Annotated in this window: 26 protein-coding genes and 1 pseudogene; 13 read left to right on the top strand and 14 right to left on the bottom strand. The window is 34.7% G+C overall.

All coding sequences use genetic code 11. The features are described from left to right. Positions 1-824: 824 nt before the first annotated feature. The 5 genes from F6K23_RS32960 to F6K23_RS32940 form a co-directional block, all read right to left on the bottom strand. Positions 825-5,207 carry a response regulator gene (locus F6K23_RS32960; protein WP_293164113.1) on the bottom strand — a complete coding sequence of 1,461 codons (4,383 nt, stop codon included), beginning with the start codon at positions 5,205-5,207 and terminating at the stop codon, positions 825-827. 118 nt (positions 5,208-5,325) lie between these two features. Next, entirely contained in the window at positions 5,326-8,430 is a 3,105-nt protein-coding gene (locus tag F6K23_RS32955; RefSeq protein ID WP_293164111.1) for a methyl-accepting chemotaxis protein, read from the bottom strand. A 146-nt stretch (positions 8,431-8,576) separates the two neighbouring features. Further along, positions 8,577-9,095 (bottom strand): chemotaxis protein CheW, encoded by a 519-nt coding sequence (locus F6K23_RS32950; RefSeq protein WP_293164110.1) that lies wholly within the window; start codon positions 9,093-9,095, stop codon positions 8,577-8,579. Between the two features lie 16 nt (positions 9,096-9,111). Continuing rightward, entirely contained in the window at positions 9,112-9,477 is a 366-nt protein-coding gene (locus F6K23_RS32945; RefSeq protein ID WP_124143464.1) for a response regulator transcription factor, read from the bottom strand. Between the two features lie 645 nt (positions 9,478-10,122). After that, positions 10,123-11,322, bottom strand: a complete 1,200-nt coding sequence (locus tag F6K23_RS32940; RefSeq protein ID WP_293164108.1) for a response regulator — start codon at positions 11,320-11,322, stop codon at positions 10,123-10,125. Positions 11,323-12,286: 964 nt separating this feature from the next. Here F6K23_RS32940 and hmpF point away from each other — a divergent pair. Next, entirely contained in the window at positions 12,287-14,026 is a 1,740-nt protein-coding gene (hmpF, locus tag F6K23_RS32935; RefSeq protein ID WP_293164106.1) for a pilus motility taxis protein HmpF, read from the top strand. 121 nt (positions 14,027-14,147) lie between these two features. On the opposite strand, the pseudogene F6K23_RS32930 reads toward hmpF, so the two are convergent. From F6K23_RS32930 to F6K23_RS32920, 3 genes and pseudogenes are all read right to left on the bottom strand, one after another. Continuing rightward, positions 14,148-14,950: pseudogene (locus tag F6K23_RS32930) on the bottom strand (IS5 family transposase). 99 nt (positions 14,951-15,049) lie between these two features. Then, positions 15,050-16,081, bottom strand: coding sequence for a tRNA lysidine(34) synthetase TilS (gene tilS, locus F6K23_RS32925; RefSeq protein ID WP_293164105.1), 1,032 nt, complete (start codon positions 16,079-16,081; stop codon positions 15,050-15,052). A 197-nt stretch (positions 16,082-16,278) separates the two neighbouring features. Further along, positions 16,279-16,824, bottom strand: coding sequence for an NADPH-dependent FMN reductase (locus F6K23_RS32920; protein WP_293164104.1), 546 nt, complete (start codon positions 16,822-16,824; stop codon positions 16,279-16,281). A gap of 386 nt (positions 16,825-17,210) precedes the next feature. Here F6K23_RS32920 and F6K23_RS32915 point away from each other — a divergent pair, with 386 nt between their 5' ends. The 3 genes from F6K23_RS32915 (at position 17,211) to F6K23_RS32905 (ending at position 18,943) form a co-directional block, all read left to right on the top strand. Then, on the top strand, positions 17,211-17,768 hold the full coding sequence (locus F6K23_RS32915) for a helix-turn-helix domain-containing protein (protein WP_293164103.1): 558 nt from the start codon (positions 17,211-17,213) through the stop codon (positions 17,766-17,768). Between the two features lie 62 nt (positions 17,769-17,830). Then, complete coding sequence (locus tag F6K23_RS32910) at positions 17,831-17,974, top strand: hypothetical protein (RefSeq protein WP_293164101.1); 144 nt, start codon at positions 17,831-17,833, stop codon at positions 17,972-17,974. Between the two features lie 81 nt (positions 17,975-18,055). Next, the gene (locus F6K23_RS32905) at positions 18,056-18,943 is read left to right on the top strand and encodes a hypothetical protein (protein ID WP_293164099.1); all 888 of its coding nucleotides are present in this window, start codon (positions 18,056-18,058) and stop codon (positions 18,941-18,943) included. Between the two features lie 219 nt (positions 18,944-19,162). Here F6K23_RS32905 and F6K23_RS32900 read toward each other — a convergent pair whose 3' ends face one another. The 6 genes from F6K23_RS32900 to F6K23_RS32875 all read right to left on the bottom strand — a co-directional run bounded on the left by F6K23_RS32900 (position 19,163) and on the right by F6K23_RS32875 (position 25,249). Then, positions 19,163-19,909, bottom strand: coding sequence for a hypothetical protein (locus F6K23_RS32900; RefSeq protein ID WP_293164097.1), 747 nt, complete (start codon positions 19,907-19,909; stop codon positions 19,163-19,165). A gap of 176 nt (positions 19,910-20,085) precedes the next feature. Further along, positions 20,086-21,132 (bottom strand): metallophosphoesterase, encoded by a 1,047-nt coding sequence (locus F6K23_RS32895; RefSeq protein WP_293164095.1) that lies wholly within the window; start codon positions 21,130-21,132, stop codon positions 20,086-20,088. A gap of 214 nt (positions 21,133-21,346) precedes the next feature. Beyond that, positions 21,347-22,501, bottom strand: a complete 1,155-nt coding sequence (ruvB, locus tag F6K23_RS32890) for a Holliday junction branch migration DNA helicase RuvB (protein ID WP_293164093.1) — start codon at positions 22,499-22,501, stop codon at positions 21,347-21,349. Between the two features lie 67 nt (positions 22,502-22,568). Then, on the bottom strand, positions 22,569-23,774 hold the full coding sequence (locus tag F6K23_RS32885) for an RNA-guided endonuclease TnpB family protein (protein ID WP_293164091.1): 1,206 nt from the start codon (positions 23,772-23,774) through the stop codon (positions 22,569-22,571). A 307-nt stretch (positions 23,775-24,081) separates the two neighbouring features. Next, positions 24,082-24,624 (bottom strand): transposase, encoded by a 543-nt coding sequence (locus tag F6K23_RS32880; protein WP_293164088.1) that lies wholly within the window; start codon positions 24,622-24,624, stop codon positions 24,082-24,084. Next, the gene (locus F6K23_RS32875; RefSeq protein WP_293164086.1) at positions 24,581-25,249 is read right to left on the bottom strand and encodes a hypothetical protein; all 669 of its coding nucleotides are present in this window, start codon (positions 25,247-25,249) and stop codon (positions 24,581-24,583) included. The genes F6K23_RS32880 and F6K23_RS32875 overlap by 44 nt, the downstream gene beginning before the upstream one ends. A gap of 173 nt (positions 25,250-25,422) precedes the next feature. Between F6K23_RS32875 and F6K23_RS32870 the strand changes: the two genes are divergently transcribed. The 9 genes from F6K23_RS32870 (at position 25,423) to F6K23_RS42410 (ending at position 42,975) form a co-directional block, all read left to right on the top strand. Further along, a complete protein-coding gene (locus F6K23_RS32870) occupies positions 25,423-25,959 on the top strand; it encodes a hypothetical protein (RefSeq protein WP_293164084.1) in 537 nt (178 codons plus the stop codon). Between the two features lie 235 nt (positions 25,960-26,194). Continuing rightward, positions 26,195-27,046: an ABC transporter permease gene (locus F6K23_RS32865; RefSeq protein ID WP_293164082.1), complete on the top strand. Its 852-nt coding sequence runs from the start codon at positions 26,195-26,197 to the stop codon at positions 27,044-27,046. A 565-nt stretch (positions 27,047-27,611) separates the two neighbouring features. Beyond that, positions 27,612-28,991: an ABC transporter ATP-binding protein gene (locus F6K23_RS32860; protein WP_293164079.1), complete on the top strand. Its 1,380-nt coding sequence runs from the start codon at positions 27,612-27,614 to the stop codon at positions 28,989-28,991. Between the two features lie 1,397 nt (positions 28,992-30,388). Beyond that, positions 30,389-33,184 (top strand): methyltransferase, encoded by a 2,796-nt coding sequence (locus F6K23_RS32855; RefSeq protein ID WP_293164076.1) that lies wholly within the window; start codon positions 30,389-30,391, stop codon positions 33,182-33,184. A gap of 905 nt (positions 33,185-34,089) precedes the next feature. Next, positions 34,090-41,460 carry a glycosyltransferase gene (locus F6K23_RS32850; RefSeq protein ID WP_293164073.1) on the top strand — a complete coding sequence of 2,457 codons (7,371 nt, stop codon included), beginning with the start codon at positions 34,090-34,092 and terminating at the stop codon, positions 41,458-41,460. A 269-nt stretch (positions 41,461-41,729) separates the two neighbouring features. Continuing rightward, positions 41,730-41,885 (top strand): hypothetical protein, encoded by a 156-nt coding sequence (locus F6K23_RS32845; RefSeq protein WP_293164070.1) that lies wholly within the window; start codon positions 41,730-41,732, stop codon positions 41,883-41,885. 267 nt (positions 41,886-42,152) lie between these two features. Continuing rightward, the gene (locus F6K23_RS32840; protein WP_293164115.1) at positions 42,153-42,335 is read left to right on the top strand and encodes a hypothetical protein; all 183 of its coding nucleotides are present in this window, start codon (positions 42,153-42,155) and stop codon (positions 42,333-42,335) included. Then, complete coding sequence (locus F6K23_RS42415; RefSeq protein ID WP_367267894.1) at positions 42,257-42,559, top strand: PD-(D/E)XK nuclease family transposase; 303 nt, start codon at positions 42,257-42,259, stop codon at positions 42,557-42,559. Before F6K23_RS32840 ends, F6K23_RS42415 begins: the two co-directional genes overlap by 79 nt. A 272-nt stretch (positions 42,560-42,831) precedes the next feature. Continuing rightward, positions 42,832-42,975 (top strand): transposase family protein, encoded by a 144-nt coding sequence (locus tag F6K23_RS42410; protein WP_367267884.1) that lies wholly within the window; start codon positions 42,832-42,834, stop codon positions 42,973-42,975. The last annotated feature ends 39 nt before the right edge of the window (positions 42,976-43,014 follow it).

Genomic DNA, 43,014 nt, shown 5'->3' with positions numbered 1-43,014 from the left:
TCAGTTATAAGCGATCGTCAGAACATAGAGGTAGTTGGCGATCGCCATCTTTTGGGCCATAAAATTTGAAGACTTCTACTGTAATGATTCTGGCTTTATTATAAGTGATCATCCGAACATGATATTACCTCCTGTCTCCTGTCTCCTGTCTCCTGTCTCCTGTCTCCTGTCTCCTATCTCCTGTCTCCTTGCTAAATTTATGAAGATACGATCGGGGGTTCTATAATGATCAACGGAATTATATTACTCCGAAACCAACAGATTTGATATTATATCAAATTCGCTTGGGTTCAGTATCAAAAAAATGTTCCAACCGATGCGCCATTGCCAAATCTTTCTCGATCTTCCCCTCCTGGGAAGGGTTAGGGGTGTGTCCCCAGATGAGCTGTTGCCTGTTGCCTGTTGCCTGTTACCGAATAATTAATAATTAATAATTAATAATTAATAATTAAATAATTCGCGCCTTGAAGCCTCCCCTTGGATAGGGGAAAAAAGCGGTCGTTTGCGGAGCAGTCCGTTAGGATGGGATGGCGAGGTCTCCTCACCATATCCAATCGACCAAGAAAAGGGGGTTGCACATTATGGAATGATGCTGCAAAAAATTGGCTCGGACTTTGACTAAAAAAACCATTAACTAATCATTTTAGTAATTCCCCAATTCCAAATTCAGGCATCCAAAATCTAGAATCATTCGTCACTGTGCAACGCCAAGAAAAGAAATAATATCTCCTGATATTCAATTCCGTAGCGGTTAAAACCCGAGGTAATTATCAATTATCCATTATCCATTATCAATTAATGAACTGTTGCCCCTCATGTTAAAATCAATGACCACCACCGCTAAATATATCTCCAACAGCTTTACCTTCTAGTATACTAATCGCCCCTTCTAATAGCTTATCTTCGATATATGGTTTGGTAAAGTAACCCTTTGCACCCAACTCAAATGCCATTTCCATGTGTTTTTTTGCACCACGAGATGTCAACATCGCCACAGGTAAAGTATTCAAATGAGAATCTTTTTGCATCCGAGATAATAACTCGAAGCCATCCATCCGAGGCATTTCAATATCACAGAATACCAAATCACACGGTAAACCTGCACGCATTTTTTCCCAGGCATCCTTACCATCCCTTGCCTGCTCAACTCGGTAACCAGCTTTACTAAATGTCATTGATAACAATTCACGGACTGTAATTGAGTCATCAACAATTAATACTGTTAACTCACTCTTTTGGTGCATAGGCAAAGATGCCTCATCTTCTTCGCTAGATGACCACATATTACCCTCATCTCGCCGTAGTCTTCCTGTTGCGAGGTTAATTAATTCAATGACATCTGCGATCGCGACAATATTACCATCCCCTAAAACTGTTGCTCCAGCAATACCTACAGGTTTAGGTATAGGACCCTCTAGTTGTTTAATTACAATTTCCTTCTGTTGTTCTAAAACTTGATCGACTTGCACCGCCAAAAATATGCCAGCAGAAGCAGAGCGCAAAACAACAATTGAAATCATATCTTCCTCAGCATTCATACCATATACATTACCGCGACGGAGATGACGATTATAAACCAGTAACTCTCGTAAGTGACGGAAAGGCAGCTTTGAGCCACGCCATTCTATATAGTTTTCCTCGTTTTCTCCTATTTTTACATCCTCCTTAGACACTTTAATCATATCTTCTACCCCATCCATAGGAAAAGCAATCCAGGAGCGATCGCTAATACAACATAATGCTTTCGAGATACTCAAAGTCAGAGGTAAGCGAATTGTAAACATTGTACCCTTACCAATGGTCGAGTCAATAGAAATAGTACCTCGAATTTCAGTTAAATTAGTTTTCACTACATCTAACCCTACCCCACGACCTGAAAAATTATCAGCCTTATCTTTTGTACTAAAACCCGGATGAAAGAGCAAATCATAAACATCAATGTTAGACATCCCCTGAGCTTGTTGTTGAGTAATTACACCTTTTTCGATCGCTTTCTTCTTGACTTTTTCGGGATTAATTCCCGCTCCATCATCTGCCACCGAAATCACCGTTTGATTACCTTGGTGAAAAGCACGAATTGTGATTTTACCTTGACGAGACTTACCTGCTGCTAGACGTTGTTGAGGCGTTTCAACTCCATGAGTTATGGCGTTATTAATTAGATGTTTCATTGGGTCAGAAAGCTTATCCTGAATCATTTTATCAATCAAGGTTTCTTTCCCTTCTACCTGTAAATCCACCTCTTTGCCACATTCCATCGAAATGTCTCTTACAGCACGAGGTAATAGTTGTACCGTCTGAGAAAAGGGTATCATCCTCGACCTAGTTAACCCTTCTTGCAATTGAGTTGTCACTTGTCGTAGCTGACGGGTTACTTGTTCTGCGTCATCAACCAGAAATTCGATATCAGAAGAGGACTCTCGTACTCGGACAATATATTCTATGGTTTCCTGAGCTAATAAATGGAAAGGAGTGAAATTTTCTACCCGGTCAAGGTCGAGAGAGTCTTTAAACCCTTTTTCTGCTACTTTTGCCACCGTACTTTCGGGCACTGAAGTAGTAGAATGATGTCCTTGACGACTGTCCCAAATTGCTCTTTCTAAAAGTGTTTTTTCATATAAGTCGTGCATTCGTTGTCCAGCATCACTGAGTAGCATTACCTGATGGAGCAGGTTATCTAGAAACTGGCGCATTCGTTCTTGACCTTGTTCTAAACTATTACGATTGACTACTAATTCACCTACTAAGTTACTGAGATTATCTAGTTGCTTTGCAGGTACTTTGACTGTTTGTTCTGGAGGGCGTCTATTTCGGCGAGGAGTATTAGTAGTAGAAGCTCCACTAGATTTATAAGTATCTATACTAGGAGTTTCTAATAATTTATCTAAGTCACTAAACGGATCTTCTTCTGGTAGTTTTGTTGTTATACTGGCAGTTTCATGGGCAGGAGTATTTTCTACAACGGCTGTATTTGATGTGAGCTTTGAATTAATTTCTGTAGCATTTAATAGTTTTTCTAGTTGTACAAAAATATTATAATTATGTAATTTTTCTCCATTTAGTATTGCTTCTAATTCAATAAATTCATATTCTTCTGATTCTATTTGATTTTTAGCTGTTAATTGTTGATTTTTTTCTGACTCTATAGAAGTTGTTTCACTCACTACATCATCTAACAACTGATTTAAGTCTGCATCATCTACAGTTTCAGGGTTTTCCACCGTAGGCCACAAATCTTCTAGATTTACTGAAAGTTCTGAATTTTCTTGAGGTTCATTATTGCTTTCTATTAAATTCTCTAATGATTCATTAGAATCTAAGTTAATAAAATCTAGGTTTGGATCGTCGAATAAACTATTTAAATCATTGTTATCATCTTCCCAGTTTACCTGCTCCACATTGATTGATTTTTGTGAGTCTGACAAATCTACATCTTCTCGATCAAATAGTTGAGAAAAACTGGATGTCAAATCATCTGATTCTATTTGATTTTCTTGTTGTTCATTTACTGTGTCTAAATCTTCAAACAGTGCTTCTAAATCGGCTACTTTTGAGTTTAAATCATTTTGAGTTTGAATTTGGCTTTGATTATTTTCTACTTTTACATCATTTTTAATTTTTTTTCCTTCATCTTGGATTGCCAATAAATCACTAAAGTCTTCATCTACCTCATATTTTGGGTTGATATTTTTAGGGATTGATTTGATATTTTTTTGCGGATTATTTTTTGGTAAATTAACTTGTAAGTCCCAGTCATTTTCATGGTTTTTGATATTTTCTAACTCTGCTAAATCTCCCTGATTTATAGCATTGAATAGGTCATCCAAATCTTCTGTATGTTTTGCTTGACTATTATCTATTTGTAAGTTAGTATTTTGCTTGTTAACATTACTCTTATTTTGTAGTGTATTTTCTTTACTGTTATTAAACAAATCTGACAAATCTTCGTCTACTGGAGTTAAAAATTTAAATGCATTGTGATTTTTAATTTTGGATGATTGTACAACTTCATTAACATCAAATAATAAGTCAGACAAATCACCAGAATCATCGCTCTCAATTTCAGATATTTGTAACTCCCCTGCTTCCAGATTACCTTTATCTAGTATTTCTTCTTCTTCCCAACTATAATCTAGTTCTGGTGTTTCTCCTTCAAATAAATCTGCTAAACTATTTAGTTCTGTTACTCCAACTTCTGGTCCTTGCCTTAATTCTTGTTTATCTCCTATTAAGTCATAGTTATTATTATCTATATCCGTAGCTTCTAAGCTATTAAACCAGTCATTTATAGACTCTCTTTTTTTAGTTAATATATCATTTTTGTTGTTTATTCCCTCATTAATGTTAGTTTGGTTTTGTTGATTGTTTATTTCATTTAACATATCTATTTCACCTATATTTTTGTTTAGATATTCTGCGTTTTTCGTTAAAATTTTTAAATTTTCATCTATCACTATTTCTTGCTCTCGATTATCTATAATTAATTCTTGAGCTTGTTTCAAATTTTTAATTATGTTATGAGCAAGAGTATAGTATGTATTTTCGGTATTAGCGATCGCTTTTTTGATCGCCTCTATTAATTCTAACCAATTTGATGACACATTTTCTTGTCTGCCCTGAGCTGCTAAAAAATCACATATATTTTTCAATTTATTCCTTGTACTGGCATCATCATGTTGCTTGAATAAAAGCAACATTTCTCGCATTTTTTCTGATACTTCTGCCATGAAAAAACTTTGTTTATCATCACTTAATTCTGGAATTTTTCCTACAATTATTCCCTGAGTTTCTCCTGCTAAATCATCTAGGTGTTCTTCTAACTCTTGAAATAGTGGTTCTAATTTCTCTAGTTTAGTTTTTTCTTCCTTTTCTGTTAAACCAGAGTTGGAAAGTTGTTCTAATAACTCTTGTAAAGTATCTAAAACACTTAAAAATAAAGATTCTAATTTATTATCTACTTCAATGGAAGTTTCTCTGAGGATTTTAAAGCTATCTTCTAATCTATGAGCAATATTTCGTACACTATTAATTCCTAACATAGCAGCCCCACCTTTAAGAGAATGAGCTGCTCTAAATAATTCGCTTAATAGTTCTTGATCTGCTATAGTATTTGGTAAGTTTAATATTCCATGTTCTATAGTATTGAAGTGGTCTTTGGCCTCCTCAATAAAATAGCCCATAATTTTTTGTGTTTGTTCTGTTTGCATATTTTTTATAGCTCTGGATTCAACGGGATATTTTTTCAACTACTAACTTTTGTTTTGCATCGATTGAAAAATATGCTGATAATTTATTTGTTCACATACGTTCATTAATATTTTGACTTTATTGCTCTGCTGGATCTACTCGGAAACGCTCTACTGAAGTCAATAAATCTCGAGCAACACCCACTAAATTTTGTAGGGAGCTATAAACTCGTTGAGATTCTTGAGAAGTTTCTTGAGCAGTCAATTCTACTGCCTGCATAACCTTTGATACTGATTGAGCTACTTCATTTTGTTCTACAGTATCTGCAGCGATAGAACGTACTAACACATCAATTCTGGTTGTAACTTGAACAATATCTTCCAGAGACTGCTTTGCTTCTTCTGCCAACTCCGTTCCTTTAATAACGTGCTGAGTTGCTTCTTCCATTCCAGTCATCACCCCTCCTGTTTCAGTTTGGATTTGCATCACTGTATGTTCGATGTTCTTAGATTCCTTAGCTGACTTATCCGCTAACTGTCGGACTTCATCTGCTACTACTGCAAATCCTTTCCCTGCTTCTCCTGCTCTAGCTGCTTCAATACTGGCATTCAATGCCAACAGATTTGTGCGAGAGGCAATACTAGAAATTGAACCTACAATCTTAGAGATTTCCTGGGTAAACTCTGATAAACGCTTAACTCTTCGAGTTGCATCTGCCACACCTTCTCTGATTTGCAAAATACCAGCTACAGTACGGTCTACTGTTTCCCCTCCTTTCAAAGCTAAAGCTGCTGCCGACCTTGCTACATCTTCAGTTTCACGAGCATTTTCAGCCACCCTTTGAATAGCATCGGTCATTACTTGCACAGACTGTAGAGTCGCTGCCAACTCTTCTGCTTGTCGCAAAGCATCCGTAGACAAACCCTGAGCAAAAGTCGCACTATCCATAGAACCCCTACTCACCTTCTGAGCAGCTTCTTTTACCTGATGTACAATTTCCCGCAAATTTTGAATTGTTAAATTAAACGAATCTGCTACTGCTCCCAACACATCAGCTGTAACTTCTGCACTAACAGTTAAATCTCCACGAGCTGCCCCTTCCACATCATCCAGTAAACGAATCACCTGCCTTTGTAAATCTTCTTTGGCTTGTTCATTTTCTTCTGCCTTCCTTTGAGCATCAGTGTAAGTTGCCTGAATAACCTTAGCCATATGGTTAAACTTGGCAGCAAGTTTACCAAATTCATCTTCTGAATAAACCGTTGCTCTAGCTTTTAAGTTCCCGTCAGCAATAATATCGAATTGAGTATGTAAATCTTTGTTAGCTCTTTCTATTTGCTTTGTTGTGAGACTACCAAGACCATAAGCAGTTAAAAAGCTACTGATTCCTGCGATACCTGTCATAATCCAACCAGTACCACGCAAATAAGAAATTACTTCTGTTTTTTGCTCTTGATACGCTCTGTAGGAAACAACATTACTGACAAGAGCTACTGCAATTAAGGATACTAATCCTGTTCCTATGGCTGTGTATAGTTGTTTTGTAGATAGGGAAGCATTTTCCCAGAATGCCAACCCACCTTGTTCAACCATTACACTTGTATCTACTGCCTCTCCTTTGATTTTACTAAAAGTTGGAAGTTGATTATCTATGGGGATAGTTTCTTCATTATCAATTGCGCTAGGATCAGTTCTGTTGTCAAACAAGGCTCCTGTTGTAGCACCTACAACCATTCCTGTGTCCATTGCTTCTATATTAGATGCTGCAGTACTCATATCGGGAGCTGTCATATCGGTCGGCATTTCCATCTCATCAGTTAGAGACCCATACTCTTCAAAATCACCAAATTCATCATCTTCTAGAAAACCATTTGCTTTTCTGCCTTTAGTATTTCCTTCTTCATCTATATCAAAAGCTTCGCTGAATGCTGCTTCATCAAATTCATTGATCTCAAAACTATCCAGTTTTTCTGTTGATCCTGTACCTACATCTTTTATATTATTCCATTGATTATATAATCCGTCTTCTAATTCATCTATTCCATCACTTATTTCACTTATTCCACTTATTTCACTAATATCTTCAGTTTCTTCCCATCCGAAACTATTATTATTTCCCGTCAACAAAGTAGCTTGATCTAAACTTGAAAAATTACGGTTATGGTTTTTATCTTCCGTTTCTGGAGTTATTCGTAAATGAGAATTACTGCTTTTTATGTTATTTGTTTGTCCAGTAATCATCCCTTCTGAACTATCTAAAATTTCATCTATTACGTTCTCAAAATCATCATTAAGTTCATCTAAGTCTAAGTCTTCTATTCGATGGTCTATTTCTACATCTGAATTATTTTTTATATCTTCATACTTTGTTCTGTCATCTTCTGCTACTTCTTCTTGCTGCTTGTTCCAAATTTCATCTAAGTCTTCATTCAAACTAAAGTCTGAAATTTTTTCAGATATATTTTCTCGGCTATCACTACTATTTAAAACAGCATCATTTAGCAAATTTTTGGTATCTTTATTATTTTCTATAGGTAACTGATATTCTGGTTTTTGGTCATTTTTACCAAAAGGTTCTCCATATTTTGTAAAATCATCTATATCTTCTAAATATTCATCTTTTCCATTACTAGGATTACCATTTGTGCTAAAAGGGTTATTTTCTTCATCTGTCAGTTCTAAATCATCTATATCTTCTAAATCTAATTTATCAAATTGATCAAAGTCAAAATTTTCTGTTATTAATTCATCGTTATTTTCATCCAGAAATAGTTCTTTTTCCGTAATATTTTCCAAGTCTTTTGCATCTAATTCTAGGCCGTTTTCATCCAGAAATAATTCTTTGTCTGCTATAGATTCTTGAGAGTTATAAATCTCTTCTTCCATAGCCACTTCATCCAGATTTTTCTCAAACTTAATACCTTCTAGAAATTCTTCCGATTCACTAGCAGCGGGATTATTTGTAATAAATTGTTCGCTATCACTTATACCTTGTTGAGCATAATTAATAAAATCTGGGTCGTCAGTTAGGTCTAAAACCGAATGATATTGTTCTGTTGCCACATCATATTGATGGAGTCCATAACAATATATATGACCACAAAGAAGACGAGCACTAGGGTCTTCTGGATAATCCTGAATTAAGTTATAAACTAAAGCTGCTGCTTCTTCATAATTACCCTGACTGTAGGCATCTTCTACTTTTTGATAATCTTGTAAAAAGTCTGTGCTGGATGATGTCATGCTGTCCCTCTCTCAATATAATTTTATTATTTTTTAGTTTTTTAATTTTATTGTTGACGGAATTGGGAATCAGCCTCAGTCAGAAATTTTCATATATAAACAACTCAATCAAACAATTATGTTGACTTACCAATTTTGACTTTTATTTAGGCTGCCCATCGAGCCGAACGAATAATTGCTTCTTGATCCAGTAATCTTAAAACCTGTTCTCCCTTTTCATCAAAAATCCACTCTCCTTTTAAGAAGGGAGCCATACCATCTGCAATATTTGTGGACATTTTTAGTTTCTTTTCGTCAAGCCACTCCATTTCCACAATTCTTTCAACTGCTAATCCTAATATAGTGTCTTGGTCTTCTACTGCAATGACAGGAATCTCAGATTTATCTGCATTGATTGGGACTTGATCTCCGAGGAATTGACCTAGATCGGCTACCCAAATTACTCGTCCCCTTAAATTTATCGTACCTAAAAGTAAAGGAGAAACATTTGGAATTACTGTAATACCTTCTGGAGATTGAGAGATAACCTCTCGAATATCCATTGCTGGTAAAGCGAACTCATTGCCTGAAGGTAGATAAAATCGCAGATGAAGTTCACCTTCAGGATTTTCTAGTTCTTGAATCCCCGTACCTTGGCCTGGTAAAAAGTCTTGATTGCCAACCATAGTTTTGAACAATTTCCTATCTTCTTAACAATTGTTTAACTGTTCCTACCAGTTCTGTGGGCTGAAATGGTTTAGCAATGTAAGCATCTGCACCTTGCTTTAAGCCCCAGTAACGGTCAAATTCTTCTCCCTTAGAAGAACACATAACTACTGGAATATTCTTAGTTTTAGGATCGGATTTAATCCTCCGACAAACTTCATAGCCATTCATTCTTGGCATCACAATATCTAGTACCACTATATCTGGTTTAGTATTCTTAAGTCGTCCCAAAGCTTCTACTCCATCATTAGCTACAGTAACTGCTAATCCACTATTTTTGAGAAGTTGGGAAATCATTTCTCTTTGGGTAACGCTATCTTCTACAACTAGAACTTTACTCATTTTTTTCTACCTGATAGCTTTGGTTTGGATTTATTGATAATTAAAACATATATATTTATTAACATTTTCTAGATTGGCTTTTTGCCCTAGCTCAATTAATTTAGATTTAGAACCAGCAATAAATATCTATATTGCTTCAAGATTTAACTTTCTGGTAAATCTGATTTATGATCACAGTATTGGTCTTTATTAAGTGGTTTTATCTACTTAATAAGTGAGTTTTTTGCTATAATAATTACCTAGATCGGTGTATATTTAGCCATGATAGTTATGTATAAATTCAATACATATTTTATTGCATACTATCTATTTATTACTTTAATTTGACAACTTAATAGTGGACAATTAATTATTATTCTCTTTAGCTTAATGCAATATAGTTGACCCAGAAACTTTGTCTGTATTAAGTTCCAGTATCAAGCTTTTTGGCCCGCTGACTAAAATTTAGATGGTAGCCAATAGTATTTCAAATGATATTATATTTCCTCTTGACAATCTTCTATAAAATATGTGTATATCTATAAGGTCTCAAATTTTCTTGTTTTTGTCTTTAAGTCAAAAGTCAAATTAAATGTAACTTTTGTCAAAAATATTGTCCTAACTCTAATCTTGAACAAATTATTGCTTTGATTTTCTGATTATGGATTAAGTATTTTGAAATTTTGAAAAAGTTTTGTCAACTTGATAGTTTATGGCTATTCCTGGTCCAATGTACTGTTCTACCAACATTAGTAATTCACTTTCTCCAAAAGGCTTGGTCAAGTAGTGCGTAGCTCCAACTATTCTGGCCTTAACCCGGTCTATAAACCCTTCTATACCAGTGAGCATAATAATCGGTGTTTGGCGAAATGCTGTAGAGTTACGTAGCATTGCACAAATTTCATAGCCATCTAGTTCAGGCATAGCAATGTCGCATAGAATTAAGTCTGGCTTCATCAGAAATACTTCACCTAATGCTTTGAGAGGATCGCTTAAGCTACTTGCTTTATAACCATTCTGATTGAGAATTGATTCAACCTTTTCCCGAATAATTACATCATCATCAATACACACCACTTTCTGAATTCTTGTTTCTGGTTGTAATGGCTTTGGTTTTTGATCGATTAGTTGCACTATCCCTTTTTGCACAAATGGATAAATGGCCTTAGCTACTGTTAATACATCTCTGTTTAGATATCTAGCAATTTGCTGCATGGATGTCTGGCCATCTGACCAATTTTTTAATCTATTATATATATGGGGTTGTAATGTTTTCTGTAACTGAGCTGGATCTGAAATGACTGGACACTGTTCAGCAGACTGAATATATGGAGAAAACTGATTCCACTCTTGTATCTGCTTCATGATTTTGGCCAACAATGAGCTGATTTCAAAGGTTGTTAACTGAGGTGTGAGAGCTGGACTAAGATCGAAGATAAATGATCCTCGGCGAAGACTTAGTAAATTAAAGAGAGTTTCACGAACCATATTATGTATAATTCCACGTCCCTGAGCTGGTGTAAGAATTCCTTTTTCAAGCATTGCCCATAAATATCCATATTCAGGTGCATGAACAGAGGCAAAAGAAGGAACTTTAATATTGTCAATCTCTTTATCTGCTTTGTAGCGACGTAAATAGTCTCTTAAACGAGATAAGCTACCCGCACTTTGGGTGGCATAGATAATTTGACCATTGAGAAAGAATACAAACCAAGATGGTTCTGTGGGGAAGTGGTGTTGGGGTTTGGCAACATTATTGTTAACTGGTGAGCTGTAAGATTCCACAAACAGTTCACCAGTTCGCTGACCTAACTCTATAAGTTGCAGGATGCTGCGGATATCAATTTCACTCAAATTTCCCTGCATGCAGCTTGTATATAACTTTTGATGAACAATTTATATATCTCGAGAAGATTAACATACCCTCTCATTTTTTCAAAAATAAGCAAGTATTATAATCAATGAAAATATGCCCTAAGAGAGTTAATTTTATCTTGGAGAAAAGAATTTAAACTATACTCTGACTTGACTACTTATGTTTCAAGCGCAGATGTCTAAATATCATAAGGCATTTGTGCATTAGTACCAGAGAACTATTAAATTTTATAATTTCTAAAATAGATCTAGCTAACATCTCTATTGTATTGCTACGCTTTATGTTAATTCTACAGTTGTTTTTAAAAGTAAACAAACTACATATTTATAATTATGGAACATGATTTTTGATAATCCTTAATTTTTCAAGTAAGTCATGGCCAACTTAAAATTACCTACCGATTATTTAAAAATCTGACAAGTTGGAGTTATATGCCTTGCTTTAATTATACTTTGATTCCTCACATTAGATAGAATCTAAACAAAGCAAAATTTAATTGAAGATATAGTTGATATGATTTATATTACTAAATTAGGTTTTTTATATAGCCACAAAAAATAATAAAAATATTGACTATTAAATTTAAAAAATACAATTATCAATAATATAATATTATAATATAAGTCATAATTAAACTATTAAACTAAATTGTGAAAAAAAAAATTCAGTTAAAAGTATATTGACTACAGTATTGGGTTGCCTATAAGCTTAAGATAATTGTATCTTAACTATCTGAACTTAAATATATTATATATTGATTAAAGTAAGGCACTATTTGGATACTACGATAAATTTATATGGTTGTAAAACTTATCCCAGAACTCACTTAAGTTAAAAAAAATTAATATTTCTTAAATTCAACAAGGCAGTATAGTAATGGTCTTTGCTTTACTGCTAACATAAAAAACTACAAAAATCAAGCTTTTAGCATAGAAACCTCAAGAGGATAACAGTGTGCTGTATTTAGCAGAAGTACAAAAAAGACCAAGTGGTTTTGGTCTAGGTGGGGGTAAAACTGATTTGAAGCTACTAGCCTCTCAGCGTGGTGAACATAATTGGGTGGCTGTACCTGGGGAAGAAGTTATTCCAGCTGATGAAGCTAAGGAATTTTCTCCTGGTTCATTAGTTTTAGTAGATTTGAACAATAGTAAGCAGGTCCAGCAAATTCAAGATGCTGCCCGTCAGTTGGTGAAAATTCTGCAAAATTTCTCTCGCTCTCAAGAAAAATCTAAAACACAATGGGAGGAAATTGAGCAATGGAAAGCTTCTCTAACTTTTCAGGCCCAAGAGTTGAATCGTAGAGAAATGGAATTGCAAGCTAAGGAAGAACAGCTTGAAGAACTACAAGCCGAAATTGATAGATTGGAGCAACAACGTCAGGAAATTAGTCAAGCTCAAGAAGCATCTCAGCAACTTCAGAAACAGATAGAAAAAAACCGAGAAGATTTAGAAGTCGCTCGTTTAGAATTACATAGACAACAAGAAGAGTTTAACCAAAATAAGGGGCAATTGTCTCAAGGGGCAGTTTTAGATGAAGACCAATCTCAGTATATTCGAGATTTACTGACTTGGTTGAATGAGGTGATCGCTCCGACAAATCTTTTGGGAGAAAAGTTAAGTCAGTCTTTAGAAATAGTTAGTTCTCAACAGGAAAGTATAGAGCAACATGGACAAAGGTGGAAAGAACTGTCAAATACTAATTCTAGCGAAGAACAACAGGAAGATATAGAAAGGTTGGTTAGTCATGTCCAAAATCAATGGGTAGAATGGCGACAAGACCGGGAGTCTTTAGCTGAATCGATTTCGGAATGGAGGTCACAACAAACTTTATTGGCAAGTAAGCAAGAGTATCGTCAAGTATTGAATAGTCAAATAGAGATACAGACACAACTGTATGAGCAACTGAGTCATCTAGCAACAGCATTGGAAAATGATGGTATTTCTCACAAAGTAGATGTTGAAGCTCTGGAAAAAATTTCTCTTAATGAGTTAGAGCAACTGGTTCAAAGTTTACAACAAGACTTGCAAAGAGACATGAGTTTTGTTAAAGACCAGGAAGAAGAATTAGCATTACAGCAGCAAGAAATGGATGCTTTGCAAAGAAGAATAGATCAAGCTACTGAATATGACAGAATTAGCTTAGAGTCAGAGCTTTCAGATGAACAAGACTGTTACAAAATGTTAAATGAATCTTTAATGGGTTCGCAAAGAAATCTTAAGGAAAGACAAGAAATATTAAGTCAGCATCAAGAGATTCTCTGGCGCAGATTGGGTAATTCTTCTGGCCAACAACAGCATGATAAGATAGATTTAAAGCCTACGTTATCACAGGTTGATGCTCAAAGGCAGCAGCTGACAGAGAATTTACAAAGTTTAGAAGCTGAAATTCAACAAATACAAACAGATATTGCCCAAAAAGAAGAAATTATTAATAGTAAGACTCAGCAACAAGAAGCGAAAAAAAATGAAATTGAACAACTAGAGTTGAGTTTACAGGAAAAGCAGAAGGCAAATTCACAAGGAGGAAATGAAGCTATTTATCAAGAAGTCTTATTACCTATGCAAGATTATCTTGAACAAGTCAGACAGCAACTAGAAGAAGTAGTAGGAGGAGTAAATCAAGTACAGGGTATAGGGACACAGGTTGAGCAGTTACAGCAAGTTCTTCAAAATATAATTGGTCAACTGGAATAATATAGGTAAAGGCAGAAGTAAAGTTTTGACGATCAACAAGTTTGAGAATGTAAGAATGACGTAATTAAACTTAGGGGGTGTCATCAATTAAGGAGGTTGACAAAATGGGTATTGTATGTTATCAGTCGATGGCGATCGCTATGCCAATAAAATAACTGAGGCTACCGGTAGGAATTCCTCCCAGAAAGTTTACGGAACGCTGATCATACCTTGTGGCGATATAGCTACCGCTATGATCCGCCAACGCTCGATACTGTTTGAGTTTGGCAAAGAAATTTTCAATTCAAAGACGTGCTTTGTACAATATCTCATCGTAGTTACGGAGTTGACGCGCGGTTTTTTTTCGGGGTAATCACTACCTCTATTCCTCTGTGGGTCAAAGGCATAATCACCCGATCCTGAGCATCGTAAGCTTTATCCCCCAATACTGCTTCGCTTCTACCATCGGTCACAAAACATCTGCTCCTTCCAAGATTGAAGTTTGAGGAGTAGTTAAAAAAAATGGGTGGGATTACCCAGGGCATCTACTACTCCATGTATTTTGGTGGTTAATCCTCCCTGACTATGACCAATATCTTCCTGTTCAGGGCTGCTGTTTTTCGCTTCTGCACTATGTTGATGAGCACGAATAATAGTTGCGTCGATCATGGCATATTCATTATCCGCATCCTCAGCTAAAGTTTGAAATACCCTTTCCCATATCCCTGAAATGCACCAACGACTAAAACGAGTATGGACAATACGAAAATCTCCGAATCGTTCTGGTAAGTCTCTCCAGGGAATTCCAGCTCTATACCGATATCAAACTGCTTCCACAAATAGACGATTGTCTTTTGCTGGCCATCAACCAGTTCCTTCACGTCCTGGTAGTAGGTTTTTGATCCTTTCCCACTGGTAATCCCGTAAACCATAGCGTTTAGTCATGTTAGAGAAGCTCTGATTTTTTTTGATTCTGCACGCTTAACCATAAGCATACTATACTCTCAATGTCAAATTTTTAATTGATCAAACACACTAGGTATTTTACACTAATAAAATCCAAGGATGTCGGACTTTGGCGATCGCTCCACCAGGAAATGGGTCTGTTTGAGAACGGTTAGGAGCATCAATTAGATTTGTTAGCTTTTCAATATGACTGAAATTAGGATGAATAGGTAAAACTTTTTGTAAAATACGTCTTATTACTCTTCTTTGTAATGCTAGAGGAACTTCGCGTAATACTAAACGGTTAATATATTTGACCTGTTGAGACTCAAGTTCAGAAATATTCAGATTATCTATATCTGTATCTATCTTTGTCACTTTCTCCAATAGCTTTTCTGTCTCATTTTCAAGATAATCTACTTCTGCGCTTAGTATTTCTGCGGTTTGTGCCAGTGCTAGTTCAGCTTGAGGATTAAACTGGCGTAGCATAGGAAATAATTCGAGGCGGATACGATTTCGAGCATAACGTAAGTCTTGGTTTGTAGAATCTTCCCAAATACCAATTTTTTGCTTTTGACAAAAGTCGCCTGTTTGACTACGAGTAATTTCTAATAAAGGACGTATGAGTAATAAAGAGGAATTTTCTGTCAGAGGACGTTGCCAAGTCAAAGCTTGTAGTCCATCAGTACCACTACCACGAATTAAATTGTATAGGAGAGTTTCTGCGCGATCGCTTGCTGTATGGCCAGTTACGATGTATGGACAATTCGACTCTAAAGCGATTTTACTTAATGTTTGATAACGCCATTTTCTAGCTTCTGCTTCACTTTGATAAACTTGGTCCGCTACTGCTAAAAAGAATGGCAGTTGCCAATTTGTTGCTAATTTTTTCACATAATTAGCATTAGCTTCTGAGTCTGGTCGCCATCTATGGTCACAATGAGCTATTGCTAAATACCAACCCCATTTTGATTGTAAATCTAACAGTAATTTAGTCAGAGTTATGGAATCTTGACCACCAGATACTGCGATTAATATTCTTTGGTTTTCTGGTAATAATTTTCGTTGACGTAATGTTTTATGTAGTTGGTCATGTAGTGGTGTCCAATTTTTATTTGCAAGTTGATTCACTAGGTATATAAAGAGATAACTTGAAATTAGGAAGAAAGAAGAAATTTTATTTTTTAAAGAAGGTTAATCTGGCAGGATAGTTTTTTTCACAACAGTTGTAAAGGAAGACTTTTAGTAATCAATAGTTATGCAAAGTAGTAGTCAACAATTTAATTGTACCATTCAAGATAATTTGAATAGGTTTTTAACAAGCAAAACTAACTGCAACCTCTAATTTTACAAGTATTCTCAACTAAACTTTGAGCAAATTTATCAAAACGTTCCGATATTTTTTCATTCAATAATTTACCATCACTAGAAAAAGCATTCCAAGCTTGACCAATCGCAATTTGTTCCGGAATAACCCAAGCATGAACCCATCGCAGAATTAACCGTAAATGATTCAGCGCATTACTATTTGATTGACCTCCCAAAACACTAATTAAACCTGCGACCTTTCCATCCAAATGTTCAAAACTCATCAAGTCAAGGGCATTTTTAATGACACCACTAACACTACCATGATATTCAGGTGTGGCCAAAATTAGACCATCAGCCTGCTTAACCGCTTCTCGGAGTCGCTCTACATCTGGATATTCTAAATAATCATCCTCACCATTACAAAAAGGTAGATTGAGCGATCGTAAATCCAATATATTCACCTCTACACCGAGAGCTTCTACTTTCTGAATTGCTATTTCTAGAGCTTGCTGACTATAGGAAGTAGACCGCAAACTACCTCCAATTCCCACGATTTTTACCATGATTTTTGACTAAATTGTAGTTTCTGTTATACCATACTTGTTATGAGATAATTTAAAATAAATAATTAAACGATGTGTCTAACTTGACAAGTTAATCTATTAATTAGGCTAATGAAAAAAGCCATAAATCAAAGGAAATTAACTTAAAATCATATTACTAATTTTTGTTTTGCAATTAGAGACTAGGAAAATTCAGTCTAAGTCATATTGCTTTAATCTATTTCTTTGAAACTCAGCCATTAAATCAAACGCCGTTAATTTTTGTGGATATTCTTTGGTTTTGAAATTTAACGGGAGTCTTTTTTGACATAAACTAAGACAGTGCTTTTTGCATTTTCACAGTTATACTTAATTATCTAATATCTAAAAACCCCAACGTTGTAGTTATGAATGTCTCTTTAGTTACTACTACAGAAGCTGCTTTTTTACTCAATATTTCTACTGGTAGGTTGCGAGAGTTACTGAACCAAGATCGAGTTATTGGTGCTCATAAGCGAAAAAGACTTTGGATGATTCCTCTCAACCATCGGGGAATGCCAGAAATTAAACCCGGTCGTCGTGGTCCTCAAGGAACTTGGAACAAGAATAAACGTACAGGCAATACCTTTATTCATGTTCTACGAAAGACTATTGACTACAACCGAGACAATCAAACTTCTCATCCAGCAGTTGCAGTGAAAGTGGGAGATAAAAAGGGTTATTGTCATGCTCTGAAAATTCATGGACCTTGCGAAATAGTTTATCAACCTCATGACCCTAATAAAAGTCAAGCTGGTGGGGCTCGTCTGTGGATTGAAGTAGAACCACAACATATAGTAGAGCGAGTATATTTTTCGGATGGGGATTACGGTCCTCCTCCTGAAGTGGTTGAACAGAGAGCGAGATTCAAGAATAAAAAATCAAAAGTCAAAAAGAGAAAGCCAAAAAAGAAAGGGAAAAGGTAATGATAGAATCATTAGACACCTCCAAAAAATAGTATAAAGTTAACAAGATTTCCTCTAATAATATGAATTTATCTCCATTGATAGAAGATTTAATTAGGGATTTAAACAATGAATCAAAAGCAGTATCTTTAAGAAAGATATTATCTCAATGGGAAGATGAACATTGGATTTTATTAGATAAAAAAGAAATAAATTCAACAGTATAACAGTTTTGTTATAGGTTACAAAAATATATTATTCCTTCCCATAATTTGCCTTTATCTTTTCAAAGAAAGCCTTTTGAACATTTGAATAATCAAATCATTAAAATACTTCTGATCCAAGCCATAGAATATCCTGAAAAAGTTGGAATATTAACTGATGCTATAAGAGAAATACTCGGCTTTAAGAGAATAAAAGCATCCCAATTTATTATATTAGAGTCTCATATTGATTTAACAATTATAGATAAATTTTTAACTAATTCATTGCTTGAAATAGGTTTTGAATTTGATAACTTTGCCAAAATTAAACCCGAAAAATATAAATACCATTTTACACTTGAATACTGCATTGATATCAAAAAAAAATATCGCACGAAAGAACTTTTTGATTTAGTAACTAAATGTAGCAAAGAAGCAGCAAAAATTATTCAAGCTCATCCAAAAGCTGACGGTTATGTAGAAACAGAAGTTTATAGTTATAAGGATGATCGAAGATTTATCTTTAAACCAGTTACAAAACAGGGTTTAAAGCATTTTCCTTTTAATAACGAATCTTTTCTAATTTTTGACCTGCCATTAAGTGAATCTGATTCTCAAAAAATAAATATTTCACTAGATACTCACAGAGTAGCTGATATTCATCTCAAAATACCCTCTTATCTAAACCATAAAAACTATTTAGAATTAGAAACAGAGGAGATGTACTTGCTCAAAGAAAAGCTGAAATGCTGTGGATTTTATGAAATAATTTCAGAGAGTGGAAACTATATATATACAGCTCACTTTTCTAAGACGTTAGAATCGAAAAATGTATTCAAAAAACTTGTAGAATTTGCTAATACTTGGGGTGGTTTTATAGAAATAAGTAAAGAAATTTGTACTTCAATGTGGAGAAAAAAAAATATAGGAGAAAAACAAACAATTACTCTAGCTGAAGCTCCACCTTTACTGTCTTTACAAAAACAAAATTAATCAGATTTGAATATTAAGTTGTCGGAGTTGCACATTTGCAGATTCAAGAATGATAATAGATTTTCAACTGTAAATATATTAAATATATTTAGGAAAGAATTATCCAAAAATATCTACTTTCAAATTTCGTCATTCCTAATTGTGCAACGCCAAATTGTCTATAGCTTTAGTATGATTTTTAGAAGCATATATAACTGTACTGTAATTTTATAAAATTTATTAAGCCATAATATTAGACATCACCTTATTCCATTCAGTATCTTTCTTCAATATGAGAAGTTCACGAGGTTGAGAAATATTTATTTCATTTAAAAGGTGTGGATGTTCTAGATTAAGCTTCTTATATAAAGTTTTATAGGGTAAATCAGTTCCACATGACTTGATAGAAAGTTGATTAAGATAAACTAAATCAGTTACTAACCCAGAGTTCAGCTTTTTTGTAAACCACTCAAAAAAAAGTTCACATATCATTTTTAATAATAAGTTAGACGTACCGATGTGAGGCTCATTAAACAATAGAGGATATACATTTTTAACAATGAATGCCTGATTTTCAAGTCGATATATTAATGTTTCTATATTATGACTCAAATTTTCAGTAATAAATTCCTTGGGGGATTTTTTGACAAAAATTTTAATAATATCAGTTTCTTTAATAAATTGTTCCCATTTTTCGTATAAAACTAAAGTGGTATTTTCTAGGCAAGAATAAATACTTGGCGGATTTTTTTGAATATCTAATATTTTTTTGTAAAGAGCGTATTCTTTGCTATCTAGTTTATATTCTCGGAGTCTATTATCTTGAAATTCCTCTAAGGAATAGGCATCAGTTATAATTGAAATTATTCCTAGATCAAATATGTCTTGATAATAATCTATTACTTGGCGACAGATAGGAGATTGATAATAAGATACTGCTGGAACATAGATTTTATCTGCAAAAAGTACCGCTAGACAAGTAGCCATCTCGCACTCTTGCAATATTACCGACCTTGTTTGTTTGAAACTACTGTTATATCCTCCTAATTGCAGTACATAATGATCTAAATAGTGAAGAATAAGATGAATTTTTGGTATTGTTAATATATTGCCCTCATCTTGTCTTGGAATTGTAATTCGGTTTTGAATAGATTGAGGGCTTTTTACTTTGGGTCATCTACTAACTCAATAAAATATCGACCCAATGGATCTTTTCCAGCACCCTGACTCCAGCATGCATCAGGTTTCCAAACTCCATTCTCTTCTTCACGACGGCGGGTTTCAACAGTTAGTTGATTACCTTCTAATTTGAGTAGATTGTACTGCCAAGGATAACCAGGAACTAATTCTCTTGTGGGTGCGCCAAAAGTCCCAGCACAAATCCGATCTAATTTTCGCCCATTTTGACTTATATCATAGCGATAGAGGCTGGTTTCAGCTTTATGAATATGACCATGCAGAAACAGGCGGAAACCAGAGACAGCTAATTGTTGCATAAAACCTTGGTCGGTGATTCTGTCACTACCAGCACTGTCAAGAGGATGATGCCAAACAGCAATTTTAAGACAGTTTTTATATTCGGAGTTGCGACGAATTTCTGCAAGTGCGTTAGTCAGAGCATTCATATTGATGCTGGCACGATCTCTGTAGTGGTGATCTAATTGCCACGCAGAGTTTAAACCCAAAATTAGTAACTTTTTGTCTGGAAAGTAATCAAAAATGTACTGTTGTTTGTACTCTAAAGGATATGGTTTTGTTTTGATGGATTTATAAAAGTTGCTGAAGTAAAGAAAACGTTCTTTATACTTGTTTTCATCTTGTTTTTCGACATATGAACTATCATTATCAATGGCATAATTATGGTCTGGTTTTTTCTTGCCATTTTCGTTAATGATTGGACCATCATAATCTTCCCGTCGGACAGGGGTATAAGCTTGTTTTGACTTTTGCCAATTGAGGTCATGATTGCCAGGAACAATAATTATTTGCTCTGGCTGTAGAGGAAAATCTTGGCAAAGATTATCCAGAAACTCTTGTGCAGTTTCATACTCATCTGGAGTAGATTTATTAGCAATGTCGCCAGAGAGAATAAGGGCATTAAGACTTGGAATATTAAGTTCATTTTTTAAATCTTCAGCTAATTGGTTAGACCAGAGTTTAGCTTTATCCAGATTACCAAAGTCAAGATCTGAAAGATGGAGTATGTACATCTTTAAGGGATTAGAAAATTACTAAAAATTATAATGACACAACTCTTTGTAAATTAAGGCTTAACAAGCTTTTCACATATATTTCACTGAATTTTAGTGTATCCAAATGTATTTATTTTATAGATTCACTATAACCTCCGCAAGAATTAGCTTTCCCAGTCAAAATTAATAGTAAATCTAGATTATAAACATATCTATAAAAATCTCTATTTCTCTACAACTTCAAACTCAACTGTTCATCGGGAGGACTAAAACCCAAATGCCTCCAACCTGCAGAAGTCACAACCCGACCACGAGGAGTGCGCTGCATAAACCCAATCTGCATCAAATATGGCTCATAAACCTCCTCAATAGTTTGAGCATCCTCCCCAGTCGCTGCTGCCATTGTCTCTAAACCAGCAGGCCCACCATTATAATTTTCAATCATCGTCCTCAATAAATTACGGTCTGTCCAATCTAAACCTAGAGGGTCAACATTAAACAACTCTAACGCTTCACTTGCTACCTCAGCATTCACAGGGGTCAACTTTTTCACTTCCGAATAATCTCTCACCCGTCGAAGTAAACGATTAGCAATTCGAGGCGTACCCCGGGAACGACGGGCAACTTCTTCAGCACCATCCTCTGTAATAGCTGTATTTAAAAGTTTTGCTGCTCGGATAATAATTAGACTCAGTTCATCAACCTCATAAAAACGTAACCTCTGAATAATTCCGAAGCGATCGCGCAGAGGAGAAGTTAGAGAACCAACCCTAGTAGTTGCTCCAACTAAAGTAAAAGGTTTGAGAGGAATACTCCTAGTCTTAGATGTTTTTCCTTGCCCGACTGTAATATCTAGCCGAAAATCTTCCATCGCCGGATATAGAATTTCTTCTGTCATTTTGGAAAGGCGATGAATTTCATCTATAAACAGAACATCCCCTTTTTGTAGACCTACTAGCAAACCAACTATATCTCTAGGTTTTTCAATGGCAGGAGCAGTAGTAATTTTACAGTTTACTTCCATTTCTGCTGCCAATATTAGAGACATGGTAGTTTTCCCCAACCCTGGAGGGCCATAAAGTAGCAGATGGTCTAAAGGTTCTTTTCTCGATTTGGCCGCCGAAATCGCAATATTTAATACTTCTTTGAGGTCTTTTTGTCCGATATATTCCGCTAACTTTTGGGGTCTGATTTTTTCTTCATTTGTACTATTATTTTTGTCTTCAGCAGTTGCCTCTGCTTCTAATAAAGCTTCTATTTCGTCTGTTTCAGTTTTGGATTTTGATTTTTTGGTTTTATATGAACTTTTACTTTCTGAGGCTAAGAAAATGTTTTCATCTGGCCTTTCTGGTTGTGGAGATTGTTTTTTGGAAGATATTATGGCCATAACTAGGAAATGAGAGCTAAGTTATTTATTGACTATCATAGTTCTTGACATCCTCCCGACGCTGCTCTCACGAGACAGCGCGGGATTCCCTAGCATCACTGTTAGAGATTTTCTGTTTCTTAGCACCCGCCCTCCGAGACTTGCTCCCAGATGGTCTTACAGTCGCTCCACAGACTGACACTGCGAGTCCCGCAGCCAAAATATTTATACTAGCGTTAATATCTCGATCATGGTGAGCTGCACATTCTGGGCAATCCCACTCTCTAATATTTAGAGGTAATTTCTCAACTACATGACCACAATTAGAACAACGCTTAGAACTGGGAAAATACCTGTCAATCTTGACTAATTCCCGTCCATACCATTCAGCCTTGTATTCCAACTGTCTGACTAACTCAGACCAGTTGGCATCACTTATTGCTCTAGCTAATTTGTGATTCTTGACCATATTTTTTACGGCTATTTCCTCAACTACAACAGTTTGATTTTCTCTGATTAATTGAGTAGTTAGTTTATGAGTATAGTCAAGCCTTGAATCTTTAATTTTTGCGTGTATCCTGGCTAAAATCAACCTAGCCTTTTGATAATTATTAGAACCCTTAGTTTTTCTTGACAGAGACTTCCCGGCCAATCTCAATTTTTTGTGTAATTTGTTTATATTCTTTGGGTTAGCAATTTTTTCTCCGTCACTGGTAGTAACTAAACTGGTAATTCCTAAGTCAATACCTATTTGTTTGAGTACCGGTGTAAGTTTTAAATTTCTAGTGTCATTGACCCTCAAAGACACAGACCATCTACCAGAGGGATCAAGTTTAACTGTGATTGTAGTTGGCACACAATCTGGTGGTAGTTGTCTACTCCATCTAATCGGTAATGGTTCACTACATTTAGCTAGATATACTTGACCATCTTTCCACTTAAATGCGGACTTTGTGAATTCAGCACTACCACCATTCCGTTTTTTCTTAAAGTTAGGATATTTAGTCCGTCCACCAAAAAAGTTAGTGAAAGCTGCTTGTAAATGTCTCAGACTTTGCTGTAATGGTACGCTGCTTACTTTACTCAGGAAGTCTAAATCCTCCTGTTTCTTCCAATTGGTAAGCATGGCCGAAGTTTGCTTGTATCCTACACGCTCCTGTTTCTGATACCAAGCTTGAGTTCTGGCTGCCAAGGCTTTATTGTAGATTAGTCGCACACAGCCTAAAGTTCTCCGCAACAAGTTTTCCTGTTCTGGTGTTGGATAGAGCCTAAATTTGTATGCTTTCTCCACCATCTACTGCTAGTTAATTTACTTTTGAGAGTTTAACACATTGTGTGTGAAATATCAACATTGATTGCGATTCATCCCGACGCTTCCTTGCAGGAAAGCGCGGGTCTTCTCGCAACACTTTGATAAAAATATAGTCACATAAGACATATCCTTATTTTGCAGGTGTTATCCTGACGCTCGTGAACTACAACACCACGCCAGTTGCTTCAAGTCGGGAAACCCGCAAGGGCGTACTGGCTTCTCTATCCCATAGTCAAAAACATTTGGGACTGCTTTTCTCATAATGTTCAAAGAACCATTAACATCAGCATTAATTAATCCTTTGTTGGCGGTACGATACAAACCTCTTTGTCTTGATGCAGTCGCTCATGGGGGAAACCCCCAAGACCGCGCTGCATCGCTTTACTCTTTTTCCTGAGAAAGTGACTTGATTTTTCTGACCTTTTCTGTATACAGGAAGAATATCATTATCTATAAAACTTGCTTTTGAGGTATAAGATTCTTCTGTAATTATTACATCTATCCCTACCATCTTGGCTTTATAAGATAACATTTCTATTAACTTGTTATAGGGTACAGATACAAAATTTTGATTATTTTTCTTCCCTAGATTTATCTTCTGCTTCCAGTCTTCATTGTGCCCTATTATCAATGTTCCTATTTTCTGATTAGTTAGAGTATCAATAATCAAACGAGATGATTTATGAAGATAATCATTGATTTTAAATTCTCTTTGATTACAAAGTTTTTTCAGCCTCTTACTTGATTGATTTTCCCGGAGTTGAGATTGCAGGAAGCTTTTGACTTTATTATAGTATTGATTTATAGATTTTAACGGTCTGCCATTTATCAAGATTGGTTTGATTCCGGCGCTTATTAAAGGTTAATGTAGCTAAGTTGTTTAATCCTATATCAATACTGGCACAACGATTTTTTTCTAACTCGTATTGTTTTTGAGTAGCTTCATAAATGACCTCTATTACATAATGATTAAGTCTAGGGACGAGACGAATTTGTTTAATTTGTGAAGTAGGTACTAATGTTTTTAGATAGATCCCTGTTTTACTGGGATTAATAATTCCTTGCTTTAATTGCCTCTTGCTGATAGCTTGTGTTGTATAAACTACAATATTTCTTCCCGTTACTTTATTTTTATATCTAGGAAGACGAGGATGAGATTTAAACTTTGATGGGTTCTGTTGATAAATTTTGTTCGCTGCTAAAAAGCTTTTCCAGTTTCTATCTAGTATCATCAAGATTTGTTGAGATACTTTGGCTGGCATTGCTTGATAATCTGATTGGGTAGAGAGTGTTTTTTGCAGATCGTAATAGTCAAGATAAGTATTTTCAAATATGAAAGACTTACGAACCAAATAATTAGCATAATTATAGAGATTTTTCGACAAGAGACATAGTCGGTCAATTTCCAGATAAAACCGATGTTTTTTTTGAATAATATGTCTCTCAACTAATCTCATAAATCAAGGGGGGTTAGATTATATTAATATTCGATAATTTAGGATTTTTTATGATTATTTAGTCTGGAATTATTAGCCAATTTAATTGTAGCATTAAATATCAGGCCTTTAGACTATATTTATGTACAATGTTTATCATACTAGAAAGTATATTTAAGAAAATGTCCCAAGCTATGAAATCAACATCATTGTCCGTAAAAGAAAATATCACATTTGAAGAAGCGATCGCCTTGACCCAAGAAATAATGACTGAGATGGAAAAAGGCCAGATATCGGCAGCCGAAATAGAATCATTAATTGGAGATTTAGTCAAAAGTAAAAATGGTGCTAGAGGATTTTTCGTTGCATATCTTACAGACTCTAGACCTTTAGCGGATAACCCCTCACCATCAATATTTAGATCTCTGGAATCATCTCCAAAAACAGTGACAGAATTATTAGTCAAAAATTTGGCTATGTGTTCGGCAATGGTAGTCCATCATCAAAGAAATCAAGACCAGGATACAGCTTCCCAATCAGAAACAGTGCGATCGCGAACCACTAGACTAATTAAAAGTGTGGATATTCCCAGCTTAAAAGGTGAAATTGAGGAGCTATATCAAAGTACAACTACTGGTCAGGGAAATTACAAGCAGTTTCTAGAACGTTGGGGCTACGATGATGAGCAGTTAAAGGCTATTCAGCAAGCAATTGAACCATTACTTTCTTAGTTTTTTATTAGCTGAAACATTTAAGTATACCACATATATATTGTAATAACTTTAATTTGTAGAGAGTATTTTGAGCAATGCCCTGATATAATCTCAAAAACTGTAGCCGTCTACTAGCAAAAAGTAATTAAACTGCTGATTGTTTGGTAGATGGAAATAGTAAATTATATACACTTAAATATGGGCAATTTTGCTTGAGTGTGGTGTAGAGGAAAAAACGGAAAATAGTAGGACTATGAAAGGAATTGTCCGCAAAACTGGCAGGGTTAGTAGGTGGCGAACCGTGGTAAATACTTATTGGTTGGTAAATCTGAACCTACTATTAACGTTAGTACGAAGAGATTTAGAAGCTAGATATAAAGGCTCAATTCTGGGTAATTTATGGCCGTTACTTAATCAACTATCCCAACTTTTAATTTATACCTACGTCTTCTCAATTATTCTTAAAGTCAAGCTTAACCTAGAAGGGCTACCTGAAGATAGTAAGGTTACTTTTGGATTATGGTTATTTGCTGGGTTAATTCCTTGGCTGGCTTTTACTAATGGATTAACTCAAGCTTCTGGATGTGTGATTGGACAGCCCAATTTAGTAAAAAAAGTAGTATTTCCCCTTAGTTTATTACCGTTAGTTCCGGTTTTTTCAACTTTTATAGAAAGTACATTTGGATTAATAGTTTTAACAGGAATGGTATGTATATCATCTGGGGTACTCCATCAGACATTATGGCTATTACCAATAGTATTTTTACCGCAGCTTTTATTAACGGCAGGTTTAGGTTATTTTACCGCAGGATTAACAGTATTTTTACGGGATATTCCTCAGACTTTAGGAGTAATTTTAAATCTTTGGTTTTACGTTACGCCAATAGTATATCCGGCATCTGTAATTCCTGAAAATTGGCGAATATGGGTATTTTGGTGTAATCCTTTAACAGCGATCGCTGAAGTATATAGAGACCTGGTTTTAGTAGGAGGAATTAAACATTGGGGAGAGTTAGGAATTGCTGCTTTGATGTCTGTATTAATATTTTATTTTGGTTTGTGGGTTTACATAAAATTACGTCCTGCTTTTGCAGATGTTTTATAAATAGGGTTTGCGTATGGAAAGTCTTTTTGCTCTTTGTAGGAGACAGGATACAAGAGACAGGAGACAGGAGACAGGAGAAATAGGAATTTAGAAGAGGTAGGAGTAAGAATTGTAAGAATGATTTTTCTGCCCAACTATGCGCCTAAAATACTAACTTTTTGAGTGTGAAGAGCTGAAAAACAGGTACTTTTTTAGACAAAAAAAAGGCTAAAGTATTTATATGTAAAAGTTTTTAGATTTAATCAGCAAGCCCTAAATAAAAACACCTTAATCTATAAAAATAGATAGTAATGCTCACTAATACTTTTTCAATAATGAATACTCTCTGAAGACAGAATAATGAAGTCTTAAAGTCTCTTCCTCTTATTTAAATTTAAAGAATAAATAAATCAAAAAAAAGGAGATATCCCTTTGATAAAAAAGAGAATTTATGACCTAAAAACTGGTATTGAAGCTATTCATTCTGAATCTTAACTCCTAACTCCTAACTCCTGACTCCTAAGAAATACCTTAGGTATTTGTAGCAAACATTTATCAATAAAGATTAATATTTCCCAGAAAATTAATGGCTGAAACTGTAATTTCACTGCAAAATGTTTCTAAATGCTTTAAACGATATCGGCATCCGGTAGACCGTTTAAAAGAAATTCTATTCCCAGGAAAAAGTCGTGCTGATGAATTTTGGGCAGTGCAAAATATAAATATAGAAATAGAAAGAGGGCATACTTTAGGAATTGTGGGGCGGAATGGTTCGGGAAAAAGTACTCTTCTACAAATAATTGTTGGTACTCTTACACCGACAACAGGTAGGGTAAAAGTTCAAGGTAGAGTTTCTGCACTTTTGGAACTTGGGAGTGGATTTAATCCAGAGTTTACAGGTAGGCAAAATGTTTTTTTTAACGGTCAATTATTAGGATTAAAACCATCAGAAATAGAAGAAAAATTTGATAAAATTGCTGGTTTTGCTGACATTGGAGATTTTATTGACGAGCCTGTAAAAACTTATTCTAGTGGAATGTTTATTAGGTTGGGATTTGCTGTAGCAACAAGTGTTGACCCAGATATTTTAGTAGTTGATGAAGCACTTTCGGTGGGAGATGAAGCATTTCAGAGAAAGTGTTTTGCTCGTATTCAAGATATTCAAGAAAGGGGAGGAACAATTTTATTTGTATCTCATGCTGCTTCAACAGTTGTACAACTTTGTGATTCAGCAATTTTGATGGATCATGGTGAAATGTTACTTTATCATGCTCCTAAATATGTGGTATCTAAATATCAGAAATTAATTTATGCTTTTCCTGATAAAATTCCATCAATTAGGGAAGAAATTCGTCAGATTCCTAATTTGACAGTTAAGGATTTCTTGGATGATGAAGAAACAGATGAAAAATCATCTCAATCAGAACAAAGTAGTGAAAATAAAATTTCAGAATCAACAGAATATGAAGAAATTTATGACCCGGAAATGATACCTTCAAATACGATACATTATCCTAATAAAGGGGCGGAAATTATTGACCCTCATATTATTACTTTGGATGGTAAGAGAGTAAATCATTTAATTAATCGCCGAGAATATTACTATACTTATACAGTAAAATTTATTAACTCTACATCTAAAGTTAGGTTTGGAATGTTGATTAAAACTCTGAGTGGATTTGACTTAGGTGGAGCATCGTTACATGGTTATACTAAATCAGTAGAATATGTAGAAGCACAGCAGAAAGTTATAGTGAAATTTAAGTTTCAATGTTTGCTCAATCCTGGGGTATATTTTTTAAATGCTGGAGTTGTTGGTATGGCAGGCGACCATCTAACTTATTTATCTCGTTGTATTGATATTGCTATGTTTAGAGTGCAGCATTGTAGTGATTCATGTGGTACGGGAGTAGTTGATTTTTTAATAGAACCTAGTTTAAAGATTAAAAATATGACATTTATATAGTAATTATCATGCTGGTTAGGTACAAAATCTATTTGTTTTAGGCAACAGGCAACAAGCAATAGTGAAGTTAGGACAAGAGTGTACCTCACCCTTACTTAGAAACGCTATATAATTCAGAAGAAAAGGAGTTAGGTAGAGTTTCTGTCTATAGAGGAACTCACAGGAGTTTGGAGTTAGCAGGAATACAAGTATATTAATGCTAATAGTTGTGGGAAAAATTTTACCGAATAATTAAGGTTTAAAGTCTCTTATTTAAAGGAGAAACAAGAAAAAATTTTCATGATTAGTCAATCCTCTTCTTTTCAAGGAGAGGTAATAATTAATAATTAGGGTTTGCGCTTCACTAGTCTTATGGGTGAGGGTAGGAAACAGGAGACAGGAGACAAGAGACAGGAGACAGGAGAAATGGGAATTTAGAGTAGGTAGGAGTAAGAATTGTAAGAATGATTTCTCTGTCCAACTTTTGCCTAAAATACGCTCGTTTTTGAGCATGAAGAGCTGAAAACCAGGCACTTTTTTCGACCTCAAAAAGGCACTTGTCTTTATATGTCAATGCTTTTATATTTAATCAGCAAGCCCTAATTAATAATTAATTGTTGAACGTAGCTATTGAAGGAGAAATAAATAAAATTAATTTTAAAGTAAATGTAAATACTTTTAATTATAGCCGTAAATTATAGCAGTTTCCATTAACATAAAATGCAGGTATTTTGGCTTCAATGTAGAAGGCAGAAGTTCTGTACTCTACCTTGGTGAAAACTGTTATAAGTTAAATCAAAAATACTATTCTTATGCTTATGTATATCAGAAGGAAGGAGAAAGAAGGAAAAGTCTTACTTTGTCTGATTTTTAAACTTTTGAACTGTTTTAACCTTTCCTTCGACTGCTATAAAATTAATACAGTACAATACGGTTCAGTTAAGAATTTTTTTAGCAAATATGTGATGTACAAAAGCTGATTTTTACGTTTTCTATCAGATAAATTTTTGTCTGCTCTGAAGCGTATTGAATTACAGTAAAATTATTAATTTTTTTTCTGTTTTATTTTGCGGATTTAATACCCCACCGTCATTTCAGTTATCAGTTGTCAGTTAACAGTAAATCATACTGTTTGCGCAGCATGACCTAGGAAAGCAGAAGGCTTAGAATACTGAATTTCCTTTTTTTATCCTCTTTACAAGGAGAAGCTTGAAATCTAATTTTCTGGTCAAAGGAAGTGCTTAAAATTGTTTGGAATTATAAGACACGAAGTGGCGCGTAGAAGACTATTCTCATGCAATTTTTCTGTAAGTATTCAGCTATTAGCAGTCAGCTATTCCTAATGCTTACATTTTTCCTTAAGCATAACTTCCTTCTTTATTTTTACTTTTCCTAAAACCTAACACCTATTTAAAAATATGAATCCTGAAAAAAATGAAATAGATAATAAGCTAATTATAGATACATTTATTCAAGACCAAACTAGAAAACCTCAAGAAATAAGGATAAATATTCATCCACAAGATGAAATGTATCTCTATGCTTTGAAAAATACTGAAGGAAATATTGATGAAGCACTACTACGATATTTTTCTAATGGTAAAAGAATATTAGATGCAGTTAAACAAATTGTAGAATGGCATTTTGATGGCTTTGAAAATATCTCTTCTTTTCTAGATTTCGCCAGTGGTTATGGGCGTTTTAGTAGATTTTTAGTTCAGGAAATACCAGTTCATAAAATTTGGATTTCTGATATTTATCCTCAAGCAGTAGAGTTTCAAAAAAAATTACTTGGAGTAGAGGGGATAGTTTCAACTAATCATCCTGAAGATTATCAACTAAATCAAATATTTGACTGCATTTTTGCCTGTTCATTTTTTAGTCATACTCCCCAAAAAACTTTTAGTGGGTGGTTAGAAAAGTTATATAGTTTATTAACAGAAAAGGGCATATTAATCTTTAGTACCCATGATTTATCTTTAATGACTATAGACACAGAAACAGATGCAGAAGAAATTTACTTTACTCCAGAAAGTGAAAGTCTTTTTCTCAAAACTGAAGATTATGGAGTTACTTATGTAGGAGAAAAATGGGTAGGTAAAATTATTCACCAAGCAACTAAGGGAAAAGCAAAATGGCATCGGATTAAAAAAGGTCTTTGTGGATACCACGATCTATATATTCTGTGGAATAAAGAAGGAAGAAGGAAGAAGGAAGAAGGAAGAAGTTATAAAATCAAAAGTCAAAATTCAAAAGTAATAAAGGAAGAAGTTTTTATCAATTCAAAAGTCAAAAGTCAAAATTCAGAAGTTGGAAAGGAAGAAGTTGGAAAGGGAGAAGCTATCAATTCAAAAGTCAAAAGTCAAAATTCAGAAGTTGGAAAGGAAGAAGTTGGAAAGGGAGAAGCTATCAATTCAAAAGTCAAAAGTCAAAATTCAGAAGTTGTAAAGGGAGAAGTTGGAAAGGGAGAAGTTAAAAAGGAAGAAGTTGAGGAACAAAGAGATAAATTATTAAACTTTTATTGTCATCCTGATGGTGGTTGTAGAAGTATCGAAGTTACATCCACAGGAGACATTTATATAGAAGGATGGGCAGCAAATATTAATCCTGAAGAAAAAGTAGAAGAAGTAGCTGTTTTAGTAAATGGAATAAAAGTAAAAAGCTGTTTGCCAAAATACGAAAGTAAAACCCAAGAATATCAATGGTCATGCACCATTAACAGTGAATATTTATCCCCAGATGGCACGATATTGGTCAAAATTATTAATAATTTCCATTTAGAGCGAGTCGTTAATATTTTTCCAGTTAATTCCATCGTCTTATTACCACCAAACCATCTGTTACTCAGAATTAGTGGCAACTCCAGTGTTAAAGCTTTTCTTAGTTCATTTGATGACCTCAAATATACAGTAAAAAATTATCTGCAAAAAGCAGGATTTGATTTTCATCAATTTGAGAATATTCTAGATTTTGGCTGTGGAGTAGGGCGTTATTTAATGGCATTTAAACCAGAACTTTTGCCCAATCAAAAACTATTTGGTTGTGACGTTTTTGCCGAATGTACTGAATGGTGTAAAGAGAATATCAAATTTGCCACAGTCAAACATAACAATATTCAACCTCCATTACCTTTTGAAAATAATCAATTTGACCTAGTTAATGCTGTCTCAGTATTCACTCACCTACGTTTAGATTTACAACATCTTTGGGCCTGGGATATTTATCGAGTATTACGCCCTGGTGGAATATTATTTATGACACTTCACGGACCTCAATTTTTTCCAATAATTTATGATATTTTTCGCACTGGAAATACTCATCAAGCTGAAATGTATAGTATTGGAGAAGAGGGATTATTTTTGTATCTAGACCATCAAGGAGAAACGGACGGTCAAGGTCAACATACTGTTGCAGCAGTACATACTCCAGGAGCTTACCAAGAAATATTTTCTATGTTCAAACATATTAAAAGGTTTCCTCAAAGTACTATGGCAAATGGGCAAGATTTATATATTTTACAAAAGCCAATTTCTGGTGGTTTAGTTGTTCAACCTCTAAGTAGGAAGAAGGAAGAAGGAAGAGGGAAGAAGGAAGAGGGAAGAAGGAAGAAGGAAGAAGTTTTTCATAAGTCAGAAGTTATCAAGGAAGAAGTTGGAAATGCAGAGGAAGAAATAATAGGAAAAAAGATAGAAGAGGAAGAAATAATAGGAAAAAAGATAGAAGTGGAAAAAATACTCATATCTAATAATGAAGAAACTAAAAATTTGTCGGATAAAATATTGTCTGATAGCCAAACAAAGAGGGAAGTAAAAACAGAAGTTGAGGAACTACCTTTATTTGATGGTGAAGAAACTTGGAAATTTGTTGAAAAAATTCTACCAGGTAGTGATAAATGTCAGACTGAAATTAAATTTAAAATTGAAGGTCAAAAAAGATTTCGAGTTTTTCCACAAATAGAACCTATTGCTGCTTATTCTATAGAATGTGAAATTGAGATTCTTAAAAGTGAGGATGGAAAAATATTAGTACAAAAAACTATTCCCTTTAATCAAAATCATATATTTGGCAAAACTAATTATGCGGTAGTAGAAGTAGAAATTCCTCAGTATTTTGGGGAAGTAGTTGTTAGGTTAAATGCTGTAATTACAGACAGAATATCCCTAGTACCAGAACAAGAAGTAATAGTATCTTGGAATTTTGCAAATTTTGCTTAACATCAGGATAAACATTAGATGAAATTATATGCAGTAATAGAAGTAGAAATGCCTCAGTATTTTGGGGAATTATTTGTCAAATTAAATGCTGTAATTACAAACAGAATATCCCTAGTGCAGGATGGGGAAAATAACTGACCAGTTACAAAATCCTCAAACAATTACAAATCAAAAATGATTGACTTTTAAATGGATGACTTTTAACTTCCGGGTAGCGGCACTAGCAGCAGAACAAAAAGTAATGGTATCTGGAAATTTTGCCAATTTTGTTTAATATCAGGAGAAAAATTAGATGAAATTATATGGAGTAGTATAAGTAGAAATTCCTCGGTATTCTGGAGAAGTAGTTTTCAAATTAAATGCTGTAATTACAGACAGAATATCCCTAGCACTAGAGCAGGAGGTAATGGTGTCTTGGAATTTTGCAAATTTTGCTTAACATCAGGATAAACATTAGATGAAATTATATGCAGTAATAGAAGTAGAAATGCCTCAGTATTTTGGGGAATTATTTGTCAAATTAAATGCTGTAATTACAGACAGAATATCCCTAGTGCAGGATGGCGGAAATAACTGACCAATTACAAAAGTCTAAAACAATTACAAATCAAAAATGATTGACTATCTTGAGTGTGTCTTACATTCTGAGGAAACCTCAGAATTACACACTCGCTTTTAAATGCTAGACTTTTAACTTCTACTTTCTTTCGGTACGAAATGCGGAAGTAAACATATTTCACTCTTTGGAGACTAATTCGGACTTCGGTGCGATAATAACTTAATAACTCATAGCTGATAGCTGACTGCTGAATGCTTACAAAGGTGCGATAATAACTTAATAACTCATAACTGATAGCTGACCACTGAATACTTACAACTTTGCTGAATATAAGGAGAAAAATTAGATGAAATCAACAGTTTTTATTATTACAGGAATGCACCGTTCGGGAACCTCTTTAACAGCTTCTTTATTTCAGAGTGTAGGGGTAAATATTGGAGAAAATTTAGTGGGGCCGGAATATGGAAATGTTAGGGGGCATTTTGAAGATATTGAATTTGTGGAACTGCAAAAAGGAATATTAGGTTCTCAAGGTTTGGATGATTTAGGAAGTAATGTAGAAATTACAGAAATTCCCGTCAAGAAACAATATTTAAAAGCAGCTAAACGATTAATTAAAAACCGTGAAGAAATTCAAGAATTTTGGGGATGGAAAGACCCAAGAACAACATTATTTTTAAACTTTTGGTTAGACTTATTACCAGATGCAAAGTTTATTTTTGTCTATCGTTCGCCGTGGGAAGTAGCAGACTCACTTTATCGACGAGCTACTGATGAAAAATTATCGGAACAGCCAGAAATAGCTGTGAAAATGTGGCTGAATTCTAATCAAAGAATCTTAGATTTTTATCAAAATTTTTCTCAGCAATGTTTAATAGCAAAGGTTGATAGTATTGGTAAAAATCCTGAAGGTTTTATTCAAGCAGTTAACGATAAATTCTTAGTAGACTTACCAACACCTCCCCCTGGTAATTTTGAGGAGTCTTTATTAGTAAAGGATATTATTAAAACCAGTAGACCTAACCTCATAGAAAAATATTTCCCAGAAACATTAGAGGTTTATCAACAACTAGAAAAAATAGGTTTAGGTGGTAGGGGCGAATCGCGATTCGCCCGTACAGGATCAGAATTAATCAAAAATATCCAGAATGATTGCCAATTCTGGGAATTTCAGGATTGGTTGAATATTCGAGGTTTAGAAAAACAAATTAATCTGTTAGAAACAGATGTCAAAAAAAGGCAAGATTTTTTTAGAGAAGCACAGCAAAAAGTAGATAGTCTAGAAAAAGAACTGGGTGAAACTCAGCAACAACTTGATAGTAGAGAAATTAAGCTCAAAGAATCTGCTAAAAAATTAGAAGCATTAGAAACAGAAATAGGAGAAACCCAAGCCCTACTCGACGGCAAAGCAACAAAATTACAAGAATCTCAAACCAAAGTTGCCATATTAGAGAGAAAACTAGGACAGACTCAAGCGCAATTTGAAAGTGCCAAAACTAAACTAGATGATTCTCAAAAGAAAGTCATTAGATTAGAAATAACTCTAGGACAAACTCAAGCACAACTCAGTAACTCAGCAACAAGATTTCAAGAAGCTTTAGCAAAAATATTAAGTCTAGAAACAGAACTAGGTAAGACTTTAGTTCAACTCGATGGTACTCAGATAAAACTAACTGAATCTCAGAAAAAGTTACTAGGACTGGAAACAGAATTAGGGCAAAATTTAGTCGAGCTAGATAGAAACAAAATTAGGTTACAAGAATCTCAGAAAAAAATAGGAATATTAGAAACAGAATTAGGTCAAACTCAACAACAACTAGATGGTAATTTAATTAAATTACAAGCTTATCAAACCAAACTTCAACAGTTAGAAACAGAATACGGACAAACTCAACAAAAATTAGATGGCACTCAAATAAAATTATCTGAGTCTCAAACCAAAATTCAACAGTTAGAAACAGAATTCGGGCAAACTCAACAGAAATTAGATGCTACTCAAATAAAATTAGTCGAGTCTCAAACCAAAATTCAACAGTTAGAAACAGAGTTCGGGCAAACTCAACAAAAATTAGATGGCACTCAAATAAAATTAGCCGAGTCTCAGAACAAAATAGGAATATTAGAAACAGATTTAGGGCAAACTCAAAGCACCCTCAAACAAACTCAAGCTGAATTGGGAAAAACTCAAATCACCCTGGAACAAACTCAAGCTGAATTGGGAAAAACTCAGACAATCTTGGGGGAAACTCAGACAATTTTGGGGCAAACTCAAGACCAATTAATAACTCAACACTATGAAAACGAAACACTCAAGGCAGAAATTTCGGCTATGAAGTCTTCCAAGTTCTGGAAGTTGCGAGAAAAATGGTCTGGGTTAAAACGGAAACTGAGTGGGTTGCAAATGCGCCTCATTTTCTCTATCGACTCTCCGGGGGATTCACGAATCGCCCCTACTTGGAATTTTGCTAGTTCTCAAATAGAAATAGTGGGTTGGTGTTTTCGCAATACTGGTCTGGATATTGAAGCTATTCGTGCCAGAGTGGGAGAAGAAATTTTTGTAGGCAATTATCATATTGAACGACTAGATGTCGCCCAAAAATTTCCAGATATTTCCGCTGCTAAAAATTCTGGTTTCCAAATCCCCTTACAACTCTCCCCAGGAAATTATCAATTAATTCTGGAAGCTCAGGATAAAAAAGGAAGATGGCATAAATTTGCTTCCTATCCAATATCGGTATCTACAGTTGAGGCAAATTTTGATGCACCTACAAATTGGCAACAACGGGAGGGGGTAATTTTATTTGCGGGTTGGTGTTGTCATCCAGAACAGAAAATCACAAAGTTAGTTCTCAAATGTGGGGATATTTCTGTAGACTGCGCTTATGGTTTGCGTCGAAAGGATGTGGGTGAGGTTTTTCCTGACTTAGTCGGAAGTTCAGATAGTGGGTTTGAAGCAACGGTGGAACTTCCACCGGGAAAATGGCAAATTAGTTTAGAAGCACATTTGGAAAATGGGGAAATAGTCGGTTTCCCTTGCTCTGAAGTTTTAAAACTAAGACGTTATAGTTTCTGGGAGAAAGCTAAGGATAAATTGGAGAAATTATCTAAGTTTGCCAAAGCTATTGGGAAACGGACTGCGGAAAGGAAACAAAGGTTAGGTCGCATCATCCCCCTACCCTCAGAGTTACCAAATATTGCTAGACAAATATTACAGATATATCGACAGCAACAATGGCAAGAAGGGGAATTATTACCACCCCCTGGGTTTGTCGTGCCAGAAACTGTGGATGTTTATGATGCTTGGTTGGCTGTAAATAACTGGGGCGATCACTCGGTTCAATATTTAACTTCTCGGTTAGAGAGTTGCCAGGTAACTTTACCTAAAATTTCTGTGGTTATGCCAGTTTATAACCCACCGATGGAATTTTTAGACAAGGCAATCGCCAGTGTACTAAACCAAGTGTACCAAAATTGGGAATTTTGTATAGCGGATGATTGTAGTAGTAATCCAAATATTCGGGAATTTCTGACGGAAATAGCTGAGACAGATTCCCGGATTAAATTAATATTCCGTTCTGAGAATGGAAATATTAGTGCTGCGACGAATTCTGCTGCTGAACTTGCCACGGGAGATTTTATTCTCTTTTTAGATAATGATGATGAACTTACCCCTGATGCTTTGGGAGAAGTGGCTTTATATTTAAGTCAAAATCCAGAAACAGATTTTCTCTATTCGGACGACGACAAAATTAATGTGGAAGGGAAAAGATTCGACCCTCAATTTAAACCGGAATATTCTCCAGAGCTGTTACTTTCTTATATGTATATGGGTCATTTGTGTGTAGTTAGAAAGGAAATTTTTGACAGAGTTGGAGGTTTAAGAGTTGGTTTTGAAGGTTCTCAAGATTATGATTTTGCTTTAAGAGCAACGGAAATTTCTCGTGAAGTTGGGCATTTACCTTTGGTGTTATATCATTGGCGAACTTCTCCGGGTTCTACTGCTATTTCTGGTGGGGAAAAACCGAAGAGTTTTCTAGCAGGTCAAAGAGCGGTTCAAGAAAGTTTAAAACGTCGTGATGTGGAGGGAGATGTTTATCAACCAGATTGGGCAATGCGAGAAAATTTGGGGATTTTTAAGGCTACTTTTCCGGACGAAGGTACTTCGGTAAGTATTATTATTCCGACTAAAAATCAAGTCAAGTTATTGAAGTGTTGTATTGAGTCTTTGAAAAAGACAACTTACCAGAATTATCAAATATTTGTCATTGATAATGAAAGTGATGAGTCTGAGACTTTAGAATATTTGGCAAATCTGAAAAATTCATTTTCTGGGTCGGCAAATATATCGGTTATTTCTATTCCTAACAGTGGGGGTAAATTTAATTTTGCTGCAATTAATAATCGTGCTGTAGAACAGGTTGATAGTGAATATATTCTATTTTTAAATAACGACACAGAAATTATTTCTCCCCAGTGGTTAAGTCAAATGATTGGTTATGCACAGTTCCCTGGTGTTGGTGCAGTGGGTGCTAAGTTAATTTATCCCGATAAAAGGATTCAACACGCAGGTGTAATTCATGGTTTACATCATGGTTTAGCTGGTCATGCTTTTAAGTTATTACATAGTGAAAATAGGGGTTATCTTTCTCAAGCTTCTGTGTCAAGAAATTATTCAGCAGTAACTGCTGCTTGTATGTTAACTTCTCGGCAATTATTTTTAGATTTGGGTGGTTTTGATGAGTCAAATTTTGCTGTTGCTTATAATGATGCTGACTATGGTTATCGACTTTTGGAAAAGGGTTATCGTTCAGTTTATTGTCCTGATGCTGAATTAATTCATAAGGAAGGAACGAGTCGCGGTTATTCTGATAATCCCCAGGAAGAAGCAAATTATCGTCAGAAATATTCTCAGATGGTAGATAGGTTTTATAGTCCTCATTTTTCTCTCGAAAGTGAATTATTTGAAATTAAACCAAGGCGATATTTTATTGGGAAGGAAGAAGGAAGAGGGAAGAAGGAAGAGGGAAGAAGGAAGAGGGAAGAAGGAAGAGGGAAGAAGGAATTTGATAATTCTTCAAATGAACCACAAATAAATTTTATTGGGAAGGAAGAAGTAAGAAGGAAGAGGGAAGGAGTTGATGAGTCTCAGAAAGAATCAGATCTAAATATTCTGGAAAATGTTGATAACTCTCTATATAAACCAGAAATAAATAATCCAGCACTAGAGGTAAATTCTGAAAATGAACTAGAAATAAATAGTCCGGCAAAAGTTGATGAGTCTCAGCAAGAATTACAAATAAATAATCCGGTACTAGAGGCAAATTCTGAAAATGAACCACAAATAAATTTTATTGGGAAGGAAGAAGGAAGAAGGAAGAGGGAAGGAGTTGATGAGTCTCAGAAAAAATCACAAATAAATATTCTGGAAAATGTTGATAACTCTCTATATAAACCAGAAATAAATAATCCGAAACTAGAGGCAAATTCTCCAAATGAACTAGAAATAAATAGTCAGGCAAAAGTTGATGAGTCTCAGCCAGAATCACAAATAAATAATCCGAAACTAGAGGCAAATTCTCCAAATGAACTAGAAATAAATAGTCGGGCAAAAGTTAATGAGTCTCAGCCAGAATCACAAATAAATAATTCAGCAAAAGTGGGAAGTTATCCAAATCAACCATCAATAAATAGTCAGGCAAAAGTTAATGAGTCTCAGCCAGAATCACAAATAAATAATTCAGTACTAGAGGCAAATTCTCCAAATCAACCACAAATAAATAATCCGGCAAAAGTGGGAAATTCTCAAAATGAACTAGAAATAAATAGTCGGGCAAAAGTGGATGAGTCTCAGTTAGAATCACAAATAAATAATCCGGCAAAAGTGGGAAATTTCCCAAATCAACCACAAATAAATATTCAGGCAAAAGTGGGAAGTTATCCAAATCAACCACAAATAAATAGTCAGGCAAAAGTTAATCAGTCTCAGCAAAAATCACAAATAAATAATCCAGCAAAAGTTGGAAACTTCCCAAATAAACCACCAATAAATAGTCAGACAAAAATTGATGAGTCTCAGCAAGAATCACAAATAAATAATTCAACAAAAGTTGGAAGTTATCCAAATAAACCAGAAATAAATAATCCAGCACTAGAGATAAACTCTCCAAATCAACCACCAATAAATAGTCAGGCAAAAGTTAATCAGTCTCAGCAAAAATCACAAATAAATAATCCAGCAAAAGTTGGAAACTTCCCAAATAAACCACCAATAAATAGTCAGACAAAAATTGATGAGTCTCAGCAAGAATCACAAATAAATAATCCGGCACTAGAGACAAATTTTCCAAATCAACCACAAATAAATAGTCAGGCAAAAGTTAATGAGTCTCAGCAAGAATTACAAATAAATAATCCGGCACTAGAGACAAATTCTCCAAATCAACCACCAATAAACGAACTGGTTAATTATAGTGAGGAAAACTTACTCGCTGAGATGAAAGACATTTTTCCCAGAATTAAATTATTGATGTGTAGTAATTCCCTAGATTTGACTGGTGCGCCACTTCATCAATTAGAAATTGCCCTAAAATTGGCAGATGATGGAATTGTTGAACCAATAATTTTTTCTGTCAATGATGGAGAATTGAGAGAAATTTATCAACAGCATAATATTCAGGTTGTTGTTCTAGATAATCCACTAGAACATATTTATCAAAGAAATATTTATGATGAAGCATTAGCTAGTTTTGCCAAAGAAATAAAAGAGCTAAATATTGATGTTATGTATATCAATACTTTAGAAAACTTTTTCATGGTAGATATCGCTCAAATGTTAAATATTCCCAGTGTCTGGAATGTACATGAAAGTGAACCCTGGCAAACTTATTTTAATCGGTTTGGCACAGAAATAGCTGCTAGAGCATTAGAATGTTTCCGCTATCCTTATCGAGTAATTTTTGTTGCTGATGCTACTCGAAATAGATACTTACCTTTGAATAGTCATCACAACTTTACTGTGGTACATAATGGCTTAGATTTACAGTTATTAAAATCTGCATCTCAGAAATGGTCAAAACAATCGGTAAGGTCAGCTTTAGAAGTAAAAAATGATGAAATTGTCATTCTATTATTAGGTACTGTTTGTGAAAGGAAAGGTCAACAGGATTTAGTAAAAGCATTATCATTTATTCCTGAAACAGAAAGTCAAAAAATTAAATGTTTTTTAGTAGGCGATCGCCCAAATCTTTACAGTTTAAAATTACACGAACTTTTGACTGAGTTACCAGAAGAAATTCAACAGCGAGTAGAAATAGTAAAAGAAACTCCAGAAACAGCAAAATATTATTTGGCAGCAGATATATTTGTTTGTACTTCTCGCGTCGAGAGTTTTCCTAGAGTCATATTAGAAGCAATGGCTTATGATTTACCCATAATTACTACTCCAGTATTTGGCATAGTTGAACAAGTAAAACCAAATATTAACGGTTTATTCTATACTCCCGATAACCCAGAAGAATTAGCAAATGTTTTGACATCTTTATTGACAGATGAAGCATTACGTTATCGACTCGCAGGTAATTCTAAATATGTACTGGAGTCATTAAATACCTTTACAGAAATGACAGAAAATTATGGTCAAATCTTCCGCGAAGCATACTTTTCTTTAGACAAATTAGCACACAGAGATTATGGCACAGATTTACGGATTAAGGAGTAGGAGACAGGAGACAGGAAAAATGGAAATTTAGAGGAGGTAGGAGTAAGAATTGTAAGAATGATTTTTCTGCCAAACTATGCGCCTAAAATATTAACTTTTTGAGCGTTTTAGATGTGATACCAGTAAATTTTTTCGACCACAAAAAGGCTAAAGTATTTATATGTCAATGCTTTTAGATTAGATCGGTAAGCCCTAAATATGTACAGGTAAAACCAAATATTAATGGTTTATTCTATACTCCCGATCGCCCAGAAGAATTAGCAAATGTTTTGAAATCTTTATTGACAGATGAAGCATTGCGTCATCGACTCGCAGGTAATTCTAAATATGTACTGGAGTCATTAAATACTTTTGCCGAAATTACAGAAACTTATGGTCAAATATTTCGCGAAGCATACTTTTATTTAGACAAATTAAACTCTTAACTGGCTTAGTATAGTAGAAGGAAGAAAAAAGAAGTAATAAGGGAAAAGGTGTTTGGTTATCTAGGAAATTAGTTAGTTATCTACCATATAAGGAAGAAGGAAAAATCTGGCATTGTCTGAGTTTTAGGCTTTTGATATGCCCTAACTTTTCCTTCGACTTATATCATATCCGGATAATAGTTTGATAAAAAAACTTTCTCCCTTTGAACCAATATTTCCTTCTACCTTCTGCCTTCCTTTTACCAAACTTACTTTGAGATTATAAAAATGATTTTTATTAATCCCAAAACAGATTTTGCCTTCAAGAAAATATTTGGTTCCCAACAAAGTAAAGACATTTGGTGGTGGTGCATAGTAATGGTAGAGAGTGTGTGGGGAGTGCGGGAGATGGGGAGATGGGGAGATGGGGAGATGGGGGGATGGGGGGATGGGGAGTGCGGGAGAAATTAAAAAAGATATATCTTCACCATTACCATGCAGGACTACCAGACATTTTAATTAGTTTCTTAAATAGCATCCTCTATGACAGTCATCCTACTATCAAAGACCTACAAATTCTCAATCCCTATCTCGTACCTAAAATTCGAGGATTAAAAGATACTTATTTAGATGTTAAAGCCAAGGTTACTGGAAACAAAACTGTAATTATTGAAATGCAAGTTTTGAACTTATAAGGATTTGAAAAGCGGATTTTATATAATAGACCTCTCCGAAATATAAATAAAATCTGGTAAAATAATACTCAATCAACTTTCGTAAAGGTTAAGAATATGGATTCATTATCAGAATATATCGAGAAACATCCCCAAGAAGCACAACGATTAGTAGGTCGTGCATTATGACCAGTTAAAACAACTAATAAAGCAAGCGATCGCCCTACACACTCAAACCCAATTAGAAGGAGAATCCAGGAAAAAAAGAATTATAAAAAAAGGAGGGGGTCGTAATACAAAGCTATCACTCTGGGGAACAAATATTATTAACTTTAATATACTTGCGACAATTGACAACATTTCAATTGTTGGGTATCCAATTCGGAGTAAGTGAAACAACAGCAAATGATAGGTTTAATTACTGGTTTCCACTTTGAGGAAAACTGCTACCATCAAGTTTACTTGAACAGGTAAAA

This window comes from Okeania sp. SIO2C9, from assembly GCF_010672455.1.
Lineage (GTDB): Bacteria > Cyanobacteriota > Cyanobacteriia > Cyanobacteriales > Microcoleaceae > Okeania.
Note: the sequence above shows the minus strand (reverse complement) of the source record. Positions and strands in the feature narration are given on the sequence as shown.

Bases quoted from the DNA above. Each gene is read 5' to 3' on its own strand.
- F6K23_RS32950 (WP_293164110.1), bottom strand. From the start codon at position 9,095: ATGGTTGGCAATCAAGACTTTTTACCAGGCCAAGGTACGGGGATTCAA.
- F6K23_RS32855 (WP_293164076.1), top strand. From the start codon at position 30,389: ATGAATCCTGAAAAAAATGAAATAGATAATAAGCTAATTATAGATACA.
- F6K23_RS32860 (WP_293164079.1), top strand. From the start codon at position 27,612: ATGGCTGAAACTGTAATTTCACTGCAAAATGTTTCTAAATGCTTTAAA.
- F6K23_RS32910 (WP_293164101.1), top strand. From the start codon at position 17,831: ATGAATTTATCTCCATTGATAGAAGATTTAATTAGGGATTTAAACAAT.
- F6K23_RS32885 (WP_293164091.1), bottom strand. From the start codon at position 23,774: ATGGTGGAGAAAGCATACAAATTTAGGCTCTATCCAACACCAGAACAG.
- F6K23_RS32850 (WP_293164073.1), top strand. From the start codon at position 34,090: ATGAAATCAACAGTTTTTATTATTACAGGAATGCACCGTTCGGGAACC.
- F6K23_RS32915 (WP_293164103.1), top strand. From the start codon at position 17,211: ATGAATGTCTCTTTAGTTACTACTACAGAAGCTGCTTTTTTACTCAAT.
- F6K23_RS32960 (WP_293164113.1), bottom strand. From the start codon at position 5,207: ATGCAAACAGAACAAACACAAAAAATTATGGGCTATTTTATTGAGGAG.
- F6K23_RS32920 (WP_293164104.1), bottom strand. From the start codon at position 16,824: ATGGTAAAAATCGTGGGAATTGGAGGTAGTTTGCGGTCTACTTCCTAT.
- F6K23_RS32900 (WP_293164097.1), bottom strand. From the start codon at position 19,909: ATGGCTACTTGTCTAGCGGTACTTTTTGCAGATAAAATCTATGTTCCA.
- F6K23_RS32865 (WP_293164082.1), top strand. From the start codon at position 26,195: ATGAAAGGAATTGTCCGCAAAACTGGCAGGGTTAGTAGGTGGCGAACC.
- F6K23_RS32875 (WP_293164086.1), bottom strand. From the start codon at position 25,249: ATGAGATTAGTTGAGAGACATATTATTCAAAAAAAACATCGGTTTTAT.
- F6K23_RS32940 (WP_293164108.1), bottom strand. From the start codon at position 11,322: ATGCAGGGAAATTTGAGTGAAATTGATATCCGCAGCATCCTGCAACTT.
- F6K23_RS32870 (WP_293164084.1), top strand. From the start codon at position 25,423: ATGAAATCAACATCATTGTCCGTAAAAGAAAATATCACATTTGAAGAA.
- F6K23_RS32895 (WP_293164095.1), bottom strand. From the start codon at position 21,132: ATGTACATACTCCATCTTTCAGATCTTGACTTTGGTAATCTGGATAAA.
- F6K23_RS32955 (WP_293164111.1), bottom strand. From the start codon at position 8,430: ATGACATCATCCAGCACAGACTTTTTACAAGATTATCAAAAAGTAGAA.
- F6K23_RS32840 (WP_293164115.1), top strand. From the start codon at position 42,153: ATGATTTTTATTAATCCCAAAACAGATTTTGCCTTCAAGAAAATATTT.
- ruvB (WP_293164093.1), bottom strand. From the start codon at position 22,501: ATGGCCATAATATCTTCCAAAAAACAATCTCCACAACCAGAAAGGCCA.
- F6K23_RS32945 (WP_124143464.1), bottom strand. From the start codon at position 9,477: ATGAGTAAAGTTCTAGTTGTAGAAGATAGCGTTACCCAAAGAGAAATG.